The organism is uncultured Sunxiuqinia sp. (assembly GCF_947495665.1).
GTDB lineage: Bacteria > Bacteroidota > Bacteroidia > Bacteroidales > Prolixibacteraceae > Sunxiuqinia > Sunxiuqinia rutila.
Genome location: NZ_CANLZV010000020.1, coordinates 1 through 57,671, shown reverse-complemented (window position 1 = coordinate 57,671; position 57,671 = coordinate 1). Strand labels below are relative to the sequence as shown.

At 45.2% G+C, this 57,671-nt stretch carries 50 protein-coding genes; 26 read left to right on the top strand and 24 right to left on the bottom strand.

From position 1 onward, the window contains the following. Positions 1-18 precede the first annotated feature (18 nt). The 5 genes from rsmA to Q1A18_RS17615 all read left to right on the top strand — a co-directional run bounded on the left by rsmA (position 19) and on the right by Q1A18_RS17615 (position 4,609). The gene (gene rsmA, locus Q1A18_RS17635; RefSeq protein WP_299583855.1) at positions 19-795 is read left to right on the top strand and encodes a 16S rRNA (adenine(1518)-N(6)/adenine(1519)-N(6))-dimethyltransferase RsmA; all 777 of its coding nucleotides are present in this window, start codon (positions 19-21) and stop codon (positions 793-795) included. Positions 796-805: 10 nt separating this feature from the next. Further along, positions 806-2,164: a magnesium transporter gene (gene mgtE / locus Q1A18_RS17630; RefSeq protein WP_299583852.1), complete on the top strand. Its 1,359-nt coding sequence runs from the start codon at positions 806-808 to the stop codon at positions 2,162-2,164. Positions 2,165-2,167: 3 nt separating this feature from the next. Then, on the top strand, positions 2,168-2,623 hold the full coding sequence (locus Q1A18_RS17625; protein WP_299583849.1) for a RimK/LysX family protein: 456 nt from the start codon (positions 2,168-2,170) through the stop codon (positions 2,621-2,623). A gap of 132 nt (positions 2,624-2,755) precedes the next feature. Continuing rightward, positions 2,756-3,628: a 30S ribosomal protein S6--L-glutamate ligase gene (rimK, locus tag Q1A18_RS17620; RefSeq protein WP_299583846.1), complete on the top strand. Its 873-nt coding sequence runs from the start codon at positions 2,756-2,758 to the stop codon at positions 3,626-3,628. A gap of 12 nt (positions 3,629-3,640) precedes the next feature. Beyond that, positions 3,641-4,609: a succinylglutamate desuccinylase/aspartoacylase family protein gene (locus Q1A18_RS17615; protein ID WP_299583843.1), complete on the top strand. Its 969-nt coding sequence runs from the start codon at positions 3,641-3,643 to the stop codon at positions 4,607-4,609. 82 nt (positions 4,610-4,691) lie between these two features. Here the strand turns inward: Q1A18_RS17615 and Q1A18_RS17610 are convergent, their stop codons facing one another. Then, positions 4,692-5,948: an ABC transporter permease gene (locus tag Q1A18_RS17610; protein WP_299583840.1), complete on the bottom strand. Its 1,257-nt coding sequence runs from the start codon at positions 5,946-5,948 to the stop codon at positions 4,692-4,694. A 224-nt stretch (positions 5,949-6,172) separates the two neighbouring features. Between Q1A18_RS17610 and purH the strand changes: the two genes are divergently transcribed. The 7 genes from purH to Q1A18_RS17575 all read left to right on the top strand — a co-directional run bounded on the left by purH (position 6,173) and on the right by Q1A18_RS17575 (position 15,154). After that, entirely contained in the window at positions 6,173-7,762 is a 1,590-nt protein-coding gene (purH, locus tag Q1A18_RS17605) for a bifunctional phosphoribosylaminoimidazolecarboxamide formyltransferase/IMP cyclohydrolase (protein ID WP_299583837.1), read from the top strand. Between the two features lie 50 nt (positions 7,763-7,812). After that, positions 7,813-8,835 (top strand): rod shape-determining protein, encoded by a 1,023-nt coding sequence (locus tag Q1A18_RS17600; protein WP_299583834.1) that lies wholly within the window; start codon positions 7,813-7,815, stop codon positions 8,833-8,835. Positions 8,836-8,869: 34 nt separating this feature from the next. Beyond that, on the top strand, positions 8,870-9,697 hold the full coding sequence (mreC, locus tag Q1A18_RS17595; RefSeq protein ID WP_299583831.1) for a rod shape-determining protein MreC: 828 nt from the start codon (positions 8,870-8,872) through the stop codon (positions 9,695-9,697). Next, on the top strand, positions 9,690-10,196 hold the full coding sequence (mreD, locus tag Q1A18_RS17590; protein ID WP_299583828.1) for a rod shape-determining protein MreD: 507 nt from the start codon (positions 9,690-9,692) through the stop codon (positions 10,194-10,196). Before mreC ends, mreD begins: the two co-directional genes overlap by 8 nt. A gap of 5 nt (positions 10,197-10,201) precedes the next feature. Continuing rightward, a complete protein-coding gene (gene mrdA, locus Q1A18_RS17585; protein WP_299583824.1) occupies positions 10,202-12,025 on the top strand; it encodes a penicillin-binding protein 2 in 1,824 nt (607 codons plus the stop codon). A 5-nt stretch (positions 12,026-12,030) separates the two neighbouring features. Further along, positions 12,031-13,458, top strand: a complete 1,428-nt coding sequence (rodA, locus tag Q1A18_RS17580; RefSeq protein WP_299583821.1) for a rod shape-determining protein RodA — start codon at positions 12,031-12,033, stop codon at positions 13,456-13,458. 397 nt (positions 13,459-13,855) lie between these two features. Further along, complete coding sequence (locus Q1A18_RS17575; protein WP_299583818.1) at positions 13,856-15,154, top strand: radical SAM protein; 1,299 nt, start codon at positions 13,856-13,858, stop codon at positions 15,152-15,154. A gap of 36 nt (positions 15,155-15,190) precedes the next feature. Here the strand turns inward: Q1A18_RS17575 and Q1A18_RS17570 are convergent, their stop codons facing one another. After that, entirely contained in the window at positions 15,191-15,844 is a 654-nt protein-coding gene (locus Q1A18_RS17570) for an ACP phosphodiesterase (protein WP_299583815.1), read from the bottom strand. Between the two features lie 91 nt (positions 15,845-15,935). Here Q1A18_RS17570 and Q1A18_RS17565 point away from each other — a divergent pair, with 91 nt between their 5' ends. Beyond that, on the top strand, positions 15,936-16,856 hold the full coding sequence (locus Q1A18_RS17565; protein ID WP_299583812.1) for a carbohydrate kinase: 921 nt from the start codon (positions 15,936-15,938) through the stop codon (positions 16,854-16,856). A 42-nt stretch (positions 16,857-16,898) separates the two neighbouring features. Here Q1A18_RS17565 and Q1A18_RS17560 read toward each other — a convergent pair whose 3' ends face one another. The 7 genes from Q1A18_RS17560 to Q1A18_RS17530 form a co-directional block, all read right to left on the bottom strand. Then, positions 16,899-18,197: a serine hydrolase gene (locus tag Q1A18_RS17560; RefSeq protein WP_299583809.1), complete on the bottom strand. Its 1,299-nt coding sequence runs from the start codon at positions 18,195-18,197 to the stop codon at positions 16,899-16,901. Between the two features lie 289 nt (positions 18,198-18,486). Next, positions 18,487-18,702 (bottom strand): heavy-metal-associated domain-containing protein, encoded by a 216-nt coding sequence (locus Q1A18_RS17555; RefSeq protein WP_299583806.1) that lies wholly within the window; start codon positions 18,700-18,702, stop codon positions 18,487-18,489. Positions 18,703-18,879: 177 nt separating this feature from the next. Next, positions 18,880-21,108, bottom strand: a complete 2,229-nt coding sequence (locus tag Q1A18_RS17550) for a heavy metal translocating P-type ATPase (RefSeq protein ID WP_299583803.1) — start codon at positions 21,106-21,108, stop codon at positions 18,880-18,882. Positions 21,109-21,217: 109 nt separating this feature from the next. Further along, on the bottom strand, positions 21,218-21,778 hold the full coding sequence (locus tag Q1A18_RS17545; RefSeq protein WP_299583798.1) for a helix-turn-helix transcriptional regulator: 561 nt from the start codon (positions 21,776-21,778) through the stop codon (positions 21,218-21,220). Between the two features lie 45 nt (positions 21,779-21,823). Then, complete coding sequence (locus Q1A18_RS17540) at positions 21,824-22,714, bottom strand: polysaccharide deacetylase family protein (RefSeq protein WP_299583795.1); 891 nt, start codon at positions 22,712-22,714, stop codon at positions 21,824-21,826. Between the two features lie 103 nt (positions 22,715-22,817). Further along, complete coding sequence (locus Q1A18_RS17535; protein ID WP_299583792.1) at positions 22,818-23,291, bottom strand: hypothetical protein; 474 nt, start codon at positions 23,289-23,291, stop codon at positions 22,818-22,820. 90 nt (positions 23,292-23,381) lie between these two features. Continuing rightward, a complete protein-coding gene (locus Q1A18_RS17530) occupies positions 23,382-24,284 on the bottom strand; it encodes a DMT family transporter (protein WP_299583789.1) in 903 nt (300 codons plus the stop codon). 206 nt (positions 24,285-24,490) lie between these two features. Between Q1A18_RS17530 and Q1A18_RS17525 the strand changes: the two genes are divergently transcribed. The 3 genes from Q1A18_RS17525 to Q1A18_RS17515 are packed head-to-tail and all read left to right on the top strand — an operon-like array spanning position 24,491 to position 27,968. Then, positions 24,491-24,970, top strand: a complete 480-nt coding sequence (locus Q1A18_RS17525) for a T9SS type A sorting domain-containing protein (protein WP_299583786.1) — start codon at positions 24,491-24,493, stop codon at positions 24,968-24,970. A 40-nt stretch (positions 24,971-25,010) separates the two neighbouring features. After that, complete coding sequence (locus Q1A18_RS17520; protein WP_299583783.1) at positions 25,011-26,267, top strand: tail fiber protein; 1,257 nt, start codon at positions 25,011-25,013, stop codon at positions 26,265-26,267. Next, positions 26,268-27,968 carry a S8 family serine peptidase gene (locus tag Q1A18_RS17515; protein WP_299583780.1) on the top strand — a complete coding sequence of 567 codons (1,701 nt, stop codon included), beginning with the start codon at positions 26,268-26,270 and terminating at the stop codon, positions 27,966-27,968. Between the two features lie 12 nt (positions 27,969-27,980). On the opposite strand, the gene Q1A18_RS17510 is transcribed toward Q1A18_RS17515, so the two are convergent. The 4 genes from Q1A18_RS17510 to Q1A18_RS17495 form a co-directional block, all read right to left on the bottom strand. Then, positions 27,981-28,508, bottom strand: a complete 528-nt coding sequence (locus Q1A18_RS17510) for a CIA30 family protein (RefSeq protein WP_299583777.1) — start codon at positions 28,506-28,508, stop codon at positions 27,981-27,983. 245 nt (positions 28,509-28,753) lie between these two features. Further along, positions 28,754-29,449 carry a hypothetical protein gene (locus Q1A18_RS17505; protein WP_299583774.1) on the bottom strand — a complete coding sequence of 232 codons (696 nt, stop codon included), beginning with the start codon at positions 29,447-29,449 and terminating at the stop codon, positions 28,754-28,756. A 192-nt stretch (positions 29,450-29,641) separates the two neighbouring features. Continuing rightward, complete coding sequence (locus tag Q1A18_RS17500) at positions 29,642-30,052, bottom strand: hypothetical protein (protein WP_299583771.1); 411 nt, start codon at positions 30,050-30,052, stop codon at positions 29,642-29,644. 10 nt (positions 30,053-30,062) lie between these two features. Further along, positions 30,063-30,386, bottom strand: coding sequence for a hypothetical protein (locus tag Q1A18_RS17495; protein ID WP_299583768.1), 324 nt, complete (start codon positions 30,384-30,386; stop codon positions 30,063-30,065). Positions 30,387-30,512: 126 nt separating this feature from the next. Here Q1A18_RS17495 and pgi point away from each other — a divergent pair, with 126 nt between their 5' ends. Then, positions 30,513-32,162, top strand: a complete 1,650-nt coding sequence (gene pgi, locus Q1A18_RS17490) for a glucose-6-phosphate isomerase (protein ID WP_299583765.1) — start codon at positions 30,513-30,515, stop codon at positions 32,160-32,162. Positions 32,163-32,220: 58 nt separating this feature from the next. On the opposite strand, the gene Q1A18_RS17485 is transcribed toward pgi, so the two are convergent. Further along, on the bottom strand, positions 32,221-33,216 hold the full coding sequence (locus Q1A18_RS17485) for an NAD(P)H-dependent glycerol-3-phosphate dehydrogenase (RefSeq protein ID WP_299583763.1): 996 nt from the start codon (positions 33,214-33,216) through the stop codon (positions 32,221-32,223). A 16-nt stretch (positions 33,217-33,232) separates the two neighbouring features. Continuing rightward, positions 33,233-34,954: a lysine--tRNA ligase gene (gene lysS, locus Q1A18_RS17480; RefSeq protein WP_299583760.1), complete on the bottom strand. Its 1,722-nt coding sequence runs from the start codon at positions 34,952-34,954 to the stop codon at positions 33,233-33,235. A 304-nt stretch (positions 34,955-35,258) separates the two neighbouring features. Here lysS and recJ point away from each other — a divergent pair, with 304 nt between their 5' ends. Together recJ and Q1A18_RS17470 are read left to right on the top strand one after the other, a co-directional pair. Then, positions 35,259-36,980, top strand: a complete 1,722-nt coding sequence (gene recJ, locus Q1A18_RS17475; protein ID WP_299583757.1) for a single-stranded-DNA-specific exonuclease RecJ — start codon at positions 35,259-35,261, stop codon at positions 36,978-36,980. 27 nt (positions 36,981-37,007) lie between these two features. Further along, positions 37,008-38,231, top strand: coding sequence for a solute carrier family 23 protein (locus Q1A18_RS17470; protein ID WP_299583753.1), 1,224 nt, complete (start codon positions 37,008-37,010; stop codon positions 38,229-38,231). Positions 38,232-38,288: 57 nt separating this feature from the next. Here the strand turns inward: Q1A18_RS17470 and Q1A18_RS17465 are convergent, their stop codons facing one another. The 5 genes from Q1A18_RS17465 to purE all read right to left on the bottom strand — a co-directional run bounded on the left by Q1A18_RS17465 (position 38,289) and on the right by purE (position 43,473). Continuing rightward, positions 38,289-38,768, bottom strand: a complete 480-nt coding sequence (locus Q1A18_RS17465) for a DUF4251 domain-containing protein (protein WP_299583751.1) — start codon at positions 38,766-38,768, stop codon at positions 38,289-38,291. A 132-nt stretch (positions 38,769-38,900) separates the two neighbouring features. Further along, entirely contained in the window at positions 38,901-40,028 is a 1,128-nt protein-coding gene (locus Q1A18_RS17460; RefSeq protein WP_299583748.1) for a glycerol acyltransferase, read from the bottom strand. A gap of 46 nt (positions 40,029-40,074) precedes the next feature. After that, the gene (locus tag Q1A18_RS17455; protein WP_299583745.1) at positions 40,075-42,078 is read right to left on the bottom strand and encodes a helix-hairpin-helix domain-containing protein; all 2,004 of its coding nucleotides are present in this window, start codon (positions 42,076-42,078) and stop codon (positions 40,075-40,077) included. After that, positions 42,075-42,890, bottom strand: a complete 816-nt coding sequence (locus tag Q1A18_RS17450) for a hypothetical protein (protein WP_299583742.1) — start codon at positions 42,888-42,890, stop codon at positions 42,075-42,077. The genes Q1A18_RS17455 and Q1A18_RS17450 overlap by 4 nt, the downstream gene beginning before the upstream one ends. 76 nt (positions 42,891-42,966) lie before the next feature. Further along, a complete protein-coding gene (gene purE, locus Q1A18_RS17445) occupies positions 42,967-43,473 on the bottom strand; it encodes a 5-(carboxyamino)imidazole ribonucleotide mutase (RefSeq protein WP_299583739.1) in 507 nt (168 codons plus the stop codon). A gap of 107 nt (positions 43,474-43,580) precedes the next feature. Here purE and hpt point away from each other — a divergent pair, with 107 nt between their 5' ends. From hpt to Q1A18_RS17420, 5 genes are all read left to right on the top strand, one after another. Next, positions 43,581-44,120, top strand: a complete 540-nt coding sequence (hpt, locus tag Q1A18_RS17440; RefSeq protein ID WP_299583736.1) for a hypoxanthine phosphoribosyltransferase — start codon at positions 43,581-43,583, stop codon at positions 44,118-44,120. 39 nt (positions 44,121-44,159) lie between these two features. Beyond that, on the top strand, positions 44,160-44,732 hold the full coding sequence (locus Q1A18_RS17435; RefSeq protein ID WP_299583733.1) for an adenylate kinase: 573 nt from the start codon (positions 44,160-44,162) through the stop codon (positions 44,730-44,732). Between the two features lie 85 nt (positions 44,733-44,817). Then, positions 44,818-45,810: a GTPase ObgE gene (obgE, locus tag Q1A18_RS17430; RefSeq protein ID WP_299583730.1), complete on the top strand. Its 993-nt coding sequence runs from the start codon at positions 44,818-44,820 to the stop codon at positions 45,808-45,810. Next, positions 45,807-46,502 carry a phosphatase PAP2 family protein gene (locus Q1A18_RS17425; protein ID WP_299583727.1) on the top strand — a complete coding sequence of 232 codons (696 nt, stop codon included), beginning with the start codon at positions 45,807-45,809 and terminating at the stop codon, positions 46,500-46,502. The genes obgE and Q1A18_RS17425 overlap by 4 nt, the downstream gene beginning before the upstream one ends. Position 46,503: 1 nt before the next feature. Next, on the top strand, positions 46,504-48,294 hold the full coding sequence (locus Q1A18_RS17420) for a hypothetical protein (protein WP_299583724.1): 1,791 nt from the start codon (positions 46,504-46,506) through the stop codon (positions 48,292-48,294). A 118-nt stretch (positions 48,295-48,412) separates the two neighbouring features. Here the strand turns inward: Q1A18_RS17420 and katG are convergent, their stop codons facing one another. Next, complete coding sequence (katG, locus tag Q1A18_RS17415) at positions 48,413-50,620, bottom strand: catalase/peroxidase HPI (RefSeq protein ID WP_299583720.1); 2,208 nt, start codon at positions 50,618-50,620, stop codon at positions 48,413-48,415. A gap of 444 nt (positions 50,621-51,064) precedes the next feature. On the opposite strand from katG, the gene Q1A18_RS17410 reads away from it, so the two are divergent. Both Q1A18_RS17410 and Q1A18_RS17405 read left to right on the top strand, forming a co-directional pair. Then, on the top strand, positions 51,065-51,832 hold the full coding sequence (locus tag Q1A18_RS17410; protein ID WP_299583717.1) for a threonine/serine exporter family protein: 768 nt from the start codon (positions 51,065-51,067) through the stop codon (positions 51,830-51,832). A 65-nt stretch (positions 51,833-51,897) separates the two neighbouring features. Next, positions 51,898-52,407: a threonine/serine exporter family protein gene (locus Q1A18_RS17405; RefSeq protein ID WP_299583714.1), complete on the top strand. Its 510-nt coding sequence runs from the start codon at positions 51,898-51,900 to the stop codon at positions 52,405-52,407. Between the two features lie 73 nt (positions 52,408-52,480). On the opposite strand, the gene Q1A18_RS17400 is transcribed toward Q1A18_RS17405, so the two are convergent. From Q1A18_RS17400 to Q1A18_RS17390, 3 genes are all read right to left on the bottom strand, one after another. Next, positions 52,481-54,319: an OmpA family protein gene (locus Q1A18_RS17400; RefSeq protein ID WP_299583710.1), complete on the bottom strand. Its 1,839-nt coding sequence runs from the start codon at positions 54,317-54,319 to the stop codon at positions 52,481-52,483. Positions 54,320-54,339: 20 nt separating this feature from the next. Then, entirely contained in the window at positions 54,340-55,287 is a 948-nt protein-coding gene (locus Q1A18_RS17395) for a type IX secretion system membrane protein PorP/SprF (RefSeq protein WP_299583707.1), read from the bottom strand. Positions 55,288-55,298: 11 nt separating this feature from the next. Next, a partial coding sequence (locus Q1A18_RS17390) for a gliding motility-associated C-terminal domain-containing protein (RefSeq protein ID WP_299583704.1) occupies positions 55,299-57,671 on the bottom strand: 2,373 nt, incomplete at its 5' end.

Below are 57,671 nucleotides of genomic sequence, written 5' to 3'. Positions count from 1 at the left end.
AGCACGAGAACAACAACAATGACCAATGTCAGAGCAAAAAAGAACCTGGGACAACATTTCTTAACCGATAAGAATATTGCCCTCAAAATAGTGGATAGCCTGCAAGCCGAAAAGCTGAACCAGGTGTTGGAGATTGGTCCGGGTATGGGCGTTCTCACCCAGTTTTTATTACAAAAAGAAAACTACCAGACCACCGTTGTTGAGATTGACAGGGAATCGGTGGCGTATCTTCAAACGCATTTTCCCGAGCTGGGAGACCGCATTCTTTCGAAGGATTTTCTGAGGATGAACCTGCACGAGCACTTCAGCGAACCCTTTGCCATTATTGGCAATTTTCCCTACAACATCTCCTCGCAAATCTTTTTCAAGGTACTGGAATACCGCGATCAGATTCCGGAAGTGGTGGGCATGATTCAGAAAGAAGTGGCCGAACGGCTGGCAACCGGGCCCGGCAGTAAAGCCTATGGTATTCTGAGTGTGTTTCTCCAGGCTTTTTATGATATTGAGTACTTGTTCACCGTTCACGAACATGTTTTCAACCCGCCACCCAAAGTCAAATCCGGAGTGATTCGCCTGCGTCGGAATGCCACCCAAAAGCTGGATTGCAACGAAAAGCTTTTCTTTCAGCTGGTAAAAGCCGGCTTTAACCAACGGCGCAAAACCCTGCGTAACTCCATCAAAGCCTTTATCCGGGATGAGGAATTAAGACAAGATCCCTTACTCGCTAAACGTCCTGAGCAGTTATCTGTTAATGACTTTGAACGTTTAACCCGGCTGATCGAGAATCAGCCCTAAAAGCTGTTACATGCAATTTGAACTCAACAGAGAATACATCGATGAGCTGAAAACTCTTATCGAAAGCGAATCCAAAGAAGCCATTTTAGAAAAACTGGAAAGCCTTCACCCTACTGACATTGCCGAACTGATGGACGAGCTGACTATGGATGAGGCGAAATACCTCTACCTGCTGCTCGACCCCGAAAAGGCTTCGGATGTCATGGTGGAAATTCCCGAAAACGAACGCCGCAAATTCCTGCGCATTCTTCCTCCCGAACTGATTGCCCATCAATTCATTGAATACATGGATTCGGATGATGCAGCCGATGTGGTTCGCGACCTGGAAGACGACATGAAAGAGGCTGTTCTTCAGGAAATGAAGGACAAAGAACAGGCTGGCGACATTGCGGATTTGCTGGAATATGACGAAGATACCGCCGGTGGATTAATGGCTAAAGAGCTCATTAAAGTCAATGAAAACTGGACGGTTCAAACATCGCTCAAAGCAATATCCAAACAGGCCGAAGACATTGACGAAATTTACTACGTTTATGTGGTGGATGACGATGATTTTCTGAAAGGGATTCTCTCGCTCAAAAGACTGATTTTGAATCCAACGAATTCCAAAATCAAAAACCTGATTGAGGAAGAGATTCACTATGTAAAAACCGACGCCACCCACGAAGAAGTGGCTTTGGCCATGGAGCGTTTTGACCTGGTTGCCATCCCGGTGGTAGATCACATTGGCCGACTGAAAGGCCGCATTACCATTGACGACGTGGTGGATGTGATTCGCGAGGAGGCCGAGAAGGACTACCAGATGGTTTCGGGTATTACCGGCGATGTGGAGTCGGGTGACCGGGTTTGGAGCCAAACACGAGCCCGCCTGCCCTGGCTACTGATTGGCCTGCTGGGAGGAATTATGGGTGCCCGGGTACTGGGCGCCAACGAAACGGCACTAGCTCAAATCCAGGGCATTGCCTTCTTCATTCCGCTGATCGCTGCGATGGCCGGAAATGTGGGGGTGCAATCCTCATCCATTGTAGTACAAACCATTGCCAGCGGAGCCCGTGATTTCGACACCTTTGGCAAAAAATTACTAAAAGAACTGGCTGTGGGAATGATTACCGCACTGGTCTTTTCCAGCCTCATTTTCGGGTACAATTTTTTCTTTGGCGAAAGCTTGAAACTAACCTGGGCTGTAAGTATATCGCTGTTCATGGTGATTGTTTTTGCCTCGCTCTTTGGAACAACCATTCCACTGGTGCTCAACAAACTTAAAATAGACCCGGCACTGGCCACTGGTCCGTTTATTACAACCATGAACGATATCCTGGGCCTCATGCTGTACATGATGGTTGCTAAAATGTTTTTCAACATTATCTAAGCCATGACGCTTTCAAGAACACTCATAGGACGTGAAGATGTTGCCGATTTCCCCTTGCTGAAACTGGAAGGCATTGAGGTTAAATCCGACACCGGAGCCTTCACATCCAGTTTTCATTGTCACAACATCAAGCTGACTGAGGAAGACGGGAAAGAAAAACTATCCTGCCACTTTCTTGATCCGCAGCATGATAAATACCATGACAAAGAATTTGTTTTTGATCGCTTTTCCCTGAAAAAAGTAAAAAGCTCCAACGGACAGCTTGAAGAACGCTTCAGCATTTTAACTGAGATCAGAATATTTAACCAAATTTTCCCGATCGAACTTACGCTCACGGAGCGTGGCTCCATGAAATTCCCGGTTCTGCTGGGGCGCAAATTTCTTTCCAAGCGCTTTGTGGTGGACAGCTCCCTGCGTAACCTTTCACTCAAGGGAAAAATAAAAACCATCACCTTTTAAAGGAAAGGGTGGAAAATAAACGGAGTGACAAGCTGTGCATCAAGCAATAACCAAAGTAAAAAAGACCGACCGCAGATTTATATTTCGTTGAAAGTTCCATACATTGTAAATTAAAAAGTAAAAACAGAACGAATGAAAATTGTTGTTTTATCACGAAACCCAAATCTTTACTCTACCATACGGCTTATAGAAGCCGGACAGCAACGCGGGCACGAAATGATAACGGTCGACCACTCCAAGTGCGACCTGGTGATTGAAAAGAAAAAACCTGCGGTTTATTACAAAGGTCAAAAACTGGAAAATGTTGATGCCGTTATTCCCCGCATCGGAGCATCGGTAACCTTTTACGGAACAGCCGTGGTTCGTCAGTTCGAAATGATGAAAGTATTTACAGCCATCGAATCACAGGCACTGGTTCGCTCCCGCGACAAATTGCGCAGCTTGCAAATCTTAAGCCGTGCCGGCCTGGGACTGCCCAAAACCGTTTTTACCAACTATTCGCGCAACGTCAAGGACATTATCAAAATTGTTGGTGGTACACCTGTCGTCATCAAAGTGCTTGAAGGTACCCAGGGGCTGGGCGTGGTACTGGCCGAAACCGACAATGCCGCCGAATCGGTTATTGAAGCCTTCAACGGCCTGAAAGCCCGGGTCATTGTTCAGGAATACATCAAAGAATCGAAAGGTTCCGATGTTCGCGCCTTTGTGGTTGATGGTGTGGTGGTGGGTGCCATGAAACGCCAGGGCAAGAAAGGTGAATTCCGCTCTAACCTGCACCGGGGAGGTACTGCCGAAATCATTGAACTGACCGAGGATGAAGAAAATGCCGCTCTGAAAGCCGCCCGCGTCATGGGCTTGGGCGTAGCCGGAGTAGACATGCTGCAATCCAACCATGGTCCGCTAATTCTGGAAGTAAATTCATCCCCCGGACTGGAAGGGATTGAATCAGCCACCGGATCCGACATTGCCAAAAGTATCATTCGCTACGTAGAACGAAACGTTTAAAGGCTTTTCAAGATGAAAAAGCACCAGCCGATGACCATTCTGGGAACACCCATTCTTCCCGGAAAACAAACCATTCTGAACCTGGACATTGCCCGTTTGCACACGCGGGCCAAAGTTGAAGTTCCTGTAATTGTGGAACGGGGCCGCGAAGACGGGCCGGTTCTCTTGCTCAATGCCGGAATTCATGGCAATGAAGTCAATGGCGTGGAAATTATTCGGGACATAATCGCCCGGAAAATCAATAAACCCAAACGTGGAACAGTCATCTGCATTCCGGTATTGAATGTTTTTGGTTTTCTGAGCCAGACACGCGAATTCCCGGATGGCAAGGACCTGAACCGGGTTTTTCCAGGCTCAAAAAATGGTTCACTGGCCAGCATTTTTGCGTTTCATCTGATGAACAACATCCTTCCGCACATTGATTACTGCATTGATTTTCACTCAGGAGGAGCCAACCGGTTCAACAGCTCACAGATCCGCATCAGCCGGGGCAACCCCGAGCTGGTCGAACTGGCCAAGGTGTTTAATCCTCGCTTCATCGTCTTTGCCCCCGACCGCGAAAAGTCCTTCCGACAGGCAGCCACGCGGTCGGGCAAACAGGTTTTATTGTTTGAAGGTGGTAAGTCGCTCGATTTCCATAAACGGATAACTATGCGCGGCACCCGGGGCGTTAAGAACGTTATGCACCACTTGGGAATGCGCGACTTTTCTGAAGAACTGGCTCAAATGCCCATGCCGGAATCCATCATCATTGAACACTCCAGCTGGGTTCGTGCCCGCCATGGCGGACTTTTCCGCTTTCACATAAAAGATGGCTCAAAGGTGGAGAAAGGCGAAATTATTGGCAGTATTTCGGATCCATATGGCAAGTTTGAATACAAGGTGCGCATGCCTGCCAGCGGCCATGTACTGGGACTCAACCACGCGCCCATCGTCAACCAGGGCGATGCACTGATTCATTTGGGAAGTACAAATCGTTAAGAAAATTGCTTAAATACGGACTGAGTCTGAACTCGGCCCATTTTGCTTTGGAGTCCGATCTTAAATCCAGAATAATTCTCTGTCAAACTGAATTGATGGCCTCTACCGGATCGAGACGGGAAGCCGACAATGCCGGCAAAAAGCCTGACAGCACGCCAATCACACCGGAGATCATCACACCCATCATCACATTTTCGGCATTCATGGCAATGGTCATGTCTGAGACATAGCTAAAAATGCCTGTTCCCAGGAAAATCAGCAACAAACCGACCAGCCCACCCATGATGGAAAGAATAACGGATTCGAAAATAAACTGAAGCAGAATAAAATATTTTTTGGCCCCCAGGGCTTTTTGAATACCAATAATCCGGGTTCGCTCCTTAACCGACACAAACATAATATTGGCAATACCGAAGCCGCCAACCACAATGCTAAACCCACCAATCACCCAGCCCGCCAGGTTAAAAGCCACAAAAAAAGCATCAAACCGGTTGCTGATTACACTCACCTCGTTGATGGCAAAATCATTTTCCTCCATCGGCCTTAAACGCCTCAGCGTTCGCATGATACCTTCCAGTTCAGCCATAAATTCCTCGCGCCCAACACCGGTCTTCGATTTGACATTGATGGTTTGTCCCCGGTCACGGTTTCGGAAGTCAACCATGTTCGCCGCATAATTCACCGGAATATGAATCCGCTTATCCATACTTGTGCCGAACATGTCGGTTCCCTTCTTTTTATAGGTTCCGATGACCAGGAAACGGTGCCCCATCGCTTTAAATTCTTTCCCCACGGGGTCAATCCCTCCAAACAGCCGGTCGACCAGCTCACTACCAAGCAAGGCCAAAGGAACACCCGAGTGGCTTTCCGACTCGGTAAAGTACCGGCCGCGCTCCAGTTCAAGACTCCAGGTATCAATCAAATCATGCGAAGTAGCAAGCACCTCTGTATTTTCAGCCGTACTGCTTCCATATTGTACGGTCGCATTAAACCCGAATAAAAACACAGCATTCTCGGCATGCTGCGATCGACGCATCAACTCATCAGCCTCGTCCATTTTTGGAACCGGACGATTCAAATACTTCCACCAGGGATATTCCGTTTCACCTTCGGGCGGGGTCCATGGCCACTTCTGCACGTACACCATGTTATCGCCCAAGGCATTTAAACTTTTCCGGATGTAGTTTTCCAACGAATCAATCACCGTAAAAACCGAGATGATGGCAAAAATGCCGATGGTAATCCCCAACAACGAAAGAAACGTACGCAATTTATTGGCTCGCAACGAATCGCCGGCAAACGTAAAGCTTTCTATTATGAGTCGCAGTAAAAGCATCATTTTTGTTTCGATCAATAAAGATATAACTATTCCCTCCAAATGGAATCTTTCACTCCTTAAAAATAGCAACATGCTCCGGATTAAAATGATTCAAAAAGCAGGAAGAAAACCAAGATCCGTTGTTAGTATCTTTTCAATAATAAATTGCGGAATTCACCGCCTTTGGCAGAAGAAAAATCAGTCGTTTTTTACTATCTTTGTCCATCAATTTCAAAAGACTATAAATGAAGGATTTAAAAAAGATTAAATCGGCGCTCATTTCGGTTTATCATAAGGACAAGCTGGATGCTATTGTACAAAAACTTGATCAGTTAGGAGTTCAAATCTATTCAACAGGTGGAACTCAAACATTTATTGAGGGCTTAGGAACTAAAGTAACCCCGGTTGAAGACCTGACCAGTTACCCATCCATCCTTGGAGGCCGTGTAAAAACGCTTCATCCCAAAGTTTTTGGAGGTATTTTGAATCGCCGCGACAACGAAGGCGACCAAAAACAACTGACGGAATATGAAATTCCTGAAATTGATTTAGTCATTGTTGATTTATACCCTTTTGAAGAAACAGTGGCCTCCGGAGCTTCAGAACAAGACATTATTGAAAAAATAGATATCGGCGGCATTGCCTTGATTCGTGGGGCAGCCAAAAACTTCAACGATGTAATTATCGTTTCATCACGTACCCAATACGAAGACTTCATCCAGTTGCTGGATGAGAAAAATGGTGAAAGTTCGATTGAAGACCGCAAAGCCTTTGCACGTAAAGCCTTTGCCACGTCTTCGCACTACGATTCAGCCATCTTCAACTATTTCAACGAAGGCATTACCGAAACCAACCGGGTAAGCTTAAACGACGGCCATGTGCTGCGTTATGGCGAAAACCCACACCAGTCGGCGACCTTTTACAAATTTGACAACACCGACAACAAAACCACCCTGGCCAACGCTGATGTTTTACAAGGGAAAGCCCTGTCGTACAACAACCTGCTGGATGCAGACGCAGCCTGGAAATCGGCCAGCGACGCTTACCATTCGGTAACCCACCTGGAAAACAAAGTGGCTGTTTCGGTGATCAAGCACCTTAACCCTTGTGGGTTGGCTGTAACCGACAACATCCTGAAATCGTTGGATCTGGCTTGGGCCGGTGACCCAATCAGTGCCTTTGGTTCCATCATTTGCTTTACCGACACGGTAACCGAAGAAGTGGCCAACTGGTTTGGTAAAAAGTTTGTCGAAATCATCATTGCTCCGGCATTCACTCCGGAAGCCCTGGAAGTTTTCGGTAAAAAGAAAAACCTTCGTTTGCTGGTTACTCCTGTCAAAGCCGAATCAACCGGCGAAAAACTATACCGCTCAATTAGCGGAGGCATGTTGGTTCAGGATGAAGATGAAGGTATGGACACCGAATTCAAAAATGTCACAAAAATTCAATTTGACGACAATAAATTAAATCTCGCCAAGTTTGGTATTACAGCATGTAAACATTTAAAAAGTAATGCCATTGCTTTAGTCACTGAAAACACGGACGGCTCGTTCTGGCTGACCGGCGCCGGTATGGGACAACCCAACCGCCTGGATAGCCTTCGTCAATTAACCATTCCTCGTTTCAACCTGAAAGAAGGAATCAAAATTGAAGAATCAGTGCTGATCTCCGATGCCTTCTTCCCATTCCGGGACAGCATCGAAGCAGCCAACGAGTATGGTGTAAAATACCTGGTTGAGCCCGGTGGCAGCATCCGTGATGAAGAAGTGATTGAAGCCTGTGATGAATTCGGCATGGCCATGTTATTCACCGGAAGACGTCACTTTAAACATTAATCACAACAACAGTTTTAGCGGAATATTGATACTGTAAAGAGAATTATACTATGGGATTGTTTTCATTTTTAACCCAGGAAATAGCGATTGACCTTGGGACGGCAAATACCATTATCATTCAGAATGATAAAATTGTGGTGGACGAACCGTCGATAGTAACGATCGACCTAAAAACAGAAAAACTCGTTGCCATTGGTGAAAAAGCACGCCAGATGCAAGGAAAGACACACGCCAACCTGAAAACAATCAGGCCTTTGCGCGATGGAGTGATTGCCGACTTTAACGCCGCTGAGCAAATGATCAGGGGAATGATTAAGATGATCAATCCCAAATCTAAATTCTTTTCTCCAGCTTTAAAAATGGTGGTATGTATTCCTTCGGGCTCTACCGAAGTGGAAATCCGTGCTGTTCGCGACTCATCGGAACATGCCGGCGGCCGTGAGGTGTACATGATTTATGAGCCGATGGCTGCCGCTATTGGAATTGGACTGGACGTAGAAGCCCCGGAAGGAAGCATGATTGTGGACATCGGTGGTGGAACGACCGAAATTGCCGTGATTTCACTCGGCGGAATCGTTACCAACAAATCCATTCGAATTGCCGGTGATGACCTCACGGCAGACATTATGGAATATATGCGTCACCAGCACAATATTAAAATCGGAGAACGGACTGCAGAGGAAATTAAAATTCATGTGGGATCAGCGCTGTCTCAGCTGGAGGAACCACCAAATGATTTCATCATTCAAGGGCCCAACCAGATGACGGCATTGCCCATTGAAGTTCCGGTATCGTACCAGGAAATTTCCCACTGCCTGGAAAAATCCATTTCAAAAATTGAAACCGCTATTTTAAGTGCCCTCGAACAAACACCGCCGGAATTGTATTCCGACATTGTTACCAAGGGAATTTATTTAGCTGGAGGTGGTGCTTTACTGCGCGGACTGGACAAGCGGTTAACCGAAAAACTAAATATTCCGTTCCACGTTGCCGAAGACCCTTTACGTGCAGTAGCACGAGGTACCGGCATCGCATTAAAAAATGTTGATAAATTCTCCTTCCTGATCAGATAATCCTGAATGGGAAAGAGCAAAATATGTTTACTTCATGAGAAGTTTGCTCCAGTTTCTTGCGCGACATTATTTCGTATTCCTGTTTTTGGCTCTCGAAGTCGTGTCGCTCATATTGATTGTTAACTACAATAACTTTCAGCGAGTCAAATTTCTCAACTCCAGCAATTGGGTTTCAGCCTCCCTGTTTGAAGCATCCAGCAATTTGACCAATTATTTTCAACTTCGGAAAATAAATGACGAGCTGGCAGCTGAGAATGCGGAGCTGCAAACCAAATTGCAAAAGTTGGAGGTTGTTGAAATCTTCAGCCGGCGCGACACCACGCTCAATCGAGATACAACCTATCGGTTTATTCCCGCCCGCATTATCAATAACTCGGTCAATAAACAATACAACTACGTAACCATGAACAAAGGCCGGCTCGACGGCATTGAGCAGGACATGGGGATTGTTGGGCCGCATGGGGTGGTTGGCGTAGTGACCAATGTTACGGACCACTACAGTTCCGGCCCTTCCATTTTGAACAAACGGTGGCGGGTATCGGCCAAAATCAAAAAAAACAATTACTTTGGGTCATTGTCCTGGTCCGGAGACAATCATGAATACGCCCAGCTCAACGAAATTCCTTTTCACGTTGAATTAGCCGCTGGCGACACAATTATCACCAGTGGGTATTCATCCATTTTCCCCGAAGGAATTATGCTTGGAGTGATTGATGATTTTAACCATGACAGCGGAGCGAATTTTTACAAAATCAAGATTCGCCTGTCTACCAATTTCAAAACAATTACCCACGTTCAATTGGTGAAAAATAACTTTCTGGAAGAACAAATAAACCTGGAGGACCAAAATACCAATGATTAGAGATCTGCTGAAATATGTCATCATGTTTGTAATATTGGTGTTGCTGCAAGCCCTGCTTCTCAACAACATCCAATTCAGTGGCTACGTGAATCCTTATTTGTATGTTCTTTTCATCTTGTTACTGCCTTTTGAAACCCCGCGTTACCTGTTACTTTTCCTGGGATTTTTTTTAGGTTTGTCCATTGATATTTTTAGTAATACCCCAGGGATGCACGCCTCGGCCACCACGTTTATGGCCTTTCTGCGGCCCTCAACCATTGACCTGATCTCCTCACGCGATAATATTGACGCCAATTCAAGCCCCCGTTTAACACTGATGGGCTTTGGCTGGTTTATGCGTTACACACTGTTACTTGTGGTAGCTCACCATCTCTTTTTATTTTTTGTTGAAGCATTTTCCTTAAATGCTTTTATCCATACGTTAACGCGAAGTTTGTTAAGTGCTGCCTTTACAATACTATTGATCATCATCAGCCAGTTTCTGATTTTTAAGGAGTAAAACTTGTGGACAATTTTGCAAAACGAAAATACCTACTGGCGGCAATCTTTATCCTGGTCGCATTAATCTATACAGTCCGACTGTTTCGGCTGCAGGTACTCGACAATAATTACAAGCAGTACGCTACCCGGAATGTGCTGCGCCGGGTAATTACCTACCCTGCACGTGGATTAATCTACGACCGCAACGGCGAATTGCTTGTTTACAACAAAGCATCGTATGACCTGCTGGTAACACCGCGCGAATTATCCGCTTTTGACACCACCAGCTTTTGCCGGATTTTAGACATCGACAAAGCCGAACTGGTTGAAAACCTTCACAAGGCCAAGAAATATTCGTCGTACAAACCATCGGTCATCATCAAACAACTTTCGCCTGAAAATTATGCCGTATTGCAAGAAAAGATTTTTCGCTTTCCCGGCTTTTTTGTTCAGGCGCGTACCCTACGTGAATACCCCCAACGAACAGCCGCTCATGCTCTTGGATACGTTGGAGAGGTAGACCGGGCAAAAATTGAACAAGACCCCTACTACACCCAGGGCGACTACATTGGAGTTACAGGGCTGGAAAAAGCGTACGAAGAAGAACTTCGTGGACAAAAAGGTGTGAACTTTCAGCTGGTGGATGTACACAACCGCATCAAAGGCAGCTACCGCGAAGGCCGCAGCGACACCGTAGCCATACTTGGCAAAAACCTGACCTCAACCCTGGATGCTGACTTGCAGGCCTACACCGAATACCTGATGCAAAATAAAAAAGGCAGTGTAGTCGCTATTGAACCAGCTACCGGTGAAGTACTGACCTTTTTAAGTGCACCCACTTACGATCCGTCGCTGCTGGTAGGGCGCTCACGCGGGGCAAATTTCCTAAAACTCAATAAAGATACGCTTGAACCTATTGAAAACCGGGCCATTCGGGCAGCCTATCCTCCGGGTTCCACCTTCAAGCTTATCAATGCCTTGATTGGTCTTGAAGAGGAAACCATTACTCCCTTGACCACCTTTAGTTGTAGTGGAAGAGGATCGCGCCCCATACGATGTACACACGACCACTATTCGCCCATTGGCCTGCGCGATGCCATACGTGAGTCGTGCAACCCTTACTTCTGGCATGCTTTCAACTCGATTATACGAAAATACCCCAAAGCTGATCAAGGCTATAACGTCTGGAGGGACCACTTATTGACCTTCGGACTAGGGCAACGCCTGGGAACCGAACTAAGCAACGAGCTGTCGGGCAACATCCCCCAAGATTCTTATTACAATTACTATTACGGACAAAACGGATGGAATGCCTTAACCGTCCGTTCCATGGCCATTGGGCAGGGCGAGCTATTAATCACCCCTTTTCAGCTGGCCAATCTGGCGGCAACCATTGCCAACCGGGGGTATTTCATTACGCCTCACCTGGTCAAATCGGTCTGGAGTACCAAGGATGATCCGCAAGATATTGAATTTGAACGCCATGAAACCAGCATTTCTCCTGAGCATTTTGAAGTGGTAATTGACGGCATGCAGGCCGTAGTGGAAGAAAGTGGCGTACGCTACTACTCGAAACTGGATAGCATTACAATTTGTGGAAAAACCGGAACGGTACAAAACCCACATGGTTCCGATCACTCGGTATTCATTGCTTTTGCACCCAAGGAGAATCCCAAAATTGCCATTTCGGTATATGTTGAAAACGGGGTATGGGGCTCCCGCTATGCTGCTCCCATTGCCAGTTTAATTATTGAAAAGTACTTGAACGATAGTATTGCTCCGCGTCGTATTCCTACTGAAGAACGCATGCGCGATGCCAATTTGTTAAATCCCATTCAACCAAAATAAATAGCGTGGAAAGAAGAAACAACATATGGGCCAATCTGGACTGGTTTAGCATTCTACTTTACCTCATCCTTATTTTTATGGGATGGATTAATATCTATGCGGCGGTTTACAACGAAGAACATAGCAGCATTTTGGACATGACCCAACGCTATGGAAAACAGCTGATCTGGATTGGTGCGGCCTTGATAATCGGACTCACGATCATTATTATTGATAGTAAGTTCTATGTTTTTTCCGCCTATGGATTTTATGCTATCACCATCCTTTTACTCATTGCCGTGCTTCTGGTGGGCACCAAGGTAAAAGGGGCAACCTCCTGGTTTCAGCTGGGTGGAATAGCCATTCAGCCGGCCGAGTTTGTCAAATTCACCACTGCCCTGGCCTTGGCTAAGTACTTGAGCTCCTATAATTTCAAGATGCACCGATTTCAATCCCTGTTGGTTATCGGCATCATTTTGCTGCTTCCGGTTTTGCTTATCTTTCTGCAGAACGACACCGGCTCAGCTCTTGTAATCAGTGTATTTATATTGGTTTTGTTCCGCGAAGGCTTATCAGGCTTTGTCTTGTTTCTGGCCTTTGTTTCAGCCCTTATTTTTATTCTCACGCTGGTTTTGTCGCCCTTGCACACCATTTTTACCTTGAGTATTGGCGCCCTGCTTTTTCATTACTTCATGCGTCAGAAACTCTCTGAATCGCTCAAGGCTTTCGCCATTTACGCCAGTTTATCTGCTGTTTTTCTTCTTGGTGGACATATTTTCAAGCTCGAACAGCCCCAGGTAAAACTCTTACTGCTTTCTACGTTCATCTCATCCCTTATTTTTGCGGTGTACGCCCTTCGCAAGCGCCTGTACAACCTGCTCATTGTTTTGGCTCTATACTTTGGACTGGTGCTGATGACTTTCTCCGTAGATTATGTATTCAACAATGTATTGCAACCGCACCAACAAGGGCGGATTAACGAATTACTGGGTATCAGCTCCGATCCTACAGGGGTAGGCTGGAATGTGAACCAGTCGAAAATTGCCATTGGCTCAGGCGGTTTCTCCGGCAAAGGATTTCTGAAGGGCACGCAAACCAAGTTTGACTTTGTACCCGAGCAAAGTACCGACTTTATTTTTTGCACCGTGGGTGAAGAATGGGGATTTATTGGAACAACCACTGTCATCATGCTGTTCCTGTTCTTGTTGCTTCGCTTAATCTACCTGGCCGAACGCCAGCGATCGACCTTTAGCCGGGTGTATGGTTACAGTGTAGCCTGTATCCTCTTTTTTCACTTGGTCATCAATGTAGGAATGACGATTGGACTCGCCCCGGTAATTGGGATTCCACTACCCTTTTTTAGCTACGGTGGATCATCGCTCTGGTCGTTTACCATATTGCTTTTTATTTTCCTGCGTTTGGACGCCAGTCGTGCCGAGAAGCTGAGTCACTAAAGAATAGTACCCGCTATCAGGAAATGTCCGGTAGTTTTGAAATTTTCGCCAAGCCAGTCGTGAGCAATACACTTTAGTGCTTAACCCACCGCATTGCTCACAAACTGTAAGCAGAGGTTCTTTGTCCAAAAGAATCCGTAAGCCCGCTTTCCCCCAAAGGTCAAGTCGATTTTCAAAAGACCTGACTATTACAGCTATAACTTGCAAGAACCGGGGTCGCAGCCCACAATTCGCTTTCGAAATTCCCGCTTTTTTATTATCTTCGCAAAGCTACAAAAAAGGGACTTAAAAGTATGTAATATATCATGTTTTAGGTGGCTGCAACGGCAACCCCAGTTTTCACATGATATTGGTTATTACTCCTGGTGGTATTAACTTCTTTAAAAACTAAAAAAGTATGAATTATCGTTCTTATACACTCAGTAACTTCAGACAGATTCCTCAAATTGCACAGTTAAGCAAAGAGGAACAGTTTACCATTGAAGTTATTGGGACTGTCTTGCCTTTCAAAGTGAGTAACTACATCGTTGATGAACTGATCGACTGGAACAACTTTGCAAAGGATCCGTTTTTTATCCTCAACTTTCCGCAAAAAGGAATGCTCTCCGAGGAACATTTTCAAAAAATTGCCAAGCTGCTGAAAAGCACTACCGACAAGGCAACCATTAAAAAAGCAGTTGACGAAATTAGGCTTCAACTCAATCCAAATCCGGCCGGACAGGAATCCAACGTTCCCGAGTTAAATGGCGTAAGGCTCAATGGCATTCAGCACAAGTATCGCGAAACCATGCTGTTTTTCCCCAGTCAGGGACAAACCTGCCATGCCTACTGTACGTTTTGTTTCCGCTGGCCTCAGTTTGCGTTAAACAGCTTCAAGTTTGCCATGAAAGAAGCCGACTTGATGATTGAGTACTTAAAAGTGCATCCGGAAATTACCGATGTTCTTTTTACCGGCGGGGATCCGGCAGTTATGAAAACCAAGTTTTTTGAACATTATTTCAACGCCATTCTGGATGCCGACCTGGATCACATTCGCACCATTCGTATTGGTACCAAGGCATTAAGCTATTGGCCTTATCGCTTTACTACCGATGACGATGCTGAAGATTTAATGAAGCTTTTCCGCAAAGTGGCTGATCGGGGAATTTCGATTTCTTTAATGGCTCATTTCAATCACCCACGTGCTATGGAAACTGAGGCTGTCAAGCAAGCTATTAAAAACCTGCAAGCAGCTGGCGTACAAATTCGTTCGCAATCACCTCTGCTAAAAAATATTAACAACGATCCGGACTTGTGGTCAAAAATGTGGCGCGAACAAGTGAACCTCGGAATCATTCCTTACTATATGTTTATGGCCCGCAACACCGGAGCTCAGGACTATTTTGCAGTAACGCTTGAAGAGGCCTGGAAAACCTATCAAAAAGCCATTCAGAAAGTAAGTGGCGTGTGTCGTACGGTTCGTGGACCATCCATGTCTTGTGCTCCTGGCAAAGTACAGGTTTTAGGCATTCAGAAAATCCATGGGGAGAAAGTCTTTATGCTGAACTTCCTGCAAGGACGAAACCCGGATTGGGTTGGCCGGCCTTTCTTTGCCAAGTACAACCCGAAAGCAATCTGGATTGACGATCTAGAGCCTGCATTTGGCGAGGAAGAATTCTTCTTTGAGAATGCCAACCTCAAACTACACGTGGTATAAGCAATAGCAATACGATAACAAGAAAAGCTTCTGATTTTATTCAGAAGCTTTTTTTGTGGCATCGACTCTCCCTGGTTTCTGAATATACACCTCAAAGTTGGCCTCGACAAAATCAACCAACTCAGCGAAAAATACCTCGAATTCCTTCCGAATCGACTCATAGTCTCGCTGTAAAACCTCCAAGGCGAAGTCGGCTTCCTCAGGCAAACTCGTGCGCCTTCCCATAATTGCCAACGACTCATGAATACCTTTAAGGGTAGCATAGGATTCCAGACGTTTATGCTGAATAATAAAAGGAAGAAATAACTTTACCCGCGTTGGGAGCAAGGAGAAATTGGCCAGTAGTACGGCATGCACTTTCTTGGCAAAAGGTCTCAACGGAGAAGCCGAATAATCAGTCCAGCGGGCAGCCAGAAAGTGATCAAAAATAACATCGGTCACAATACCGGCATAACGCCCATAGTTTTCCCGGAAACGGTTCCCACACTCCTTCACCAGGGCATGCCTGTCGGTGAACCAGTCAATTTGCCGATGCAACAAAATCCCGGTTTGCACTTGCAAGGGATAGCGTTGAAACTGCTTCCCTTTCACGTAGTCGCCAATGAAGTTACCCACCAAAACATGCTCGTCTTCACCGGAAAGGTATAAGTGCGCCAAGTAATTCATGCCCGAAATTACCCAATTTTTCACACAGAATCCTGTTGTACATCAAGTTTTATCTCCGAGTATTTTCGATAATTCTTTTTACTTTTGATACTCTAAGCCCAAAAAGCCAGATACCATGAGACAACTAGTCACTGCCATAGGCGAACTGCTGTGGGATCTTCTCCCCGAAGGTAAAGTGCTGGGAGGAGCCCCAACGAATTTTATTTTTCGCATCAATTCCTTCGGAGATATGGGGCAACTGATCACCCGCATTGGTGAGGATGACTTGGGGGAAGAAGCCCTCAACTGCATTCGCGAATTGGGCTTGTCGGAGCAAAACATTCAGGTCGATCCCCACTACCCTACTGGAACCGTTCAGGTAGATCTGAATGCGCAAGGCATACCCGATTATACCATTCATACGGAGGTTGCCTACGACCATATCGACCCCACTTTTTCGGCTTTGGCTATAGCGCGGCATTCCGACTGTATTTGTTTCGGAACCTTGGTTCAGCGTACGCCCAAGTCACGCGAAACACTCCGGCAGGTATTGAAAGCAGGCACGGGCGCCCTGCGTTTCTACGACATTAACCTGCGCAAAGATTGCTATACGCCTGAAATCATCAAAGAAAGTCTAAACCTGACACACATTCTGAAAATAAACGACGAGGAATTAGTGACGCTCAAAGAACTGCTCAAGCTGAAACCGGACTCGCTTAAAGAGCTGGCTGGCGAGCTGATTCAGGATTACCAGCTGCAAACAGTACTGGTAACTTTAGGCGAAAATGGCGCTTTCGTATTGAGCAACACCGGTGAATTTCATTACGATCCGGGCTACCGCATTCAGCTGGCCGACACCGTTGGCTCGGGCGATGCCTGTTCTGCCGGCTTTATCCATCGGCTCATCAATGGTCATTCGCTGAAAGAGGCACTGCAGTTTGGAAATGCAACCGGTGCACTGGTTGCATCCACCCAAGGCGGTACCCAGTTTATTTCCAAAGAAGCCATTGAAGCTTTCCGTCTTGAAAAACACGAGCGACTAAGTACAAAAGTTTAACGGCTAAGTCTTATTAAATAAAGGCATTTCTTAATTCGTCGCCTACTGTTTCTCCATCAAGTAGTTGGCAACCCTATGATAGGCTGGCAATGAATAAGGGTCATTCGCGGCATTTCCGGCAACGGGGTGCGATGCGAAACGAACAATAACCATTTCCGCTCTGGGATCCACATAAACCGTTTGACCATGAACACCCCGGGCGGCAAATGCCCCGTGTTCGTTATGCGTTACCCACCACATATTGCGGTAGCTCCAATTCTTAAGTTTCGTATACGATGATTTCCGAAAGGCCTCCTGACTACCTCCGTTTCGAATGTCTTCAATTAACTGCGCAGGCAGAATTTGTTGCTTATTGAAAAAACCGCCCATTCTGATCATTTCTCCAAACATAGCCAGGTCACGCAAATTGCAGTTAAATCCGCCACCGGCAAAGGCAATGCCGGCCCCATCAACCTGGTAATAACCATCAAAGTGAGTCCCCAGTGGTTTCCAGATTCGTTCCGAAAGTAAATCCGGAATGCTTTTCCCTGTCACCCGAGAAATAATCCAGCCCATAGCGTCCGTGTTCACCGTCTTATACCCGAACACTTCGCCATGCGTTCCGTTTTTCTGCACCGTCTGCAAAAACTCGAAATAATTCATCGGCCCATGGTAGTCCTTCGGTTTTGGGAATGGGTTACCAGCTGCGGTAAACGTCCATACCTCGGCCTTAGGGTCTGAATAATCTTCGCTGTACTGCAAGGCGGTTGTCATATCCAGTATCTGGCGGATGGTTGCATCACCAAATGCCGAGGACTCCAGTTCCGGAACATAGTCGGATGCCCGTTTATTCTCATCCAATATGCCTTCGGCCACCAACAAAGCACCCAAAGTACCGGTAAATGTTTTACTTACCGACATGGCTGCATGCAACCCGTCAGGCTTCAGGCCACCAAAATACTTTTCATAAACAATCCGCCCCCGATGCAAGACAATTATTCCATCGGTGTAGTTTTTAGCCAACGATTCCTTAAAGGTCATTTCATCTTCACCGTCCCAAGGTGTGAACGCCAAATCATCAATCGCAGTATCAATGTCAACAGGAAAAGAATAAGGATTATTTCCGGCTGAACGAACTGGCACCGTTGGCATAAACTGACGCATATGACAAACACTGTAACGTAAGGCCGGAAACCTAAAAAAGCTACCATCAACTGCAGAAACAATACGATCGGTCTGGGGAGGGAAACCTTGCATCCACCCCATCTTTTGCGGATCAGATTCTTCTGCTGTTAGAAATTCCTGACTAGAGGCGAAATGACTGGTGAGGACAGCTAAAATCAAAACGACAATTTTTTTCATATTGAATGGTATTGGTTGAAGAAATCGGAACAAACACAAGCATATAGCTTGTGCTGAAAATAAACATACCTCCTTTCGGATTCATGGATAATTCATGAAATGCCAATAATCGTTATTTACGATGGACGCGTTCAATGGTTCGGATGTTCCATCATAAAACTAAGCCTAGAAAGATGCCACACTTTTGTGACAACTACCCAAACTTCAGGCAGCGATTTTCGAACCGCTGCCTGATACTTTTACTTTTGCCGAAGCCGAACTCCATTCGGTCAACACTATCAAGCCCGCTTTACGGTCTGATTTCCTGGGCTTCGAAACCCGCTTTCAGCACCAGCCGGCGCACATCGTTGCCCGATAGCTCGGCCGTCTCAACCGTTAGCACGCGGTCGGCTGCTTCCAGATCAACCTTCCAGTTTTCAATGCCTTTTTCCTCATTCAGTACCGGAGTTACCTTCGCCAGGCATCCTCCACATTTGATGTTTGTTTTAAACGTTAATGTCTTCATTGCATTTAAAATTAGTGCCAGCAGGCAAGCGTTCTTTGAAATTTGCCTCTTGGCTGTTATTAAAATGAATTTGTGTCGAACAATGGTTCGGGGTAAATTACTTAGCTATTCAACACTTGATTCGAATGATTGCTTATCATTTGTTTGATCTTTTCTACACTTTCGGTGTATTTCACCCTAAGCATCCAGCTTACTCATTTTTAGCCGCAGGCTGTTGCTTACCACCGATACCGAGCTAAACGCCATGGCAGCCCCGGCAATCATGGGGTCGAGCAAGAAGCCGTTGAACGGGTAAAGCACGCCGGCAGCAATTGGAATTCCAATCAGGTTATAGATAAACGCCCAGAACAGGTTTTGCCGGATTCCGCGAACCGTCTTCCCCGAAAGGGCAAAAGCTTTCGGTAAAGCTTCCAGGTCAGAGGTGATCAGGGTCATTTTGGCTACGTCCATGGCGATGTCGGTCCCATGGCCCATGGCAATGCTCACATCGGCCTGCGCCAAAGCATGCGAATCATTGATTCCGTCTCCCACCATGGCTACTACCTTGCCCTGCTCCTGCAGCTGGCTCACGAACTTGGCCTTATCATCGGGCAACAACTCACTTTCGTAGTGCTCAATCCCCACCTGACCAGCAATGGCTTTCGCCGTTTCGCGGTTATCACCAGTCAACATATACACGTCGATGTGTTGCTTGCGCAAGCGGGCAATCGCCGCCTGCGATGAGGCTTTCACCCGGTCGGCCAGGGCAATTACGGCCAGCACCTGCTGACTGTTGGCGAAGTACACGACCGTATTGGCCGCTTGTTGCCACTGCCCAGCCTGCTGCTCAAGCGCCGCATCCAACGCAATTCCTTTCTCCTGAATCAAGGTCAGGTTACCAACATAGTAAGCCTGATCCTGCTGGTCTGTGGCTTCTACCCCACGCCCGGTCAAGCTCGAAAATGACTTTAACTCCACCGGCGACAGGTCTTCTTCTTCCAACTTCCGCACAACAGCATCAGCCAAAGGATGCTCCGAAGCTTTCTCCAAGGCCAGCAAAATGGCCTGTGTTTTTTCCACCTCAGCCGATTCAGCCCACTTCAGGCCAACAACATCCGGTTTTCCTTCGGTTATCGTTCCGGTTTTATCCAGTACCACGGCATTCACCCGATGGCCCAGCTCCAGGCTTTCAGCATCTTTAATCAGAATATTGTTCTCAGCTCCCAGGCCAATCCCCACCATCACTGCTGTTGGCGTGGCCAGTCCCAAAGCACACGGGCAGGCAATTACCAGCACAGCCACTGAGGTGAGTAAGGCATGCGTAAAAGCATCGTCTCCCCCAACACTCATCCACACCACAAAAGTCAGCGCCGAGATCAGCATCACTACGGGTACAAAAACAGCTGCAATTTTATCGACCAACTTTTGTACCGGCGCCTTGCTTCCTTGCGCCTGCTGCACCATTTGGATGATATGGGCCAGCATGGTCTCACTGCCCACCTTCTCTGCCCGAAACCTGAAACTCCCCTTTTGGTTAACCGTCCCGGCAAAGACCGCATCACCCGCCTGCTTTTCAACCGGCACCGGCTCTCCGCTCAGCATGCTTTCATCCACAAACGAATGACCAGATTCCACCGAACCGTCAACAGGAATTTTCTCACCAGGACGAACCACGATCAATGCTCCTTGCTGAACTGCCTCAACCGGAATTTCCTGCTCTTTGCCATCGATTATAGCAATCAAGGTTTTAGGCTGCAAGCCCATCAGCTTCCGCAGGGCCGAAGAAGTGTTGGTTTTTGCCCGCTCCTCCAACAGCTTTCCTAAGGATATAAAGGTGATGATCACCGTTGCTGCTTCGTAATACACATGCGGTGTTATTCCACGACTCAACCAGAACTCAGGGAATAGGGTATTGAAAAGGCTGAATAGGAAAGCAATTCCAGTACTCAGCGCCACCAAGGTATCCATATTGGCCTTGCGATGTTTGGCTTGTTTCCACGCTTGAATGTAGAAGTGGCGACCAAAGTAAAACAGAATTGGAATGGCCAAAGCCAGCGAAATCCATTTCCCCGGTTCCCAATCCATGAAAAACATGCCCAGGATAAAAACCGGCAAGGTGAGGATGGCCGACCACCAAGTACGTCGCTTAACCTCCTGATAAAAACGGGCCTGCTCCTGCTGCTGCGCCTCAAAAGGGTCTTCCACATCAGCAATCAGGTCGTAACCTACCGCCTGCAATGCCTGCTTCAAGTCGGCGGGTTCAACCTGTGGTTCGTACTCCACCCAAACTGATCCGGATGCAAAGTTCACTTGGGCGCTCTGCACCCCTTCTGTATGATTTAAAATGGACTCGACACTGGAGGCACATGCCGCGCAGGTCATTCCGGTAACTGGAAATGATTGTTGTCTATTTTCTAACTTTCCCATAGCATTTTCTTTTTAGTTGAAGGATTAACTCCTTTTCAACATTACAAAGATCGCTCAGGAAAGCCGGTCAGGTGTTACACTATTTTGTGGCTTGTTTATAAGATTTTGGTCAGAGCTTATCCAAGGAATTCAACCGAGGCTCCCGATCCTTCCGAAATTGCGAGGGAGTCATGCCGGTCTCTTTCTTAAACTGAGTGGATAGATAGGCTACAGAACTGTAGCCCATTTGCCAGGCAATTTCCGACAAGGTCATCTCATTGTAAAAGAGCAGTTCCTTCACCCGCTCAATCTTCTGGCGGGTAATGAATTTCTCAATGGTCATTCCCTCCACCGATGAAAACAAGCGACTTAAGTAGCCATAATCGTGGTGTAGCTTATCGGCAATCAAATCCGAAAAGTTCATGTTCATCGGCTCCTTCGAGTAATGAATCTGCTCGATGATCAGCGTTTTGATTTTTGAGATGGTGGTTGAGCGTGCCGACTCCAGCAACTCAAAGCCCAAACTTTGCAGGCGCTCCTCCAAGTGCTTGCGCTGTTCCTTGTTTAGTGCTTTGCCCAAGACCACCTCGCCCAACTGCACCCGCTCGTAAGCAATTTGCAAATCGGTCAAGACTTCCTCAACGGCCATCACACAACGTGGGCACACCATATTTTTTATATGTAAGGTCATTTCCTCCATCAGTCGTTCTTTTCAACAGCTGTTACCCCAGCTTGTTTATAAATAGGCATCTTTCCAGGCAGCATAAACTTCTTCCCAGGTAATCATCCGGATGCCGTTTTGCTCAATCTTTTGCTGACACGCCTCACTGCTAAAATAGTCCAAATCAATTTGTCGCCATTCAGATCCAAAGTTGGGATGATTCCAGCTGACACCCTGCATCTCGTGCGTATCCATTGCCGGGTGAATCAAGATCAGGTTTAGCCCGGGAATCAGCTGATCCAGACTGTCGGCATAAAACTTGCGCAATTCGCCTTTTTCAAAATCAGGATATTCTCCCAGAAAAATACGATCGACCAATAAATCCTCCTCCTCCAACAGGCTATCCGATCCGGGATGAACCATGTCCGCAAAGTCCTTGCTCTGCAGAATAGGCAAATCATATAACTGTCCCAACTCCCGATAGACCTGCAACAGGTCAGGTCGTGCCCCAACACTGTACATGTGCGAATCGAGATGGGTAGGCTGAATCCCGAACTTCATGGCCCGGTCGATTTGGGCAACCAGTTCTTTGCGGACATCCTCAGCTGTGGCATGCTGCGCCACTCCCGCCCGGTTCCGGTAGAAAAAGCCATTCTCATCCACCAGGCTTGGCACCTCCTCAATAGACAGCACCGGGCCAAACTTATACTTTTCCCATTCGCACGTTAAGGTGAGGTGGATACCACAATCAATTTGCGGGTTATCCTTGGCAAAACCGGCTATTTCGTAAAACCAGGGACAGGGAACCATCACACTGTAGGAATTGGCGCTCCCTTCCTGCAATACTTGCATGGTTGCGCTATTTTCGCCATGGGCCAGCCCACCATCATCAGCATGGATAATCAGCAAGCGGGTATCTTCTGACAGGCCCAAGCTCTGTAGGATTTTTATTGTCGATTGATTCATTGGTCGTTCGTTTTAGTTCATCAAGCGTCTAAACCAAGCCAAAGGGTTGGTTCATCATTAAACAAAGCTAACAGAAAACAAGTTTCCGGATAACTTCCTAACGCTAATTTTTCACCCGTATGTAGCGCTCAATATTCATTCGGTCAATGCCTTGCTCTTCAATTTTCTCCACACCTTGCTGGATGAGTGTATCGCCATCGACCTGAACTTCGAACTCAAAGCTATTTCCTTCCCACTCTCGGGCGCTGCAGTAATCCAGATTCTCGGTGTAAACTCCATCCTTCAAGGTATAGGTTCCACCGCCAGCTCCAAATACTGCTGCGGAGTCTTTTCCTTGGGTTAAGTCGTGTTGCAAAAAGGAGAAGTGTGTTGCATTGATAATCTTGATAAACTCAACTCCCTTGGTGTAGTCTGTTGTAACAGTATCGCCTTTTTCAATCAAAGTTCCAGAAAGCAATTTCCAGGTGCCTTCAATAGGCTGCTTGATTGGTTTTTCAGGTTGTTGAGCTTTTTGTGTCGCTGTGTTGCAGCCGAATAAAACGGTTAGTAAAATCAATAATCCAATGTTTCGTTTCATTTGTTTGAGTTTAGTTTATTTGTTTATATTTCATCAATTAAGCTGTTCATTATAAAACACGAAAGAGCTACTCTTTCGACAGCTCTAAAACTATTTTTTGCGTTTCAGAAATCCGGCCCGGCTTAAGGATATAATCATAACGCCAAGCACCGTGATGCCCCCACCAATCAGTTGATGCACCAAAGGCAAGGTGTGAAAATAGAGGTAGCTCCCGAGCAACACAAAAATCCCTTTCAAACTTTGTACAATGGAAGACTTGGACACCTCGATGTGCCGAAACGAGTAGTAAATAAAAAGTACGGCTACGAAAGGCCCCAACGTAGCCCCGATGGCAATGTTGGTTAAGGCGCTTATTGGAATAAGCAGCGACTGCCCGTAAATAAAAAACATCAATAAAGAAAAAATCAACAAGGACACCGCCCGATTGGTATTCAGCAATTCCGGACTCATGGTTTTCACGTTCATTTTAACAACGATGGAGGCAGTAGCTGCAAAAAACGCATTGATTAACACCACTCCTGTACCGGGAATAAACAGACTGGCTAAGGTGGTGCCTCCCTGATAGCTAATAATAAACGCACCAACAAGTGCCATCACCGCACCAAATGATTCCATCCAGGTAAAGCGTTCGTGCAAAAACACAATGCCCATGAGCGTCAGAATGACGGGGAAGAGGTTTCCGATAAAGGAAGTTACTGCAGGATCGGGAATAATTTGTACCGAAAGGAAAAAGCTGGTGGTGGTTAAAATTTCCAGGACGCCCAACAAAGCTAAAATACGCCACTGGCGCCTCGACAACTTGGGGATCGCCCGATGCCCTCCGGATTTAACCAGCCATCCAATATTTAGCAGAGAGGCAATGAAAAACCAGTACACCCCAAATTGCGCCAGATGCACCTCATTCAATGCAGCCTTGCTGAATATGTAAATATTGGAAAAGGCAATGGTGGCAATTGCCGCAAACAAATATCCTTTAAAACGCTCTGATTTCATGTGGTAAAGATATGAAAGAGCGGGCATTTAGCTTATCGGCTGATGAAAAAATCAATCTGTTATAAAAGGGGCGCCAACCGATAAAAACCCTAAAAAAGTTAGAATATGGTGAACAAAACACATACCTTTATTGTCACTGTTAATCAAAACCTTACATTCGGCTATAAGATACAACAATCAATAGCTTACTTATCTATGAAAAAACTATGATTAAATTATTCTTCCTGAGCCAGGCTTGCTTGTGGCTGAGCCTGGCATCACCAGGGTACGCACAAGAAGTTATTGCCAGCACAGGCAACCACTTTCAAAACAACCAAATGCAAATAAGCTGGACCCTGGGCGAATCCGTTATTAAAACCGTTTCAAACTCAAGCACCCAGCTAACCCAAGGATTTCAACAGTCTCAATTAATTGTTACCGACATCAGTGAAAACCCTCTGGTAAATGCGTCCATTTTAGTTTATCCCAACCCCACCATCAATCAGCTTCATCTGAAAACCGACAAGCTTGACAATCAAAAAATTCATTTCAGTCTATTTAGCATGGATGGTAGTTTATTGCTTCGAAAACCTATGGTTTCGAACCTAACAGAAATTCAAATGTCTGCTTATGCACCAGCTACCTACATACTAAGAGTTTCCACAGCCAACAACACTCTAAAAACATTTAAAATCATCAAAAAGTAACAAGTAATCCCTCCCCCTAATTTACTATAACCTTAGCTCTATGAAGAAATCTATACTTCTTGTATTTACAGCACTTTTTGTCAGTTTAAATCTTAATGCACAAGTACCTAATACCTTTAATTACCAAGCCGTATTGCGCGATGCCAGCGGCGGCATCCTTCCCAATCAGCAAGTTGAGATTGGTCTTTCCATCTTGCAAGGAAGCTCCTCCGGAACAGTAATTTTTGCTGAAACCCATACCACCACCACCAATAACTTTGGTTTGGCTAACCTTCAAATCGGGTCCGTGAATGCGGCCGACTTTGCCTCCATTGATTGGTCTAATGGTCCTTTCTTTATTGAAGTCTCTGTTGATGGCTCTGCACTGGGAACCAGCCAGCTGCAAAGTGTTCCTTTTGCATTGCATGCCGGTTCTGTTGAAAACGACCAAGTCGATGATGCCGATGCCGATCCGACCAACGAGCTGCAGCAGTTAACGTTGGAAAACAACCAGCTTTCCATTTCCGGAGGTAATTCTGTAGACCTATCCGCTTTACAAGGTGAAACAGGATCCGACAATCAACAACTGTCTTTGGGCAGTAACAACCAACTCAGCATTAGCAACGGAAACAGTGTTACATTGCCTTATCTTGTAGCAAGCGATGTGAAAGACTCCATTCTGGCCAATCAAGGCAACATTACCATTACCGAAGCACAAATCAGCGACCTGAACCATTTTACCAATGCTGATGAAATCGACCCGGCTTATGCTGCCTCCGTGGCGGCTGATATATCTGCAGATGACACCACCCGCTGGGGAAATAGTTCTTTTCCAACAGGAGTATCTGGAAATTTACTAACTCATGATGGCAACAACTGGATCGCCAAAGATTTAGTTCTCTCCACCAGTAATACAGGGCAAGGAATACCCATTTCAATAGTTCAACCTTCTATAGCCATTAATTACATCATTGCCCTGACGGGAATTTACCCTTCGAGAAGTTTTGAGCCATTTGTCGCCCAAATCTCCATGTTTGGAGGAAATTTTGCGCCAAGAAACTGGGCGTTTTGTGATGGTCAGCTATTGGCTATTAGTTCACACACCGCTCTTTTCAGCCTGCTCGGAACAACCTACGGTGGAGATGGGCGAACCACCTTTGCCTTGCCTGATTTAAGAGGACGCACACCAGTACATGCCGGCAATGGACCTGGCTTATCGCCTCGTGCACTCGGTAGTAAGTTTGGTTCTGAGCAAACCACTTTAACAACGAATAACTTACCCTCACATAACCATACTGTTACGGTTTCTTTTGAATAAATGAATAGATTCATTCACTCTATACTATTTATCCTTATTGCTTCCAGCTCAAACGCTGGAAGCAATAAGGACTCCGCTCAAACTGCTCCGTTAAGTCATTGGGCCATTGAGCTAATGCAATCACCAAAGCTTAAAGCAAGCGGGCAACAACCAATTGTTGTGGCCGTTATTGACGATGGGTTTCTGCTCAGCCACAAAAGTCTGCAAAACTATCTTTTCACCAATGAAAAAGAGATTCCAGGCAATGGTATTGATGATGACAACAACGGATTCATTGATGACTATTGCGGATGGGATGTGTCCGACAACAATGCCAATGTGACTATTCCTCAAAAGGAATACGCAAAATATTATCATGGCACCTTTATTTCGAGTTTGATCACCCAGCTGGCAAGTGCATCTTATGAAGCATCAGGCGAAACAGTTATCAAGATTCTCCCAATAAAGGCTTTATCCGACAACGCCCAAGCAACGTACATCAAGGATGGCTATCGTGGCATTGAATATGCCATGCACATGGGAGCCGATATTATTTGTTGTGCGTGGAGTGGCGGAAGTCCCACTTCCGATGAACAGCAAATCATTAATAAAGCTTTGGCCAAAAATATACTAATCGTAGCAGCAGCCGGCAATATGTACCAGGAAATAGTTGATCCTCCAGCCTCATTCAATGGCGTTTATGCTATAGCCGCCTTAGACACTCTGCTGCAGAAAACACAAAGGTCCAATTATGGTATGGCTGTTGACCTCTCGCTGCCAGGCCAAAAAGTAAGGGCCGCCTACCCTCTGGCTGACAATGCCTGGTTTTACGGGCAAGGGACTTCGGCAGCAACTGGATTGGCAACCGGTTGTGCTGCTATATTGAAGAGTGTGAAGCCCAAAGCAAGACCCTGGGAGATTATGGAAGCCTTGAAAAATACAGCTACGCCTCTTGACAGCCAAAACCGATCATACAGTGGAAAGCTGGGAAGCGGACTTCCGAACTTATTAACAGCTGTTGATTACTTGTTGAATCCGGACAAAAGGTCACTGTTCTTTGCACCTGAGCGACCTGAAGGAGCCATCTACCTTAATAAATCCAACAGCTCCATGGAGTGGACAATCAAACCGGAAGGAACATACCGCTCCGTGGTCATTATTCCGGATCAGCTTAATAAACAAAATGCTCAAAAGACTTTGCGAATCTCATCGCAGGACTCCGTTTACTTCAACGGAAAGATTGAAGGACTCAAAGCAGGGATTAGCATTCAGGGGAGCGAAGCCAGCATTCAGGTTCGTTCACACAAACGAAAAGACTTTCCGAATGGGTTAAAGCTCAATTATTACGTTGAAACCATTGATTCAAGCCGTTTGTTCTGCGATAGCAAAGTTTACCTGGAAGCCAATGAAGGTACCCTGTCAGACAACAGCGGCAATCAGCACTACGCCAACAATAGCACCTGCTCCTGGCAGCTCAGCGCACCGGATAGCAAACGCATTCAATTCAATTTTTCAGAATTCAACACTGAAGCCAAGGTGGATTTTGTGTGGCTGTTTGATGGTGATTATGCTCAGCCATCTAACATTATTGCCAAGTTCTCCGGAAACGATATCCCGCCACAAGTCAGCTCGCGTACCAATCGCGTGTTTATTTGGTTTGTCACTAACAATGAGGGAACTGACAATGGCTGGACACTCGAATTTAAGGGGTTGAAAGAATAGAAAGCGTACGGTTTACTGTACCGTAATTTGATCTAATTCCAATTTGAAGGTTTCGTTCTTCTCATTCCCGATTAGAATAGCGATCTCCTCGATGGAGTCTCCCGCAAAGTTGGGCTCGCTTAATCGTCGTCCACGAAAAGCGGGGTACAACGACGCTAAAGGTATTTCGACAAGCTGCCATTCACCCGAAGTTTGAAAAAAGCCAACATAAGAGAAATAATCGCTTGCCTTTGCTTTAACCCGAAACTGGTACCTTTTGCCATCCCCTTTAAGTCGGATCACCACCTTTTGAAGTTCTTGAATATCGGTGCTGCCCATGCGGTAGCGAACCAAGGAAAAGCCACCGTTATTTTCAAGTGAAACACGCCCTTCAAACACCCCGTTTCCTTCGGTGTTAATGTAAAATAATCCATGTGACTGCCCACCCATGACATCATCGTTAACAACCGTCCAGTCACTTAACTCACTGGTTTTCGAAAAGTCAAAAAGCACCAAGGAATTCGTCATAGTCAAGAAAAATAGCATAATTAAATAAGGCATGATCTCTCATTTTTGGTGGATCATCTCGCTGAGTTTATACTCAAACAGAATGTCTCCTAAAGAACAAGTAGCAATGCCTGAATGTTTGAAGATCAAATAAAAGGCAACTTCTTACACAAGAAAGTCAGATTGTCAAAATGCAAAGAGGGTCTAGCTTTGATAAGCGCCCCCCTCGCTTCCCGGTTATTCAATATGCAACAATTAAGTGCTATCTTCTCAACTTTGCATCACGCGTCATGAACTGACTACTGTCCCATAATCACAGGTGCTAACTCGGCTTTTACCTTCTCATAATCTGCTTCCTCCATTAAGCCCAAATCAAGTAAATCTTTAGCTTCTTTCAGTTTGGCAATGGCCTCATCACGTGTTATGGGTGCATTTAGACTTCTGATTTCACCAGCCAGCACCGCCTTTTCATAATCGACCACTGACATGTACTTATTAATTCCAAAGGCACGTCCATTGGGCTCGCCCAGCAGAATTGTTAAGGCCAAGGGCTTCTTTCTACTTCCTTTGTGTGAAACCTTCATTTCAGCAATCACCACCAACTCTCCTTGCATATTAGCACTGGCATTTTCCGGTGCTTCACCCGCCATCGCATTAAGCACACTTCCAACACCAGCGGGACGCCCCATGATAATCGTAGTAAAGCTATCTCTGGTTCTCGAACGGGCTTTGGCAACGCCTACAGTATTCCCGGCACCAGCCGCAGTCGTCGAGGTTATGCTTCCCGATGGAACTCCAATTACGAGTGTATCTCCCAACTCAAAGACAGAACCGTCCGCTGCTGTATATTTCAAAATTCGAGTATTATTCCGAATTGACCGAAAAACCTCTGAATTTTGACAATCATCAAATGTGAGTGCATTTAATTCATTCTGAGAATAGCATTGAGCAACAATAGCCACAACAGCAATAAAAATGAGATGTAGTTTTTTCATAAGTTATGGTTTTCTTTTTAACTCTACCAAGTTAACAAATCTCTCATAATATTCGCAATATCCAATGAACATATTATATCTAACAATCTATTCCTGCTCTCATAATAAAACAGCCACTTTCGTCAACTGCGAAAGTGGCTTACTATCTTGAACAAAGAGGAGACCCTTCAAGTCGTCCCCTTCAGCTAAAATTTACAGTCTTGTTTCAATCGCTTTGGTAGCTTCTTCAAAACCAGGCTTTTCAAGCAAGGCAAACAAATTCTTTTTGTAAGCCTCTACTCCTGGCTGATCAAATGGATTCACACCCAAGGTATACCCACTTAATCCACTAGCTTTCTCGAAGAAGTAAATCAACTGTCCCAAGTTATGCTCGTTCAGCTGTGGCATCTCAATCTGGATGTTTGGAACACCGCCATCCACATGGGCAAGCATGGTTCCTAACTCAGCCATTTTGTTCACTTCGTCAACCCGTTTTTCTGCCAGGTAATTCAAGCTATCCAGGTTCGCTTCATCCGAAGGGATGCGTACTTCACGATCCGGATTGACTACTGAAATAACCGTTTCAAATAATTTACGCACATCTTCCTGGATGTATTGTCCCATGGAGTGCAAGTCAGAAGTAAAGTAGTTTCCACCACTCCGCAAAATAATGCAGTTTAGGGTTGTAGTTGACCAAAATCTCAATCAACTTTCCGTTTTTGTACAGTTCATTACGAACAACAGCATATTGTGCTGGCAGGTTGTTCTCAAAAGCAACATCTACACCTGAAGCTTTTTCCATGTCAACAGCACCTTGAACCAGTGCCCAAATGTCGAAGCCAGTTACGGCAATAGCCAACAAACCCGGCTGCTGTACGATTTCGCAGCGAAGTTTGTCTGCCAACTGGGATGCAACGCATAAAAGAATTCGTACAGTAGCCGGGACTATTTTCACCAAGAATCAGAAGTTCCTTCCTCACAACACAATCGCCAGGTAGCAGGCCGATATCTTCAATGCTTTTTTTATCTTTGCAGCCATTCATAACTGACGACTCATTTTATTTTTTACAAAAATCTACGGAATATGCTACCAAAAATAAATCCTACAACCACCAAAGCCTGGAAAGCGCTGGAAGCACACTATGCTTCGTTTAAAAACACGCAAATTAAAGACCTGTTTGCCAATGACGCTTCCCGTTTCGAAAAATATAGTTTGAAATTTGAAGATATCCTTTTGGACTATTCAAAAAACCGGTTGGATGACAAAACTTTTTCGCTGTTATTGGAATTGGCCAAAGAATGTGGCTTGAAAGAAGCCATTGACAGTGAATTTTCGGGCCAAAAAATCAATGTAACGGAAGATCGTGCCGTGCTTCATGTCGCTTTGCGCAACCGCAGCAATACGCCCATTATGGTTGATGGCAAAGATGTGATGCCAGAAATCAATGAGGTGCTGGAGCAAATGAAGCAGTTTTCGGAGCGTATCATTTCAGGCGACTGGAAAGGCTACACCGGCAGCCCCATTACTGACATTGTCAATATCGGCATTGGAGGTTCTGACCTGGGCCCCCTGATGGTGGTTGAAGCGCTGAAGCCCTACAAAAAGGAACATATTAACCTGCATTTTGTATCGAATGTAGATGGAACACACATTGCGGAAACATTGAAGTTGGTGAACCCGGAGACGACTTTATTTATTGTGGCCTCGAAAACTTTTACCACACAGGAAACCATGACCAATGCCAACAGTGCAAAAAGCTGGTTCCTAAAGGCGGCAAAAGATGAATCATTCGTAAAGAATCATTTTGTGGCCTTATCAACCAATGCTGAAGCGGTTGCTGCTTTCGGTATTGATACGAAAAACATGTTCCGCTTTTGGGACTGGGTTGGTGGCCGTTATTCAGTTTGGTCGGCCATTGGGTTATCGGTAGCTTGTGCGATTGGCTTCAACAACTATGTCGAGTTTCTGGAAGGTGCTCATGCGATGGATAATCATTTTAAAACGACAGAATTTGATCAGAACATGCCGGTTATCCTGGCGCTTATAGGCATTTGGTACAACAATTTCTACGGTGCCGAAACAGAAGCCATCCTGCCCTACGATCAATACATGCACCGCTTTTCGGCTTATTTTCAGCAAGGCAACATGGAAAGCAACGGAAAATATGTCGATCGAAATGGCGAAACCGTGAATTACCAAACCGGCCCAATTATCTGGGGTGAACCCGGCACCAATGGTCAGCATGCCTTTTACCAGTTGATCCACCAGGGAACCAAGTTAATTCCCTGCGACTTCCTGGCACCGGCCATTAGTCAGAACCAAATCGGAGATCATCATCCCAAGTTGCTGGCCAACTTCTTCGCCCAAACCGAAGCCATGATGGTGGGAAAATCCGAAGAACAGGTTGTTGCAGAATTGAAAGCGACCGGAAAATCAGAGGATGAAATCCAGGCTTTGAAGAACTTTAAAATCTTCCAGGGCAACATCCCAACCAACTCCATTCTGTTTAAAAAACTGACGCCGCACACGCTGGGTGCGCTGGTAGCCATGTATGAACACAAGATCTTTGTACAGGGAATCATCTGGAATATATACAGTTTCGACCAGTGGGGCGTGGAATTGGGCAAGCAACTGGCCAATAACATTCTTCCTGAGTTAACGAATGAGGAAATGATTATCAGCCATGATGCATCCACCAATGGATTGATCAATGCCTATAAGAAAATGCGATAGCATATTTCTCAAAATAATTAAAAAGAGGTATTCCTGGCGGAGTACCTCTTTTTTTCGATTATCTTAATTTATGGGTCAATTGTCGAATTTCAATAGCCGGAGGCACATTCCCATACAAAATGTTATAAACAGCCGTACAGATAGGCATCTTTACTTTATAATGTTCGTTAATCTCATAGATCGACTTGGTTGCATAATAGCCTTCAGCCACCATGTGCATTTCAATTTGGGCAGTGCGGGTGGTATATCCCTTACCAATCATCGCACCAAAGGTCCGGTTACGCGAAAATTGGGAATAGGTTGTCACCAGCAAATCGCCCAGGTAAGCCGAGCTTTTAATGTCGCGGGTAATTGGATGCACCTTATCCACAAAGCGTTTAATTTCCTGAATGGCATTAGCTACCAGTACCGCCTGGAAGTTGTCACCATAGCGCAGCCCATGGACAATTCCAGAGGCAATCGCAATAATATTTTTCAGCACCGCAGCATATTCGGTCCCAAAGATATCATCTGACACATTTGTCCGGATGTACTCGCAGTTAAGCTTTTCGGCAAAATCGCAGGCCCTTTTCACATCGGGGCAGGCAATGGTGAGGTACGACAAGCGCTCCAAGGCCACCTCTTCGGCATGGCAAGGCCCGGTAACCACCCCCACCCGGTCAAAAGGCAACTTAAATGAATCGTGCAGGTATTGCCCGACAATCTGGTTGACCTCCGGCACAATTCCCTTGATGGCCGAAACCACAAATTTATTCCGGATATCAACAGTCAAGTCCTCCAAGGCCTTGTGAAGGAAAGCCGAAGGAATAGTCAAAACCAAAATGTCAGAGGCCTCAACAATTGCGTTTATATCATCGAAAAAGGTAATTCGGCTGGTATCAAACTCAACCCCTCGTAAATAATTGGGGTTATGCTGGAACCGCTTAAACTGTTCTATATTATCGGCGCTGCGAAAATACCAGTTAATCCCATCTACATTATTCAGGAGAATCTTCGCCAAAGCTGTTGCCCAGCTTCCGCTTCCCACTATGGCTATTTTTGGTGCTGAATTCATAATTAAACAACTTTAGCTACGAAAGCCATTGCTTAACATCATCCATTGATGGATTTGTCAGCCCAAGTTTATTCTTTTTGTTATAACCACAAAGGTCGTTGAAAAATTTTCCGGCTTTGACTTCTTTCAAAGCCTCGGTTTTTTGAAAGCCTATTTTACGAACTACAGGGACCCATTCGGCTGGAACCCCCATTTCAATAAACTTTTCATCAGAGTCGGCTTCTGATTTTTTCTCCGGTTTCATTTGCGGGAAGAACAGCACATCCTGAATCGACATGTTATTTGTCATAAACATGGTCAAGCGGTCAATACCAATTCCCATACCTGATGTTGGAGGCATCCCATATTCCAGAGAACGTAAGAAGTCCTGGTCGATAAACATCGCTTCATCATCCCCTTTCTCCGAGAGCTTCATCTGGTCTTCAAAACGTTCGCGTTGATCAATCGGGTCGTTCAACTCAGAGTAGGCATTGGCCAGCTCTTTCCCATTGACCATCAACTCAAAGCGTTCGGTCAGTTCCGGATTGTCGCGGTGCTTTTTCGTCAGCGGCGACATTTCTACCGGGTAATCGGTAATAAAGGTTGGTTGAATGTAATGGTGTTCGCACTTCTCGCCAAACAACTCATCAATCAGCTTTCCTTTCCCCATACTTGGGTCAGTCTCAATATCGAGTGCTTTGCAAATCTCGCGTAATTCTTCTTCAGTTTTACCGTCAATATCATAACCAGTATGCTCCAAAATAGCTTCGCGCATGGTTACCCTTGGGTAAGGACGTTTGAAGTCAATCAGTTTATCACCTACCTGAAGTTCTGTTTTACCATGTAAAGCCAAAGCCACACGCTCAACCATTTCTTCGGTAAAGTTCATCATCCATTTGTAGTCCTTATAAGCCACATAAATTTCCATGGCTGTAAACTCCGGATTATGAGTGCGGTCCATACCTTCGTTCCGGAAATCTTTGGCAAACTCATAAACCCCATCAAAACCACCTACAATCAGACGTTTCAGATAAAGCTCATTGGCAATCCGAAGGTAAAGCGGAATGTTTAAGCTGTTGTGGTGCGTAATAAACGGACGAGCAGCAGCTCCTCCGGGAATAGCCTGCAAAATCGGTGTTTCCACCTCCAGGTATCCGCGTTCGTTAAACATTTCACGCATGGTATTGATGATCTTTGTCCGTTTGATGAAAGTATCTTTCACCTGAGGATTCACCACCAAATCGACATAACGTTGACGATAGCGTTGTTCCGGGTCGGTAAAGGCATCATAGGTTTTGCCCTCTTTTTCTTTCACAATCGGTAGCGGACGCAGCGATTTTCCAAGCACAGTAAATTCTTTTACATGAATGGATTTTTCGCCTACCTGGGTAACAAAAGCGAAGCCTTTAACCCCAATAATGTCGCCAATATCCAACAGTTTTTTAAAGACCTCGTTGTAGAGGGTTTTATCTTCATCAGGACAAATTTCGTCCCGGTTAAAGTACATCTGAATTCGTCCGGTATCATCTTGCAGTTCGGCGAATGAAGCTTTTCCCATAATCCGTCGACTCATGATACGACCAGCCAACACAACTTCCTGATAGTTCCCCTTTTCGGGGTCAAAGTTGGCTTTTATCTCTGATGCCTTGGCATTCACAGGATACTCTTCAGCCGGATAGGGCTCTATTCCTAACTCACGTAATTTTGCCAGTGAATTTCTACGGATCACTTCCTGTTCGCTAAGCTCTGCTATACTCATGGATACGATTCTATTTGAAAGATTTCGTTAAAAATTTTGTGCAAAGATAACAAAGAAATGTTTAATCGTTGCCAAAGTCGTTTCCAAACTAAAGAGAACATAATCAACCGCTTGGGATTTCATGGTTCTGTTGATAATTTTCTAATAAGTCTAATGATTTGAATGGTTGAAATTTAGATTCAAAACCATCCCGTCTGTTAACAGAATATCAACTAATGGCTTTCTTTTTCTTTCCAGATCAAAGCGCATTGCTTATCTTTGAGCAATTAAAATCGCGCACATAAAACGAGGCAGAAGCAACAGAATGGATAAAATCTGGAACATTAAAACACAAGGTGAAGTCAATGTTATCAAACATCTATCTGCTGCCCTCAATGTGAACATGGTCATAGCCAATCTTTTGGCACAACGAGGCATTACTTCCTACGACGAAGCCAAGTCGTTTTTCCGTCCCCGCTTAACCGACCTTCATGATCCCTTTCTGATGAAAGATATGGACAAAGCTGTTGAACGGCTGGAACAAGCTATTCTTAATCAGGAGAAAGTGATGATTTATGGCGATTATGATGTTGATGGGACCACTTCTGTAGCACTAATGTACCAGTTTCTGCGCAACCGGATTAAAGAACTGGATTACTACATTCCGGACCGCTACTCGGAGGGCTACGGGATTTCGCCTCAGAGTATTGATTATGCTTCGGAACAAAAAGTCACCCTGGTAATTGTACTTGACTGCGGGATTAAAGCCGTAGAAAAAATTCAAAATGCCAAAGAACGAGGCATTGATTTTATCATCTGCGATCACCACAATCCGGATGAAGTTATTCCCAATGCCGTTGCAGTTCTCGACCCCAAACGCCCCGACTGCCCCTATCCCTACAAAGAACTTTCGGGCTGCGGTGTCGGATTCAAACTGCTTCAGGCCTACACCCAAAAAAACGATGTTCCTATTGTAGAGCTCTACGACCTACTTGACATGGTCGTGGTCAGCATCGCATCCGACATTGTTCCGGTTACCGGCGAAAACCGCGTGCTGGCCTATTACGGACTACGCAAACTGAACAACAACCCCAGTCTCGGGCTTAAAACGATCATTCAGCTTTCCGGACTTGTTGGACAAGACATTTCGGTAAGTGATATCGTTTTCAAGATTGGCCCGCGACTGAATGCGTCCGGACGGATAGAGCACGGCAAAAAATCGGTGGCAATTCTCGTGGTTACTGATGAAGAAGAAGCCATTGAGCTGGGCAACGAAATCAACTCGTACAACGAAATCCGGAAAACACTGGATCGTGACATCACCCAGGAAGCACTGGACATGATTGCCCACGACCCCAACCAGGAAGCACGAAAAGCAACGGTACTGTACAACCGTGACTGGCATAAAGGGGTGGTTGGGATTGTTGCCAGTCGCCTGACAGAACATCACTATCGCCCCACAATCATTCTGACAGAAAGCAACGGGATGGCTACCGGATCGGCCCGATCGGTGAAAGATTTTGATTTGTATGAAGCCATTGGCTCTTGCAGTGACCTGCTCGAATCCTATGGCGGGCATATGTACGCAGCCGGCTTAACCATGAAAATTGACAATATTCCTGCCTTTACCCGACGGTTTGAAGAAATTGTAGCCCGGTCGATCACCGAACAACAGCAAACTGAAATGATTGAGGTCGATGCTAAGATTCAGCTTTCAGAAATCACCCCAAAATTTTACCGGGTGCTCAAACAATTTGCGCCGTTTGGCCCGCATAATATGACACCCCTTTTTGTTACTGAAAACGTACTGGACAGTGGCACGAGTCGCTGCGTAGGCCGTCAGCAGGAACACCTAAAACTGGATTTGGTGGAACCAACAGGCAATTCTTCCGTATTCCCGGCAATTGCTTTCAACCAAGCCGATCATTACGAAGCCATTAGCCAAGGCATGCCTTTTGACATTTGCTACTCCATTGCTGAAAATGAATTCCGGGGCAAAACAAACATCCAATTGTACATTCGCGACATCTCCGCAAAATTATATTAATTCAAATACAATTATTTCAAGTAGATTATGAACCTGAAAAAGAAAGAGAACCAAAATCAATTCACGGGCAGTAATATGGTTTTGGGCGTACAATTTTTGTTTGTTGCTTTTGGAGCAACCGTTCTTGTTCCACTTCTGGTAGGAATTGATCCGTCCGTTGCGCTGTTTACTGCCGGTATCGGAACCTTAATCTTTCACGTCATCACCAAAGGCATGGTCCCTGTTTATCTGGGCAGTAGTTTTGCCTTTATTGCCCCGATAATCGAAGCCACCAGACTGTATGGCTTACCCGGAACCTTTTCCGGAATCATTGCAGTAGGTGTAGTTTATACAATCGTTTCAGCCATCGTTAAATGGCGTGGCATCAAACTTATTGAACGTCTCTTTCCAGCCACTGTTGTTGGACCGGTCATCATGATTATTGGTTTATCTTTGGCAAGTGCCGGTGTTGATATGGCTAAAACCCACTGGGGAATTGCAAGTATCAGCTTAGCAACGGCCATCATTGTTGTGGTTTTTACCAAAGGACTAATCAAACTCATTCCTATCTTTATTGGAATTGTTGCCGGCTACCTTTCCGGTCTGGCTTTTGGTGTCATCGACTTCACTCCCATCAAAGAAGCGGCTTGGTTCAGTCTGCCCGCATTCGTCACCCCTCAATTAAGCTGGGGAGCTATTTTGTATATGATTCCTGTTGCTGTGGCTCCTATCATCGAGCACGTGGGTGATATGTATGCTATTGGGGGTGTGGCTAATAAAAACTTCATTGAAAAACCAGGTTTGCACCGCACCCTGCTGGGCGATGGTATTGCAACCGGACTGGCCGGAATGGTTGGCGGTGTACCCAACACCACTTACTCGGAAGTTACCGGAGCAATTGCACTGACCAAAGTTACCAATCCTTTCGTATTGAGAGTTTCGGCTGTAACCGCCATCGTATTTTCCTTAATCGGTAAAATTAGTGGTATCCTAAAAACCATTCCACAAGCTGTTTTAGGCGGCATTATGCTGTTGCTATTCGGTTTGATTGCTTCAGTAGGTATCAAAACACTTATCGACTCGAAAGTTGACTTGGGAAAAATCAGAAATCAAGTGGTTGTTTCACTCGTGTTAACCGTAGGAATTGGAGGAGCAGCGATATCATGGGGTAATTTCTCTCTTGCGGGCATCGGCCTTGCTGCCGTGGTTGGCATTTTGCTTAACCTGATTTTGCCCGGTGAAGCAAAAGAAGTAAACGTTGAAAACGACTAAGATTCGTTTACAATTATATGAATTCATAAAAAAAGGCAGGTTTCAACCTGCCTTTTTTTATTCTTCCAGCCCCTCAATGATTCCGTAATAACTAACGGACTGTCGTCTGTTTGACGAGATATTCATGCTGGCATATCCACTTTCCCCAGCATGAATGTAAATTTTGTAAGTATCCTTGGTGGTATCCACCTGAATTCGAAGTTCAATCATTTTCTTCTTTTCATTCACTTCGATCTCGTAGGATTTTGCTTGCTCTTTAAACTTAATGCCTCCTTCCGTACTTCCATAGTCGGACTGATAGGCCCGTCCATAAAAGGGAAGCCAGGCTTCCACCTCAGAACTGTCAACAACCAGATCATAAGAAGATGTTAAATTTATGGTGGCACCGCTCATCGGTGTAACCGACCTGGCTGTAAACTTAAACTGCTTGCTCTCTATCAATTGCCGGATTGTTTTCTCCGTGCTTTGTGCATCCTGCGCTGACACATATCCAAATGCCAGAAAAAATGCATAAAAAAGAAAAACGAATCGTTTCATAATAAAAACCCTTTCTTTTAAAACCAGTTAGCACCTATCAAAATGAATGCCAGAGTTGTAAAAGAAAGGATCTTTAACATTTTGGACGAACCTACTCCGCCCAATAACAAAATAACAGGCTATTTCTCTTGCCTATTTTTCAGCATTTAATACGGGGTTCGCATACATTTGCATGAACAGCTCTTGCTGGCGTTTTGGGTCGCCTTCCCCGATTGTCTTTACCAAATCCTCAAGCAGTTCTGAGAATTTCTCACGCGTGGCATCATCTACTTTGTCCGCATGTTCTGTTTTGCCATTCAACAGATCGGCAGCCAGGTAGTTGTTGGGCCAAAGCTTGTAGTTCCGGTAAATGCGCAAATCAATGTAGCTGGCCAACTGCTGAATGCTCTCATTCACCGTTTCGGCTTTAGCAAACTCGTCCAGCGGAGCATCAATAGGCTTTCCAAAAGCAAAATGTACACGTCCTTTCGGGCGGGTCAATCCAAAGGCCATACTCTTCATATCATCAGCCTGTGTTTTCTCAAACCCGGAGCACTCGCGTTTATAAAGCTCCTCAACTTTTGAAATTCCACAGGGTTCACGCTCGTATGAAATGGAAAGAGGTACAATCTGTAATTCGCGGAAACCTTCAACAAAACTCTTGTCATTACTCAGGTTCAGCATTTTCAACAAGGCCTGCTGCGTTTGATCAAAACCATCTTTGGTTCTTCCTTCGCGCTGCGCAATCCATACTGACCGATTGCGTTTGGTCACCGCTTCCCGAATGTAATTGGACAGCTTTTTCGAGGCTACCAATAGCTCACGCGCCGGCAGGTTACGCTTAACCACAAAAGCCCGGTTCAGTTTTACTGCGTGGACAATCCAATCATAAATTAACAGGTTATTACCAATGGCAACTTCTGTTGTATTCATCCCTGCATTAACAATGATGTAGTTCAGAATAGCCGAATCGAGAATAATATCCCGATGATTTGAGATAAACAAATAACTCTTCGACAGATCCAATCGATCCAAACCACTCCAGCTGATTCCGCTGGTTGTTTTATCAATGATCCAGTCTTTGATGAGCGTGTACATGAAAGTCTTCTGCAGTTCCTCAACACTCTCAATTTTAGAGAGCATTTGTTTTGCAGCTTCCCGCTCCTTTTCATCGTGGAAGATAAACTGAAGTACTTGCTGGAAAACATTATCCTTCAGCAGTACGTTGATGTAGTGATTGACTTCGTGGTCATCATAAGGCCGTATATCGTCGTAGCTCATTTTCGCTCCAATCCTTTGGTTTGGCGGCAAAGATATAAAATGCAACTCAAAACTTGAATCTTAACTGAAATTTAACCTCTGTTCGCTGATTTCCATCAATCTTACTATTGCCACTACCAATGCTGTTTACACCAAGAAGCCAGCTCCTTGAAGCTTTCATCCAGGCTTCAATATTTTCACATATTTTAACTTTTCCGTTCATGTAAAAGCGAATGCCTTCCCCATAAAAAGCAGGAACGGCGAACTGGTAGAGCAAATCATTTTCGTAAGCATATATCCGCGAATCATAGTTATCTATCTTAAAATAAGCCAATCTCAACCACCAATTGGTTGTATTCGGCTTGTTTTTATATCCTAAATCCTGAAAGACTAACCAACCTTCCGCGTTTTGATCATGCTGATACCAAGCCCACTCCATCCGGCTTTTTAGCAAGAAACGTTCACCCACAGCTCCATTCAGCTGCACGCGAAGTTTTTGTCGTGTCTGATCCAGATTCATTTTAGTGTAGGTTCCCGAAACCTTAACAGGCTTGCACTCCCTAAAATAGCGACTGTAAATATCCCATCGGTCCGAGAGCTTATAATTCGCCTGCACCAGGTATTCTCTTCCTCGTGCCGGTGCTGCCGTGGTGTATTTTACCCATTGGTGTTGAAAAAAATCGGCATACATGCGTAAGCTAAGTTTGGCTGCAGGCCGAATCACCAGCCCCAGGTAAATCCCCTGTTCATCATTAACCTGGCTTCCTTCGGTAAAAGAGCCGGCCAGCGGTGCCTGATACTTTTTACTGATGTTGCGATAAACCATAGCATATTCAACCGCATCTGCCGGACTGGCTTGTAGCCCATGCATGGTAGCCAATCCCCCTCCCGAAGACCAGGCAGCTTCGCCAAAGAAATAATACCGGTTCATGCCCCATTGATAGTTTAAACCAGCATTGCTCAGCTGCTTTCCTTCAAAATAGAACAAATTGTAATCAGCCGGTCTTCGTGCCAACGGCAACTCATAACGAAAATGAACCGCTGAAAGCCCGATCGAAAAGCGTTCAGCCGCATACGTTAAGTTCGTTCCTGTAGTCAGTCCCTCAACAGAATTTTTATCCTCAATTTCGCTGGCAGTGCGATGCAAGCCCGATGACTGAAAAGACGTAAAAACCGCTTCCCCGTCAATACTGTCCCGATTCGCATCAAAACTCTTATACGACACAAAAGTATGCCACGTCCAATCTCGAATTGAAAAGCGGGCAGCTGCTCCACGCAAAAAGTTATTCTCATCGGTGGAAGAATAGCTGCGTATACCCTGATTGAACTTGGCCACTTGGCTCACTTCAGCTGATTTTGAAAGCGAGAATCCCTGCCAGGCCGTCAACCCTTGTCCAAAGCGTACCAGGTAATCACCTAAAAACACCTGGTGCTTACCTTGACCCAAGGTAATAGCTGCGAAAGCACTGTAGTAATCAAACCCATAAGGGTTAGCCCCACTGAAAAATGATTCACCGGCATCCTTCTCTGAGGTTAAACCGGCAGCAAGCCCGGGTGACGAAAATCGGTAACGTAAATATAACTTTTCAGGCGATCCTTCATATTTCGCGGGTTCCCGAAAGCCTTTTTGTGTTTCAACCAATCGAATGGCCCGCAGCATAAGTTCTTGTCTTGCCCCAAAGCTTGCCGGCTCATAGGCTTCCTCCCCAAACATCACAAAAACCTGCAAAAGCTGAATCAATTCCGGGTCAAATCCCTCCATTGCATTCAGTTCAAACGGCGAATAGATTGGCCCATATTCTTCCCGATATTCCAGCAGCTGATCAATTTGTAAGGTGGATAAAAAATAGAGCCGTTGAAAATCCTCCCGTCCGGCCTGATTGATATTCAGAGGATGCTCCTGCAACCATTCAAGTTCACTCCACAGTTGCTCCACATCCGCATTTTCATTCTCTTCCAGTACACTCGCCACCAGTTCCTCCAATTGCGACTGAAGATCAACGCCTGTGGTTTGAGCTCCTAAACTCCATGCCAACAACACCGCCAACAACGTTATAAGTATTCTTTTCATGGTAATTGATAGTAAATTGAAAATGAAGGCGAGTATCCTAAATACTGATGGTAGCTAAACGTCAGGTCTGTCTGGATCCCTTTAAGAGAATAGCCCACTCCCATCGAAAACAACGACCATTGCGTTTCGATTCCCACACGCAACTGGAGTTGTTTTTTAAGCTGCAATTCCATGCCAGAGCTCACTCCAAGTGCCTGCTCCCCGTGCTTTTTGAGTTCGAAGGCCACCAAAAGCAGGTTGTCAAAAGTTTTGTGGGCACCCAGGCGAAGTACCATGGGATAATCAAGTTCAAGATGTAAGTCCTCAACAGCCAACTCGTGAGGATTAAAAACCTGAGCACCGAGCCAAAAGTCATCAGCCAGCTGATATTGCGCCCCCAAATCAGCGATTACAGTAGTCGCTCGCTGCCGGTTTTCAGGCAATTTCAAACTAAAATAATGAAACTGAACTGCCGCAGAGAAGCGGGAAGAAAGGCGTTTAGCCACCCCAAGGGAAAGTTTATCTTCATGATAGTCAGACGCTCCGAATTGGGAAAAAGAGCCCCCAAAGTTCGTTTGCCCAACAGGCAGCAGCAAAAATGCGGAGCGTATACTCAATTCACTCAGCATAAACCGGTTCTCATACTGCGCGCCAAAAGCCATCGTTGTTTCACTGGCAAAGCCGGCAGGATTTGAGAAAACCGCAAGCGGAGACTGCAAACTCACGCTGGCATTCCCCAGGGAGCGGAACCTGGCAGGAATACGAAAGAGCTCCTGTGCGCTCCCAGTCCTGACAAGCAAAACGAATATGACAAAAACCAAAGTTCTAATCATAACAAAAGGGTGTAAATAATACACCCTTAAGCCACAAGCATCTTCAAGTTACAAAAAATATAACTTAATGCAAATACTAATTCGTTTTGAACTTGTACTTTACTTCCGATAAGTCCTGGTTGGCTTTTACAATTTTCTCTTTCAAATCGCTTTTGTATGCCACCAAACGCTCCATCAATGCGGCATCACCCAGCGCCATCATCTGGATAGCCAGAATACCTGCATTTTGAGCACCATTAATAGCCACCGTAGCTACAGGAATTCCGGGAGGCATTTGTACAATTGCCAATAAGGCATCCATACCGTCCAAACTTGCTTTAATAGGCACACCGATAACCGGTAGCGGAGTCATTGAAGCAATAACCCCCGGCAAGTGGGCAGCCATTCCTGCTCCTGCAATAATGACCTGCACTCCGCGGTCTTTCGCACTCTTTGTAAAACGCTCTACTTCTTCCGGAGTCCGGTGAGCGGATAAGGCATTTATTTCAAAAGGAATCTCGAACTCATCTAAAATTTTCGCTGCTTTCTCCATTACTTCCAAGTCCGAAGTACTTCCCATGATGATACTAACTTTCGCTTCCATCTTTTCAATTAATTTTTGTTTCTTTGTACTTTTTAATTTCAGAGCTAAAATAATTGAAAATATACAGATTTGAAACTCATCTTTCCATTAACGAAAAAAACAACCAAATGAGTAACATAAAGATCTTAGATAAGGAATTTGAATTATTCATTCCCTATGAAAAAATTCGGTCAGTAATTGAAGATATGGCCGATAAAATGAATGAAACTTTAGTAGGGAAAAATCCCTTGTTCTTGTGCATCCTCAATGGCTCATTCATGTTTGCCGCCGAAGTTTTTAAACGCATTTCCCTGTTAGACGCTGAAATTTCATTTGTGAAATTGGCCTCTTACTCCGGAACTCAAACAACCGGCGAAGTTAAAGAGTTGATTGGTTTGAATGAGAGTTTGGAAGGAAGAACTGTCATTATTTTGGAAGATATTGTTGATTCAGGAATCACGATTGACAATACGGTCAAGCAACTTCAAGCTATGAATCCAGCAGAGATTCAGGTGGCCACCATGCTTTTAAAACCAGATGCCCTGGTAAAAGATGTCAAACTGGACTATGTGGGTATTGAAATCCCCAATGACTTTATTGTAGGTTATGGCCTGGATTACGACGGGCGCGGCCGTAACTTGATTGACATCTTTAAAGTGGTGGAATAACAGCAGCATACACTAAAAACCCAAAATATACACATTAGCATGTTAAATCTGATTCTATTTGGGCCTCCCGGGGCCGGAAAAGGAACCCAGGCTGAATTTCTTATTCAAAATTTTGGATTGATTCACCTGTCGACCGGTGACATTTTACGTCACGAAATTGAAACAAAAACTGAGCAAGGACTTGCCGCAAAAGCATTCATGGATAAAGGTGAACTGGTTCCTGATCATGTTGTTATTGAAATGATTAAAAATAAGCTGGCCGCCAATCCGGATGCCAAAGGCTTTATTTTTGATGGTTTCCCTCGCACGGTAGATCAGGCAAAAGCCCTGGACGCCATGTTGGAGCAAAACCAAACGCCAATTACTGGCATGCTTAGCCTGGAAGTTGAGAAACAAGAACTGATTAACCGTCTGTTGTTCCGTGGAAAAACCTCAGGACGCTCAGATGATCAGGATGTTTCAATCATTGAAAACCGGATTTCGGTTTACAATGAAAAAACAGCTCCTATTAAAGAATACTATGAAGCCCAAGACAAACACGTTGGGATCAATGGCATGGGAACAGTAGAAGAAATTGCAGCTCGACTAAAAGCGGCTGTTGGTTCATTCTAACCAGCCATATACCATATTTATAAGACGGATGTATAGAGCACATTCGTCTTTTTTTGTTTATTTTGCACATTAACAAGATCATACCATGTCTGAAAAAAACTTTGTTGACTACGTAAAAATATTTTGCCGCTCCGGAAATGGTGGTAAGGGATCGACTCACCTGCGCCGCGAGAAGTTTGTGCCGAAAGGAGGACCTGACGGAGGTGACGGAGGACGTGGCGGCCACGTACTGGTAAAAGGAAACGCACAAATGTGGACTTTGCTTCACCTGCGCTACAAAAGACATGTGTATGCCGGCCATGGAGAGTCGGGCGGCGGGCACGGCAGTTTTGGCGCCAATGGCGAGGATATCATTATTGAAGTCCCTTTAGGAACAGTTGCCAAAGATGGAGAAACTGGCGAATTTCTGTTTGAAATTACCAAAGATGGTGAAACCCAATACCTGGCCAAAGGCGGACGCGGTGGTCTGGGAAACACTCATTTTAAATCGGCCACCAATCAAACGCCCCGCTATGCACAACCGGGTGAAGAAGGCGAAGAAGGCTGGAAAATTCTGGAATTAAAAATTCTGGCAGATGTTGGCTTGGTTGGTTTCCCTAGTGCCGGAAAATCAACCTTACTATCTGTTGTTTCTGCTGCTAAACCCAAAATTGCCGACTATCCGTTTACCACTTTGGTTCCGAACTTAGGAATTGTGTCCTACCGCGACAACCAGTCGTTTGTAATGGCTGACATTCCCGGAATCATTGAAGGGGCCCACGAAGGTAAAGGGCTTGGCTTGCGTTTTCTTCGGCACATTGAACGTAACTCCATGTTGCTGTTCATGGTTCCGTCCGACAGTAAGGACCACCGAAAAGAATACAATATTCTGCTTAATGAGCTTGAAAAATACAATCCCGAATTATTGGATAAAGAACGTTACCTGGTGATCACAAAAGCTGACTTCCTGGATGAAGAACTGCAAAAGGAAATCAGTGCTGAGCTCAGCGATATCCCACACAGCTTTATTTCATCGGTCACCAACCAAGGCATTTTGCAACTAAAAGATAAAATCTGGCAAATTTTGAATCCCTCATGATTGCATTTATTGAAACCATAAACCAACTCGATCAATCCATCTTTTTCTTTTTCAACGGAATTCACAACCCCTTTTGGGATGTTGTAATGACCCTGTTCACCCAAACCGCAACTTGGGGTATTTTTTACTTCACCTTGCTGTTTTTTATCATTCGAAAATACCGGATGAAAGCCGTGGTCATTCTTATTCTGCTTGCTTTGGTTATTGTCATTAGTGATCAGTTTTCAGTGTTGATTAAAGAAACGGTTAAGCGGTTGAGACCAACCCACGATCCGGATATTCAACACCTGGTGCACAATGTATACCGCAAAGGAGGATTGTATGGTTTCTTTTCATCCCATGCCACCAATACCTTTGGGGTAGCCATGTTTACAGCCAAAATATTCAAAAATGCCCGCTACCAGGTTTTTATCTTTTTATGGGCAGGTTTGGTCAGTTATACCCGAATTTACCTGGGAGTACACTACCCTTTCGATATTTTAACCGGCATGTTGGTTGGCATCGGTATAGGTCTTCTCCTATACAAACTGTTGATGGTGATTGAAAATTATTTTTTACCATTAAAGACGCCCAAACTAGCAGAAACCAGGCTCAGCAACCAGGAAACGCTGGTTATCTTTTTGGTATTTCTAATTTTCACTTCAACTCTGCTACTGGTTACCAGCCAGCTTATGCATGCTCAATTTATTTAAAATGAATCAAGCGCTTTTTCAGGAATACTCCAAGTTTCTGGCCTACGACCAAAAACGGTTTGCTTCCATCAAAAAACAAATCAGGCAGCTGGCCTTGTTGCGATTAGCCGCCTTTGTTGTGGCAGTGCTGGCGCTTATTTATTTACCAAAAGTATCATCGTGGTTAGCATGGTCCGTTGCATTGATAAGCGTGGCTTTGTTTTTTTATTGGATCAAAGTTTTTCTGAAAAAGGAAAAAGAAAAAGTACTCTTTGCCAACCTGATCAAAATTAACCAGCACGAATTAGCAGCCCTGGAAGAGGACTACAGTAACTTTGAAGGCGGCAGTGAATTTACCGATCCGCATCATTCCTATTCCTACGATCTGGATCTTTTTGGTCCAGGCTCCTTGTTTCAGTTTATCAACCGCACGGTAAGCCAACTGGGGAAAAAGAAACTGGCCAACAAATTAAGCGAACCCGAAACCAACCTCAAACGTCTTGAGCAATTGCAAAAGGCACTACTTGAGTTAGCCAATTATACCCGGTGGCGCCAGTTTTTTGCCGCAAAAGGACATACCAAGGATAAACAGGATTTCAACTTTCTGCAAAAAATTACCGAGCAGCTTGAGATAAAGAAACCAGAGCGACTCCAAAAAGTCTTGCTTTTGTTACCCCTGCTCACCCTGATTAGCTTCGTATTGTGCCAGTTTTTGAATGTGCCTTGGGCACTTTTTGTAGCTTCGCTGTTGATTAATGGTGCTGTTCTCTACGCCTATAAAAATACAACTGAGGCTTTTTATTCCTTGTTTGGAAGCCAGGCCAAACGCTTGTCGAATTACAAAGAACTCCTGCTACTTATTGAAGAAAAGGAATTTCAGGATCCGCTTTTAAACGGGCTGAAAGATCAATTACTGACCGGAAAGCAGAAAGCCAGTGAAGCCGTCGAAGAGCTTCAAAAACGAATGGCCGAATTTGACTACCGCAACAATCTCCTCATTGCATCGGTTCTGAATGCCCTTTTATTGTGGGATTTACGCTGCTCGTTCAAATTGTACCAGTGGCAAATGCGTCACCGAAAAAGCATTCAGCAGTGGTTTCATGTACTGGCTGAGTTTGATGCCCTGTCGAGCCTTGCCAACCTCAACCACAACCATCCGGAATGGACCTTACCCAAATTTGAAGAAGACAGTTTTCACCTGACGGCTAACGAACTGAAACACCCCCTGATAAAAGAGGCAAAAAATATTGGGAATGATTTTCGGATGAATGGAGCAGGACAAATCGCGATTATTACCGGTGCCAATATGGCCGGGAAAAGTACATTTCTGCGAACCATTGGAGTCAACATGATTTTAGCCATGAACGGCTGCCGGGTCAATGCTTCGTGGTTTAGCATGAAACCGATTGGGCTTTTCACCAACATGCGCACCACCGACAACCTGCAAAACGACGAATCGTACTTTTTTGCCGAATTGCAACGCCTGAAACTCATTCTGGATGAAATAAAAGCCGGAAATCCGGTGTTTGTGATTATCGATGAAATGTTGAAAGGCACCAATTCCGAAGATAAATTATCCGGTTCCATTAAACTGATCGAACAGTTAATTTCGCTTCATGCGGTGGGGCTGGTTGCCACACACGACTTAAAACTGACCGATCTGGCTGAGAAATATCCGAAGCAGATTACCAATAAATGCTTCGAAATTCAGCTGACTGAGGAGGAACTACTGTTTGACTATAAACTGACCGACGGTGTCACTTCTACCATGAATGCCAACTTTTTGATGCGTAAAATGGGAATTATTTCCTAACAAAGCAGCCAATGCCTTAGCTTCCTGAGTTGGGGCGGTACAAAATATAAAGCGGTGGTCAATAGCTGACCACCGCTCTTTTTTTATCCTATGAACTTCAATTTTTCTGGCCATGCCTTTAAGCCAGATCAAAACGATCAAGGTTCATCACTTTATTCCAGGCTGCTACAAAATCCTTAACAAAATGCGCCTGTGCATCGGCACTACCATACACTTCTGCCAGGGCACGAAGCTCTGAGTTCGATCCAAAAACCAGGTCGGCACGTGTGCCCGTCCATTTAACTGCGCCCGAAGTCCGATCGCGTCCTTCAAAGGTTTCTTTCGAATCATCGGTTGGCATCCATGCAACCTGCATATCCAACAAGTTCACAAAAAAGTCATTGGTTAACACTCCCGGACGAGATGTAAACACCCCGTGTTTCGATTGGTCAAAATTGGTATTTAAAACACGCATACCTCCAACCAAAACAGTCATCTCTGGCGCAGTTAAGTTTAGCAGCTGCGCCTTATCAACCAATAACTCTTCGGTGGCAATAGTATATTTTGTTTTCAAATAGTTGCGGAATCCATCAGCAGCAGGCTCCAAAACAGCAAACGACTCAACATCGGTCTGTTCCTGAGAGGCATCCATGCGCCCCGGCGTGAAAGGCACTTTTACCGGATTGCCAGCATCTTTAGCCGCTTTTTCAACGCCTGCACAACCGGCTAAAACAATCAGGTCGGCCAGCGAAATCTTTTTTCCGCCTGTCTGACTGCTGTTAAAATCATTTTGAATATTTTCCAGCTTTTGAAGTACTTTTTGGAGTTGAGCCGGATTGTTTACTTCCCAATCTTTTTGAGGAGCTAAACGAATACGCGCACCATTGGCTCCACCGCGTTTGTCTGATCCGCGGAAGGTGGAAGCCGAAGCCCAAGCTGTATTAATCAATTCAGAAACCGTCAAACCTGCACCTAGCACCTGAGCTTTTAACGCTTCAACGTCCTTTTCATCCACCAGTGGATGATCCACTTCAAGGATTGGATCTTGCCAAAGCAATTCTTCATCAGGCACTTCGGGGCCCAAATAACGTGCCCGGGGGCCCATGTCACGATGAGTCAACTTAAACCAGGCACGAGCAAAAGCCTCGGCAAACTCCAGCGGATTCTCATAAAACCGCCGTGATATTTTTTCATATTCAGGATCAAAGCGTAAGGAGAGGTCGGTGGTTAGCATGGTTGGCACATGTTTTTTAGAAGGATCATGCGCATCCGGAATAACGTCACCAACATTTTTAGCTCTCCATTGATGGGCACCTGCCGGACTTTTGGTTAACTCCCATTCGTAATTAAACAGGTTTTCAAAAAAGTAATAGCTCCACTTGGCAGGCGTTTGTGTCCAGGTAACTTCCAGTCCACTGCTGATGGTGTCACCCCCTTTGCCCGAACCAAAGGTACTTTTCCATCCCAAACCTTGCTCTTCCATGCCGGCTGCTTCGGGTTCAGGACCAACATGAGCAACATCACCCGCTCCATGCGTTTTCCCAAAGGTGTGACCTCCGGCAATAAGGGCCACGGTCTCTTCATCATTCATAGCCATCCGGGCAAAAGTTTCGCGAATATCCTTGGCTGCAGCAAGCGGATCCGGGTTTCCATCCGGTCCTTCTGGATTGACATAAATAAGCCCCATCTGTACCGCGGCCAATGGATTATCCAGGTCCCGATCACCGGAATAACGTTTGTCACCTTCCAACCAGGTCGTTTCGTCTCCCCAATAAACATCCTCTTCCGGCTCCCAAACATCTTCACGACCTCCGGCAAATCCAAACGTTTTAAACCCCATCGACTCCAGAGCAACATTTCCGGTAAGAATCATCAGGTCGGCCCAGGAAATTTTTTGGCCATATTTCTGCTTGATAGGCCAAAGCAATCGACGGGCTTTATCAAGGTTGACATTATCGGGCCAACTGTTTAGCGGAGCAAAGCGTTGTTGTCCTCCTCCGGCGCCTCCGCGACCATCGCCTGTGCGGTAGGTACCGGCGCTGTGCCAGGCCATACGAATGAATAAGGGGCCATAATGCCCAAAATCGGCTGGCCACCAATCCTGTGAGTTAGTCATCAGCTGGTGAAGATCTTTCTTGATCGCTTTCAGGTCCAAGCTTTTGAACTCCTCGGCATAATTAAACTTCTCACCCATCGGATTGGATAAAGACGAATGCTGTCGCAATATATTAAGATTGAGTTGATTGGGCCACCAATCCTGATTCTTGGTTCCTCCGGCTCCAACACTGTGCTTTCCTCTTGCTCCCGTAACGGGACACTTACTAACATTACCTGATTGTTCTTCCATAGTTTTTGAGATTTTATTGAAAATTAGATTATTTAAAATGCGAAATACTCTGCAAACTTTTCATTAACAATTGGTTCTATTGAAAAAACGCAGAAGATTCAAGAATGTTCAGAAGTGCATTTACCTTCAAAATAAGGCTGGAATGGATGCTGAAAATTGCGAAACAATGGCTGTCCTGCTTCTGCATTCGACAGTATCTAAGCACAAAACGGTTGACCAATTTTTCAGACTATAACCCTATTATCCATCGATTACGTATGAGAGGTGTGCATAAAGCCTGAATTTCCCTCAGGAAATTAAGGTACAATAAACCTATATCAACGATGAAAAAAACAGGATAATAACAATACTTTAAATTGTTTAGTACAACGATTTCATTACGCATAAATCGCCGATATTTTTAGTTATTTCGCGCTGTCAAATAAACGATCCAAAAAGCTGACCATGAGCACAAAACAAGATATGATCAATAAACTTTGTAAGTTGCTTCTTGAAATTGGAGCACTGCAAATGTCATCCGGCGCAAATACCTCGCGTATTCGAATGACTGTCATGCGCATTGCCAACAGTTATGGCTATAATGCCGAACTTTTAATTACGCACCGCGCCTTAATGCTGACGCTTTATGACGAAGAAAAAGATTATTTTTTCAGCCGGCTGAAACGCACGTCACCGCATGGAGCCAACTTCCGGATTGTGAGCGGAATTAGCCGCATGAGTTGGCAAATTGTTGACGAAAAATGGGATCTGGATCATATTCAGCAGGAAGTTGATCGTTTAAAAGCACTTCCCCACTATCCCCGATTGGTTATTTTGCTGATGGTTGGTTTGGCCGGAGCTTCTTTTTGCCGTTTGTTTGGAGGAAGTTTCATTGATATGCTCATCACTTTTTCAGCAACCTTTGCCGGTTTATTTGTGCGGCAGGAAGCCGTTAAAAAAGGGTTCAACCCTTACCTGTGCATTTTCTTTGGAGCCTTGGTTTCGTCCTTAATTGCCGGTGCTTCCGTAAAACTTCAACTTGGAACCCATCCTGACTTTGCCTTTGCAACCTCGGTTTTATACCTGATTCCGGGTATCCCGCTAATTAATTCGCTCTCCGATTTACTGGACGGAAACTTAATGAACGGCATTGTTAGGGGCATGTTCGGATTAATCATCGCCTTTGCAATTGCAATCGGCTTATTGTGTGCAATTCTGATTTACAACATTTAACCCTTGATTCTTTCAGACTTTACTAGTTACAACCCGCGCAAACGCGCATTCAATTTACAGATACGATGGAATGGTTAACTTTTTTTGAAAAATGGATTTGGCTCGGATTTGCCGCAATTGGTTTTGCCATCTTATTCAACGTTCCCAAGCGAACCCTTTGGGTAACATTTTTGCTGGGGGCGCTGGGCGGCGCGGTCAAGCTTTTAACCCTGCACCTGGGAGCTGGAATTATACTCGCTTCTTTTGCCGGAGCCATGTTGGTGGGGTTTCTGAGTATCGGGGCAGCTCATTTTAAACATGCTCCCCCATTTGTTTTTGCCATCCCTGCCGTAATCCCGATGGTGCCCGGGGCCTTTGCCTACCGCATGATGCTTGGCATTATTCGCCTCACGGAAAACATTGATCCGAACACCTTCAACCAACTGTTGGAAGAAACCATACATAACGGGTTGAATGCCTTCTTTATTCTGATGGCCCTATCCTTAGGCGTTTCAGCCCCCATGTTGTTAACCCGCCGCGAATCGGCCAAAGGACTTAAAGTTCCTCTCAAGATTGATGGGTTGATCAAAAAATAGAACGGTATAGCTGATAAAAAAATCGGGCTGGAAACTCTTTCCCAGCCCGATTTCATTTAAGCATGTCTATCATTTAGAAGTAGAAAATATTTCCCTTAGCCCTTCGGGTTACTTTCGATTTTCGGATTTCAACCACCGTCCGACGATTTTCGTAGTGTTGCTCTTCGGTGCATGGAATGCTACCATCGCAATCATTCACCAATTGAGTTTCGCCAAAACCAACCCAGTCTATCCGTCGTCCACTAATCCCCTTCGAGATTAAATAGTCGTTTGCCGCTTCCGAACGTTTATTCGACAGCTCCATATTGTATTCATCGGTGCCACGCGAGTCAGTATGCGATTCCAGTATGATCTGAATATCGGGGTACTCTTCAAGAACTTTAGCTAAGCGGTCCAGTTCCCGTTTACCCTCCGGACGCAAGTTCCACTCGCCAAAATCATAATAGATGTTTTTCAACGCAATACGTGAGCCGGCATCAAGCGAATAAAGCTGAATCAGGTAATCAAATACGCCCATATCCATTCCCATGGTATTGAATTCGATTTCTGTTCCGAAATAATTGTAGGCAGCAACTTCCACCCGGTACTTTTTGTCCGATTCAAGGTTGTAGCGGAATGTGCCCTTATCGTCGGTTAAAATAGAGTCAACCTTCGTGCCGTCCGAAACCGTCAGCAAAGCATCCGGAATAGGCACATTGCCCATAATGTCAACCACCTGCCCTTTAAAGGCGAATTCAGGATCCAGGTAAACTTCCAGATTTCCGTCCACAAAGTTGGTTTGGTCGGCCATATTCAAATCGAGTACTTTTTCCATATACTCTTCATTGGTAGCCACCAAGGTGTAGGACGTATTGCCTTCCAGTTTCACTTCCAGCCTACCTTCATCATTGGTTGAACCGCTTGCAGCTACGCGGCCTTCTTCATCGATGATATTGACATGTGTTCCAGCCAGGATTTCCTTGGTTTTACTTGACATCGTGATAACATCAAACACATAGTCTTCGAACCGGACAAAGTAAATATCATCGCTGCCCATACCGTCAGCCCGATTGGATGCAAAATAACCCGATTGCTGGTTGTTGTGTACCACCATGCCAAAGTCGTCAGCCGGCGAATTAATGTCGCCACTAAACGTAGCACGTTGGCTGGATGCCAGAATCGGAAATTTAATGTAGAACAAGTCCAGTTTTCCCGCACCTCCAAAACCGTCAGACGAGAAAACCAAGGTGCCGTCGGTATTCAGAAATGGGAACATCTCCTGTCCGCCACTGTTCACTTTAGGTCCAAGGTTCACCGGGTCTGACCAGCCATCAGCAGTTCGTACCGTGTAATACAGGTCAGTCTCTCCGCTTCCGCCTGGCATATCGCTCACAAAAATCAAGGTATCGCCTGTAACACTAATGGTTGGGTGTGCCACCGAATATTCACTGCTGTTGAAGGGAAGACGTTCTTTAAGTTGCCAGCTCGTTCCTGACTTCTCATAAACCACAATTCCCAGCCGAATATTTTTCTTAATGAACACCATGTTCTCTTCCTGTGGATTCTGCCAATTGGATTGGGTTAAAAACAGTTCCCCCGTATTGGCACAATAGGCTAAAGGCCCTTCATGGTATTTCGACACCACAGAACCCATCCGGCTCCGGTCACTCACGACTTCGCCAAAAGCATTTAAGCTGGTCGAATACAGGTCATAAAACACCTTGTTTTGATTATCCGACTTCTTCCCGTCTTTCTCGCTAAAGGATAGAAAAACCAATTCATCTTCAATAATCGCAGGCCCAAAATCACTGTAAGGCGTGTTGATTGATAAGGTGTCAATCGTCATGTTCACGCCATCAAACAGGCTTCTTTGCGCCCAACTGCTAAAGCTGATTAGGATGAATGTTACGACAAGTATGTATTTTGTTTTCATATCAGTAAGTTTTTCTAGCATTAGAAATAGCGCGGTGAAGTATAACGAGACTTGACAAAATTCAACTCATAGGAAATCATCACCTCATGAATTCCATCGTTATAAGAGCTAATGTTTGAGGTATTAAAGTCAATGGCATAGCCCAACCGCAGCTTTTCGTTGATAATGAACTGGGTATTGAAGCCGAAGGTTTCCGCTGTCCGGTACATCGCTCCAATCCAGAAACGGTCGGCAAACAAGAAACTGGCATTGATATCCGTTACAATCGGCGAACCTTTCATGTACCGGGCGTTGAATGAGGGTTTAAATTTCACTGCATCACTGAATTCAAACACGTAACCACCAATTAAGGTCATGTGCCGCAGCTCATAATTGGTGTCATAGTTTTCCACCCCGTTCTCAAAGTCATTCTGCAGGAATTTCGGAATAGAGAATCCGGCATAAAACTTATCGGAATACATGAAAGCTCCTAGCCCAAAGTTGGGCATAAACTTCTTGTCAATAACCCCTTGAAAAGCGGGATCATTCCCTCCTTCCGGAACATATAAGCGGTAAGCTTCGAGGTTATTTTCATAGTTGGTGAAGCCTGCTTTTAATCCGAATCGCAAAGAGACATCATCCGACAACTTCAAGCGATACGAATAATCGGTAAAAATGGCCAGCCGCTTGACAATTCCTATTTCATCGTCGATGACCGATAAGCCCAGCCCCACATTCTTGCCACGCAAAGGGGCCTGCACCGTTAAGGTATACGTGGTCGGTGCGCCTTCAAAACCAACCCACTGGTGGCGACCCAAAGCCATAATTCCAATGCTCTCCCAGGTTCCGGCATAGGCCGGGTTAAATGCCTGGATGTTGAACATGTATTGACTATACATTGGATCTTGCTGTCCAAATGAAGCTGTAACTGAAGATAGTAACAACAGTAAGCTTATCCCGTACTTTGACATTTTCTTAATCATCTTCATCTCAGTTCATTTTAACGGTTAATGTATAGCGTTCCTTTGTGCACATTCGATCCATCCAGAATCAGAATGATGAAATAGGTTCCTTCCGGAAGAATCTCTGAATTCGAAGTTCCCTTCACATTAGGCCTTCCATCCCACCATGCGCCGGGATTTCCATACATTCCAATATCTCCGTAACGATCGCGTTTAAACACTTTAACTCCCCAGCGGTTATAAATTTCAATTTGTGCATTGGGGTATTTGTGGATTCCGCGAACCCGGAAATAATCATTGATTCCATCGCCATTGGGTGAAAATCCATTCGGAATTAACAAGTCATCATTGGGAACAATGGTAATGTCAACAACCGCTTCGGCACACGCGCCATCAGCATCACAAATCTGGTAGCTAAGCTGATCGTTGCCATAATAACTAACATTGGGCTTGTAACGTATTGTACCATCGACATTGACAGTTGCCGTTCCCTCTGCAGGTGGAGTTATAATTTTTAAACTGGTATTATCCAGGTTCTCATCACAATCCAGGTCATTGTCCAACACGTAGATCACCAGCTCCTCATTTTCATTGACATCAACCTGATCATCAACCGCCAATGGAGCAGTTCTCAAAACAACAAGCTGCTCGCAGGTCACCGTATTTCCATAGTTATCAGTTACGGTCCAGGTAACGAGGGTTTCGCCTACCAGGTATTCGCCACTGGCATCGGCTGTATTGTTATAATCGTTGGTAATTGAGGCAACTCCACAATTGTCAGAATAGCTCGGAGCAGGAACGGTTACAAAGCCCATGCAATCTTCATCTGACGGCAAAGTGACTTCGACATCGCCGGCACATTCAACTACCGGATCAACCATATCCATGACAGTGATGGTGGTTTCACAGGTCGAGGTATTTCCGGAAGCATCCGTTACGCTAACCGTCACTGTTTGCTCTCCCATTGTTTCACAGGTGAACTCCTGAGTATCCACCGAAATGGTAAAATCTGATACATCTTCATCACATTCTCCCTGAATATCTGTAGCCAGTAATGCTAAGTCCTCAGGCGTAATAGCATAATAATCATTTTCATCCAATGTTACCATCAGGTCGTTGCAGGTAAAGGTTGGCGCACTCACATCATTAACGATAACATTAAAGCTACAGCTTACTTCATTTCCGGTTCCATTAACCGCAGTCCAGGTAATCGTTGTTTCTCCCAGGTTAAACTCAACCCCATCAAGCGTCGTATCGCCTGAGCCGATTGTTGCTCCTGTCAAGACATAGCTTAGGCTACTCACGCCACAATTATCCGTGGCCATGGCATCCCATCCGGTTCCACTATGCAGATATGCACAGCTCTCATTGGCTTCTACTACCTGATCTTCGCTTACAGGACAGTTTACGGCTGGGTCTTCTGCATCATAAACAGTTACTATCTGCACACAAGTTGCCGTGTTACCCGCGACATCCGTCACGGTCCAGGTCACTGGTGTATCTCCTGCCAGGAATTGGACCGGAGCATCATTCGTTACTGAAGCCACAGCACAGTTATCATCGGTTGTTGGTGTGCCCAAGTCTACGTTCTCTGCCAAAGTATAGCAAACTCCCGGGTCAGCAGGAACTGAAACAGTAGTCGGACAGGTGATTGTTGGATCTTGAGTATCTTCAATGGTATATACATACGTCCACATCGCCTCATTATTTGCACAATCCAAATAGCGGAACGTATAAGTCCTTGTTCCATTGTTGGTAATTGGATCGGGTGCATCTGTGACACCGACTAATTCCACTGTCGTTTCGCCACTACAAGCATCAGACACTACCGGAGGAACCGGTTCTGTTGCATCTCCAATGCATTCCACCGTTGAAGCGCCAGGAGCAGGTATATTGGCCATGAAGTCCGGAATGTCAATGGTGTAAGTATAGCTCCAGTCATGGTTGTTACCTTCACAATCTTCATAGTTAAATACCCAGACCATATCGCCAGTACAAGGAATGTCGGCAGGTGTGGTCACCAAGGTTGGGGTAATTGGATTACCGCAGTAATCATTAACCGCTGGTGGTGTAGGCTGAACCTGAGCATCAGCCAGGCAATCTACGGTTGAACTTCCGTCAGCCGGCATGTTTGCCACGAAGTCCGGAATGTCAATGGTGTAAGTGTAGCTCCAGTCATGGTTGTTACCTTCACAGTCTTCATAGTTAAACACCCAGACCATATCACCAGCACAAGAAATGTCGGCAGGTGTGGTCACCAAGGTTGGGGTAATTGGATTACCACAGTAATCATTAACCGCTGGTGGTGTAGGCTGAACCTGAGCATCAGCCAGACAATCTACGGTTGAACTTCCGTCAGCCGGCATGTTTGCCACGAAGTCCGGAATGTCAATGGTGTAAGTGTAGCTCCA

Coding starts and splice junctions, on each gene's coding strand:
- obgE (WP_299583730.1), top strand. CDS start 44,818: ATGTCTGAAAAAAACTTTGTTGACTACGTAAAAATATTTTGCCGCTCC.
- Q1A18_RS17535 (WP_299583792.1), bottom strand. CDS start 23,291: ATGAAACGAAACATTGGATTATTGATTTTACTAACCGTTTTATTCGGC.
- Q1A18_RS17470 (WP_299583753.1), top strand. CDS start 37,008: ATGAACCTGAAAAAGAAAGAGAACCAAAATCAATTCACGGGCAGTAAT.
- Q1A18_RS17460 (WP_299583748.1), bottom strand. CDS start 40,028: ATGAGCTACGACGATATACGGCCTTATGATGACCACGAAGTCAATCAC.
- Q1A18_RS17600 (WP_299583834.1), top strand. CDS start 7,813: ATGGGATTGTTTTCATTTTTAACCCAGGAAATAGCGATTGACCTTGGG.
- Q1A18_RS17450 (WP_299583742.1), bottom strand. CDS start 42,890: ATGATTAGAACTTTGGTTTTTGTCATATTCGTTTTGCTTGTCAGGACT.
- Q1A18_RS17540 (WP_299583795.1), bottom strand. CDS start 22,714: ATGAATCAATCGACAATAAAAATCCTACAGAGCTTGGGCCTGTCAGAA.
- mreD (WP_299583828.1), top strand. CDS start 9,690: ATGATTAGAGATCTGCTGAAATATGTCATCATGTTTGTAATATTGGTG.
- Q1A18_RS17395 (WP_299583707.1), bottom strand. CDS start 55,287: ATGAAGATGATTAAGAAAATGTCAAAGTACGGGATAAGCTTACTGTTG.
- Q1A18_RS17485 (WP_299583763.1), bottom strand. CDS start 33,216: ATGAATTCAGCACCAAAAATAGCCATAGTGGGAAGCGGAAGCTGGGCA.
- Q1A18_RS17410 (WP_299583717.1), top strand. CDS start 51,065: ATGAGCACAAAACAAGATATGATCAATAAACTTTGTAAGTTGCTTCTT.
- purE (WP_299583739.1), bottom strand. CDS start 43,473: ATGGAAGCGAAAGTTAGTATCATCATGGGAAGTACTTCGGACTTGGAA.
- Q1A18_RS17560 (WP_299583809.1), bottom strand. CDS start 18,197: ATGAAAAAAATTGTCGTTTTGATTTTAGCTGTCCTCACCAGTCATTTC.
- pgi (WP_299583765.1), top strand. CDS start 30,513: ATGCTACCAAAAATAAATCCTACAACCACCAAAGCCTGGAAAGCGCTG.
- Q1A18_RS17545 (WP_299583798.1), bottom strand. CDS start 21,778: ATGACCTTACATATAAAAAATATGGTGTGCCCACGTTGTGTGATGGCC.
- rsmA (WP_299583855.1), top strand. CDS start 19: ATGACCAATGTCAGAGCAAAAAAGAACCTGGGACAACATTTCTTAACC.
- Q1A18_RS17555 (WP_299583806.1), bottom strand. CDS start 18,702: ATGAAGACATTAACGTTTAAAACAAACATCAAATGTGGAGGATGCCTG.
- mreC (WP_299583831.1), top strand. CDS start 8,870: ATGAGAAGTTTGCTCCAGTTTCTTGCGCGACATTATTTCGTATTCCTG.
- Q1A18_RS17420 (WP_299583724.1), top strand. CDS start 46,504: ATGAATCAAGCGCTTTTTCAGGAATACTCCAAGTTTCTGGCCTACGAC.
- Q1A18_RS17530 (WP_299583789.1), bottom strand. CDS start 24,284: ATGAAATCAGAGCGTTTTAAAGGATATTTGTTTGCGGCAATTGCCACC.
- Q1A18_RS17510 (WP_299583777.1), bottom strand. CDS start 28,508: ATGCCTTATTTAATTATGCTATTTTTCTTGACTATGACGAATTCCTTG.
- Q1A18_RS17575 (WP_299583818.1), top strand. CDS start 13,856: ATGAATTATCGTTCTTATACACTCAGTAACTTCAGACAGATTCCTCAA.
- Q1A18_RS17520 (WP_299583783.1), top strand. CDS start 25,011: ATGAAGAAATCTATACTTCTTGTATTTACAGCACTTTTTGTCAGTTTA.
- Q1A18_RS17455 (WP_299583745.1), bottom strand. CDS start 42,078: ATGAAAAGAATACTTATAACGTTGTTGGCGGTGTTGTTGGCATGGAGT.
- rimK (WP_299583846.1), top strand. CDS start 2,756: ATGAAAATTGTTGTTTTATCACGAAACCCAAATCTTTACTCTACCATA.
- Q1A18_RS17525 (WP_299583786.1), top strand. CDS start 24,491: ATGATTAAATTATTCTTCCTGAGCCAGGCTTGCTTGTGGCTGAGCCTG.
- recJ (WP_299583757.1), top strand. CDS start 35,259: ATGGATAAAATCTGGAACATTAAAACACAAGGTGAAGTCAATGTTATC.
- Q1A18_RS17625 (WP_299583849.1), top strand. CDS start 2,168: ATGACGCTTTCAAGAACACTCATAGGACGTGAAGATGTTGCCGATTTC.
- Q1A18_RS17465 (WP_299583751.1), bottom strand. CDS start 38,768: ATGAAACGATTCGTTTTTCTTTTTTATGCATTTTTTCTGGCATTTGGA.
- Q1A18_RS17505 (WP_299583774.1), bottom strand. CDS start 29,449: ATGAAAAAACTACATCTCATTTTTATTGCTGTTGTGGCTATTGTTGCT.
- katG (WP_299583720.1), bottom strand. CDS start 50,620: ATGGAAGAACAATCAGGTAATGTTAGTAAGTGTCCCGTTACGGGAGCA.
- mgtE (WP_299583852.1), top strand. CDS start 806: ATGCAATTTGAACTCAACAGAGAATACATCGATGAGCTGAAAACTCTT.
- purH (WP_299583837.1), top strand. CDS start 6,173: ATGAAGGATTTAAAAAAGATTAAATCGGCGCTCATTTCGGTTTATCAT.
- Q1A18_RS17500 (WP_299583771.1), bottom strand. CDS start 30,052: ATGGGACAATACATCCAGGAAGATGTGCGTAAATTATTTGAAACGGTT.
- Q1A18_RS17565 (WP_299583812.1), top strand. CDS start 15,936: ATGAGACAACTAGTCACTGCCATAGGCGAACTGCTGTGGGATCTTCTC.
- Q1A18_RS17515 (WP_299583780.1), top strand. CDS start 26,268: ATGAATAGATTCATTCACTCTATACTATTTATCCTTATTGCTTCCAGC.
- lysS (WP_299583760.1), bottom strand. CDS start 34,954: ATGAGTATAGCAGAGCTTAGCGAACAGGAAGTGATCCGTAGAAATTCA.
- Q1A18_RS17435 (WP_299583733.1), top strand. CDS start 44,160: ATGTTAAATCTGATTCTATTTGGGCCTCCCGGGGCCGGAAAAGGAACC.
- Q1A18_RS17400 (WP_299583710.1), bottom strand. CDS start 54,319: ATGAAAACAAAATACATACTTGTCGTAACATTCATCCTAATCAGCTTT.
- Q1A18_RS17405 (WP_299583714.1), top strand. CDS start 51,898: ATGGAATGGTTAACTTTTTTTGAAAAATGGATTTGGCTCGGATTTGCC.
- Q1A18_RS17550 (WP_299583803.1), bottom strand. CDS start 21,108: ATGGGAAAGTTAGAAAATAGACAACAATCATTTCCAGTTACCGGAATG.
- Q1A18_RS17610 (WP_299583840.1), bottom strand. CDS start 5,948: ATGATGCTTTTACTGCGACTCATAATAGAAAGCTTTACGTTTGCCGGC.
- Q1A18_RS17615 (WP_299583843.1), top strand. CDS start 3,641: ATGAAAAAGCACCAGCCGATGACCATTCTGGGAACACCCATTCTTCCC.
- hpt (WP_299583736.1), top strand. CDS start 43,581: ATGAGTAACATAAAGATCTTAGATAAGGAATTTGAATTATTCATTCCC.
- Q1A18_RS17425 (WP_299583727.1), top strand. CDS start 45,807: ATGATTGCATTTATTGAAACCATAAACCAACTCGATCAATCCATCTTT.